The 55784-nt window shown below is 60.3% G+C and carries 54 protein-coding genes (2 of these 54 cut by a window edge); 29 read left to right on the top strand and 25 right to left on the bottom strand.

What is annotated here, in order from left to right:
• From F7P80_RS10810 to F7P80_RS10790, 5 genes are all read left to right on the top strand, one after another.
• Positions 1-135, top strand: partial view of a c-type cytochrome gene (locus tag F7P80_RS10810; RefSeq protein WP_054065154.1) — the final stretch only. 336 nt of this gene lie to the left of the window's left edge; 135 of the gene's 471 nt are visible here — the last part of the coding sequence; the start codon falls outside the window, past its left edge; the stop codon is at positions 133-135.
• Between the two features lie 69 nt (positions 136-204).
• The gene (locus tag F7P80_RS10805) at positions 205-741 is read left to right on the top strand and encodes a RidA family protein (protein WP_211372014.1); all 537 of its coding nucleotides are present in this window, start codon (positions 205-207) and stop codon (positions 739-741) included.
• Positions 742-810: 69 nt separating this feature from the next.
• Positions 811-1269, top strand: a complete 459-nt coding sequence (azu, locus tag F7P80_RS10800; RefSeq protein ID WP_151044710.1) for an azurin — start codon at positions 811-813, stop codon at positions 1267-1269.
• A gap of 363 nt (positions 1270-1632) precedes the next feature.
• On the top strand, positions 1633-3075 hold the full coding sequence (locus F7P80_RS10795; protein ID WP_151044679.1) for an NAD-dependent succinate-semialdehyde dehydrogenase: 1443 nt from the start codon (positions 1633-1635) through the stop codon (positions 3073-3075).
• 71 nt (positions 3076-3146) lie between these two features.
• Positions 3147-3413, top strand: coding sequence for a DUF2789 family protein (locus tag F7P80_RS10790; RefSeq protein ID WP_054065157.1), 267 nt, complete (start codon positions 3147-3149; stop codon positions 3411-3413).
• Positions 3414-3427: 14 nt separating this feature from the next.
• Here the strand turns inward: F7P80_RS10790 and pgi are convergent, their stop codons facing one another.
• From pgi to tal, 3 genes are all read right to left on the bottom strand, one after another.
• A complete protein-coding gene (gene pgi, locus F7P80_RS10785) occupies positions 3428-5038 on the bottom strand; it encodes a glucose-6-phosphate isomerase (protein ID WP_058879537.1) in 1611 nt (536 codons plus the stop codon).
• A 14-nt stretch (positions 5039-5052) separates the two neighbouring features.
• Positions 5053-6171, bottom strand: coding sequence for a beta-ketoacyl-ACP synthase III (locus tag F7P80_RS10780; RefSeq protein WP_151044708.1), 1119 nt, complete (start codon positions 6169-6171; stop codon positions 5053-5055).
• Positions 6172-6244: 73 nt separating this feature from the next.
• On the bottom strand, positions 6245-7192 hold the full coding sequence (tal, locus tag F7P80_RS10775) for a transaldolase (protein WP_058879536.1): 948 nt from the start codon (positions 7190-7192) through the stop codon (positions 6245-6247).
• Between the two features lie 148 nt (positions 7193-7340).
• On the opposite strand from tal, the gene F7P80_RS10770 reads away from it, so the two are divergent.
• Positions 7341-8189 (top strand): MurR/RpiR family transcriptional regulator, encoded by an 849-nt coding sequence (locus tag F7P80_RS10770; protein ID WP_058879535.1) that lies wholly within the window; start codon positions 7341-7343, stop codon positions 8187-8189.
• Positions 8190-8236: 47 nt separating this feature from the next.
• Here F7P80_RS10770 and F7P80_RS10765 read toward each other — a convergent pair whose 3' ends face one another.
• The 3 genes from F7P80_RS10765 to F7P80_RS10755 all read right to left on the bottom strand — a co-directional run bounded on the left by F7P80_RS10765 (position 8237) and on the right by F7P80_RS10755 (position 11691).
• On the bottom strand, positions 8237-9640 hold the full coding sequence (locus tag F7P80_RS10765; protein WP_170265362.1) for a porin: 1404 nt from the start codon (positions 9638-9640) through the stop codon (positions 8237-8239).
• A 201-nt stretch (positions 9641-9841) separates the two neighbouring features.
• A complete protein-coding gene (locus F7P80_RS10760) occupies positions 9842-10867 on the bottom strand; it encodes a porin (protein WP_151044675.1) in 1026 nt (341 codons plus the stop codon).
• A 374-nt stretch (positions 10868-11241) separates the two neighbouring features.
• Positions 11242-11691 (bottom strand): OsmC family protein, encoded by a 450-nt coding sequence (locus F7P80_RS10755; RefSeq protein WP_054065163.1) that lies wholly within the window; start codon positions 11689-11691, stop codon positions 11242-11244.
• A gap of 377 nt (positions 11692-12068) precedes the next feature.
• Between F7P80_RS10755 and ilvA the strand changes: the two genes are divergently transcribed.
• The 6 genes from ilvA (at position 12069) to F7P80_RS10725 (ending at position 17551) form a co-directional block, all read left to right on the top strand.
• On the top strand, positions 12069-13628 hold the full coding sequence (gene ilvA, locus F7P80_RS10750; protein ID WP_054065164.1) for a threonine ammonia-lyase, biosynthetic: 1560 nt from the start codon (positions 12069-12071) through the stop codon (positions 13626-13628).
• Positions 13629-13741: 113 nt separating this feature from the next.
• Positions 13742-14557 (top strand): adenosylcobinamide-GDP ribazoletransferase, encoded by an 816-nt coding sequence (locus F7P80_RS10745; protein WP_151044673.1) that lies wholly within the window; start codon positions 13742-13744, stop codon positions 14555-14557.
• On the top strand, positions 14554-15153 hold the full coding sequence (locus F7P80_RS10740) for a histidine phosphatase family protein (RefSeq protein ID WP_151044671.1): 600 nt from the start codon (positions 14554-14556) through the stop codon (positions 15151-15153). The genes F7P80_RS10745 and F7P80_RS10740 overlap by 4 nt, the downstream gene beginning before the upstream one ends.
• A 63-nt stretch (positions 15154-15216) precedes the next feature.
• Entirely contained in the window at positions 15217-15513 is a 297-nt protein-coding gene (locus F7P80_RS10735) for a hypothetical protein (protein WP_151044669.1), read from the top strand.
• Positions 15514-15611: 98 nt separating this feature from the next.
• A complete protein-coding gene (locus tag F7P80_RS10730) occupies positions 15612-16613 on the top strand; it encodes an LLM class flavin-dependent oxidoreductase (RefSeq protein WP_151044667.1) in 1002 nt (333 codons plus the stop codon).
• A 29-nt stretch (positions 16614-16642) separates the two neighbouring features.
• Positions 16643-17551, top strand: a complete 909-nt coding sequence (locus tag F7P80_RS10725) for a 5'-nucleotidase (RefSeq protein WP_151044665.1) — start codon at positions 16643-16645, stop codon at positions 17549-17551.
• 68 nt (positions 17552-17619) lie between these two features.
• On the opposite strand, the gene F7P80_RS10720 is transcribed toward F7P80_RS10725, so the two are convergent.
• The 3 genes from F7P80_RS10720 to F7P80_RS10710 all read right to left on the bottom strand — a co-directional run bounded on the left by F7P80_RS10720 (position 17620) and on the right by F7P80_RS10710 (position 20968).
• Positions 17620-18063 (bottom strand): hypothetical protein, encoded by a 444-nt coding sequence (locus F7P80_RS10720; protein WP_077344493.1) that lies wholly within the window; start codon positions 18061-18063, stop codon positions 17620-17622.
• A gap of 146 nt (positions 18064-18209) precedes the next feature.
• A complete protein-coding gene (locus F7P80_RS10715) occupies positions 18210-18683 on the bottom strand; it encodes a cyanophycin metabolism-associated DUF1854 family protein (protein WP_151044663.1) in 474 nt (157 codons plus the stop codon).
• On the bottom strand, positions 18680-20968 hold the full coding sequence (locus F7P80_RS10710; RefSeq protein ID WP_054065172.1) for a cyanophycin metabolism-associated ABC transporter: 2289 nt from the start codon (positions 20966-20968) through the stop codon (positions 18680-18682). The genes F7P80_RS10715 and F7P80_RS10710 overlap by 4 nt, the downstream gene beginning before the upstream one ends.
• Positions 20969-21190: 222 nt before the next feature.
• Between F7P80_RS10710 and F7P80_RS10705 the strand changes: the two genes are divergently transcribed.
• The 3 genes from F7P80_RS10705 to F7P80_RS10695 all read left to right on the top strand — a co-directional run bounded on the left by F7P80_RS10705 (position 21191) and on the right by F7P80_RS10695 (position 26283).
• Positions 21191-23191, top strand: coding sequence for a cyanophycin synthetase family protein (locus F7P80_RS10705; RefSeq protein WP_151044661.1), 2001 nt, complete (start codon positions 21191-21193; stop codon positions 23189-23191).
• A gap of 83 nt (positions 23192-23274) precedes the next feature.
• A complete protein-coding gene (cphA, locus tag F7P80_RS10700) occupies positions 23275-25854 on the top strand; it encodes a cyanophycin synthetase (RefSeq protein ID WP_151044659.1) in 2580 nt (859 codons plus the stop codon).
• 93 nt (positions 25855-25947) lie between these two features.
• A complete protein-coding gene (locus F7P80_RS10695; RefSeq protein ID WP_151044657.1) occupies positions 25948-26283 on the top strand; it encodes a YnfA family protein in 336 nt (111 codons plus the stop codon).
• A 10-nt stretch (positions 26284-26293) separates the two neighbouring features.
• On the opposite strand, the gene F7P80_RS10690 is transcribed toward F7P80_RS10695, so the two are convergent.
• Positions 26294-27514: an MFS transporter gene (locus F7P80_RS10690; RefSeq protein WP_054065176.1), complete on the bottom strand. Its 1221-nt coding sequence runs from the start codon at positions 27512-27514 to the stop codon at positions 26294-26296.
• 215 nt (positions 27515-27729) lie between these two features.
• Between F7P80_RS10690 and F7P80_RS10685 the strand changes: the two genes are divergently transcribed.
• The gene (locus F7P80_RS10685) at positions 27730-28212 is read left to right on the top strand and encodes a CreA family protein (RefSeq protein ID WP_054065177.1); all 483 of its coding nucleotides are present in this window, start codon (positions 27730-27732) and stop codon (positions 28210-28212) included.
• 90 nt (positions 28213-28302) lie between these two features.
• Here the strand turns inward: F7P80_RS10685 and groL are convergent, their stop codons facing one another.
• From groL to metK, 8 genes are all read right to left on the bottom strand, one after another.
• Complete coding sequence (groL, locus tag F7P80_RS10680; protein WP_058879530.1) at positions 28303-29952, bottom strand: chaperonin GroEL; 1650 nt, start codon at positions 29950-29952, stop codon at positions 28303-28305.
• Positions 29953-30003: 51 nt separating this feature from the next.
• Positions 30004-30294 (bottom strand): co-chaperone GroES, encoded by a 291-nt coding sequence (groES, locus tag F7P80_RS10675; RefSeq protein ID WP_054065179.1) that lies wholly within the window; start codon positions 30292-30294, stop codon positions 30004-30006.
• Positions 30295-30569: 275 nt separating this feature from the next.
• Positions 30570-31064, bottom strand: a complete 495-nt coding sequence (locus F7P80_RS10670) for a GNAT family N-acetyltransferase (protein ID WP_151044655.1) — start codon at positions 31062-31064, stop codon at positions 30570-30572.
• A 23-nt stretch (positions 31065-31087) separates the two neighbouring features.
• Complete coding sequence (locus F7P80_RS10665) at positions 31088-32158, bottom strand: bifunctional nicotinamide-nucleotide adenylyltransferase/Nudix hydroxylase (RefSeq protein WP_151044653.1); 1071 nt, start codon at positions 32156-32158, stop codon at positions 31088-31090.
• A gap of 96 nt (positions 32159-32254) precedes the next feature.
• On the bottom strand, positions 32255-33457 hold the full coding sequence (gene pncB, locus F7P80_RS10660; RefSeq protein WP_058879560.1) for a nicotinate phosphoribosyltransferase: 1203 nt from the start codon (positions 33455-33457) through the stop codon (positions 32255-32257).
• 22 nt (positions 33458-33479) lie between these two features.
• Entirely contained in the window at positions 33480-34307 is an 828-nt protein-coding gene (locus F7P80_RS10655) for a cysteine hydrolase family protein (protein WP_151044651.1), read from the bottom strand.
• 120 nt (positions 34308-34427) lie between these two features.
• The gene (locus tag F7P80_RS10650) at positions 34428-34613 is read right to left on the bottom strand and encodes a DUF1328 domain-containing protein (RefSeq protein WP_054065213.1); all 186 of its coding nucleotides are present in this window, start codon (positions 34611-34613) and stop codon (positions 34428-34430) included.
• Between the two features lie 296 nt (positions 34614-34909).
• Positions 34910-36094, bottom strand: coding sequence for a methionine adenosyltransferase (gene metK / locus F7P80_RS10645; RefSeq protein WP_054065182.1), 1185 nt, complete (start codon positions 36092-36094; stop codon positions 34910-34912).
• Between the two features lie 127 nt (positions 36095-36221).
• Between metK and F7P80_RS10640 the strand changes: the two genes are divergently transcribed.
• Positions 36222-37085: a lysophospholipid acyltransferase family protein gene (locus tag F7P80_RS10640; protein ID WP_058879528.1), complete on the top strand. Its 864-nt coding sequence runs from the start codon at positions 36222-36224 to the stop codon at positions 37083-37085.
• A complete protein-coding gene (locus tag F7P80_RS10635; protein WP_151044649.1) occupies positions 37082-37960 on the top strand; it encodes a lysophospholipid acyltransferase family protein in 879 nt (292 codons plus the stop codon). Before F7P80_RS10640 ends, F7P80_RS10635 begins: the two co-directional genes overlap by 4 nt.
• Before the next feature lie 83 nt (positions 37961-38043).
• On the opposite strand, the gene yihA is transcribed toward F7P80_RS10635, so the two are convergent.
• Positions 38044-38760 carry a ribosome biogenesis GTP-binding protein YihA/YsxC gene (gene yihA / locus F7P80_RS10630; protein ID WP_054065185.1) on the bottom strand — a complete coding sequence of 239 codons (717 nt, stop codon included), beginning with the start codon at positions 38758-38760 and terminating at the stop codon, positions 38044-38046.
• Between the two features lie 70 nt (positions 38761-38830).
• On the opposite strand from yihA, the gene F7P80_RS10625 reads away from it, so the two are divergent.
• The 3 genes from F7P80_RS10625 to ccsB all read left to right on the top strand — a co-directional run bounded on the left by F7P80_RS10625 (position 38831) and on the right by ccsB (position 43080).
• Entirely contained in the window at positions 38831-39454 is a 624-nt protein-coding gene (locus F7P80_RS10625) for a c-type cytochrome (RefSeq protein ID WP_054065186.1), read from the top strand.
• A 117-nt stretch (positions 39455-39571) separates the two neighbouring features.
• Positions 39572-41746 carry a cytochrome c biogenesis protein ResB gene (locus F7P80_RS10620; protein ID WP_151044647.1) on the top strand — a complete coding sequence of 725 codons (2175 nt, stop codon included), beginning with the start codon at positions 39572-39574 and terminating at the stop codon, positions 41744-41746.
• Positions 41743-43080, top strand: a complete 1338-nt coding sequence (gene ccsB, locus F7P80_RS10615; protein WP_151044645.1) for a c-type cytochrome biogenesis protein CcsB — start codon at positions 41743-41745, stop codon at positions 43078-43080. Before F7P80_RS10620 ends, ccsB begins: the two co-directional genes overlap by 4 nt.
• A gap of 66 nt (positions 43081-43146) precedes the next feature.
• On the opposite strand, the gene F7P80_RS10610 is transcribed toward ccsB, so the two are convergent.
• Complete coding sequence (locus F7P80_RS10610; RefSeq protein WP_054065189.1) at positions 43147-43341, bottom strand: YqaE/Pmp3 family membrane protein; 195 nt, start codon at positions 43339-43341, stop codon at positions 43147-43149.
• Between the two features lie 164 nt (positions 43342-43505).
• On the opposite strand from F7P80_RS10610, the gene F7P80_RS10605 reads away from it, so the two are divergent.
• Positions 43506-44006, top strand: a complete 501-nt coding sequence (locus F7P80_RS10605; protein WP_054065190.1) for a YbhB/YbcL family Raf kinase inhibitor-like protein — start codon at positions 43506-43508, stop codon at positions 44004-44006.
• A 132-nt stretch (positions 44007-44138) separates the two neighbouring features.
• Here F7P80_RS10605 and F7P80_RS10600 read toward each other — a convergent pair whose 3' ends face one another.
• The 4 genes from F7P80_RS10600 to F7P80_RS10585 all read right to left on the bottom strand — a co-directional run bounded on the left by F7P80_RS10600 (position 44139) and on the right by F7P80_RS10585 (position 47196).
• Positions 44139-44903: an amino acid ABC transporter ATP-binding protein gene (locus tag F7P80_RS10600; RefSeq protein WP_077344488.1), complete on the bottom strand. Its 765-nt coding sequence runs from the start codon at positions 44901-44903 to the stop codon at positions 44139-44141.
• 11 nt (positions 44904-44914) lie between these two features.
• Complete coding sequence (locus F7P80_RS10595) at positions 44915-45568, bottom strand: amino acid ABC transporter permease (RefSeq protein WP_151044643.1); 654 nt, start codon at positions 45566-45568, stop codon at positions 44915-44917.
• A 14-nt stretch (positions 45569-45582) separates the two neighbouring features.
• Complete coding sequence (locus tag F7P80_RS10590; RefSeq protein WP_054065193.1) at positions 45583-46248, bottom strand: amino acid ABC transporter permease; 666 nt, start codon at positions 46246-46248, stop codon at positions 45583-45585.
• A gap of 147 nt (positions 46249-46395) precedes the next feature.
• On the bottom strand, positions 46396-47196 hold the full coding sequence (locus F7P80_RS10585; RefSeq protein WP_054065194.1) for a transporter substrate-binding domain-containing protein: 801 nt from the start codon (positions 47194-47196) through the stop codon (positions 46396-46398).
• A gap of 330 nt (positions 47197-47526) precedes the next feature.
• On the opposite strand from F7P80_RS10585, the gene F7P80_RS10580 reads away from it, so the two are divergent.
• From F7P80_RS10580 to F7P80_RS10555, 6 genes are all read left to right on the top strand, one after another.
• On the top strand, positions 47527-48399 hold the full coding sequence (locus F7P80_RS10580) for a MurR/RpiR family transcriptional regulator (protein ID WP_054065195.1): 873 nt from the start codon (positions 47527-47529) through the stop codon (positions 48397-48399).
• Positions 48400-48446: 47 nt separating this feature from the next.
• Positions 48447-49685, top strand: coding sequence for a diaminopropionate ammonia-lyase (locus F7P80_RS10575; protein ID WP_151044641.1), 1239 nt, complete (start codon positions 48447-48449; stop codon positions 49683-49685).
• A complete protein-coding gene (locus F7P80_RS10570) occupies positions 49682-50926 on the top strand; it encodes a Zn-dependent hydrolase (protein ID WP_151044639.1) in 1245 nt (414 codons plus the stop codon). The genes F7P80_RS10575 and F7P80_RS10570 overlap by 4 nt, the downstream gene beginning before the upstream one ends.
• A gap of 72 nt (positions 50927-50998) precedes the next feature.
• Entirely contained in the window at positions 50999-51952 is a 954-nt protein-coding gene (locus F7P80_RS10565; protein ID WP_151044637.1) for an N-carbamoyl-D-amino-acid hydrolase, read from the top strand.
• Between the two features lie 96 nt (positions 51953-52048).
• Positions 52049-52711 carry an aspartate/glutamate racemase family protein gene (locus F7P80_RS10560; protein WP_151044635.1) on the top strand — a complete coding sequence of 221 codons (663 nt, stop codon included), beginning with the start codon at positions 52049-52051 and terminating at the stop codon, positions 52709-52711.
• A gap of 16 nt (positions 52712-52727) precedes the next feature.
• Positions 52728-53519, top strand: coding sequence for a transporter substrate-binding domain-containing protein (locus F7P80_RS10555; RefSeq protein WP_151044633.1), 792 nt, complete (start codon positions 52728-52730; stop codon positions 53517-53519).
• An 18-nt stretch (positions 53520-53537) separates the two neighbouring features.
• Here the strand turns inward: F7P80_RS10555 and F7P80_RS10550 are convergent, their stop codons facing one another.
• Positions 53538-54182, bottom strand: a complete 645-nt coding sequence (locus F7P80_RS10550; protein ID WP_151044631.1) for a histidine phosphatase family protein — start codon at positions 54180-54182, stop codon at positions 53538-53540.
• 334 nt (positions 54183-54516) lie between these two features.
• On the opposite strand from F7P80_RS10550, the gene F7P80_RS10545 reads away from it, so the two are divergent.
• Positions 54517-55784, top strand: partial view of an ABC transporter substrate-binding protein gene (locus F7P80_RS10545; RefSeq protein WP_151044629.1) — the 5' portion only. Its footprint extends 331 nt past the window's final position; 1268 of the gene's 1599 nt are visible here — the first part of the coding sequence; the start codon lies at positions 54517-54519; its stop codon lies off the right edge, out of view.

Below are 55784 nucleotides of genomic sequence, written 5' to 3'. Positions count from 1 at the left end.
CATGGCATGCCTGGCTTTGCCCATCGACTGGACGATGCACAGGTAGCAGAAGTGGTGAACTATGTGCGCAGCAATTTTGGCAATCAGTTCACTGACACCGTGACGGCAGAAGACGTCAAGCTCTTCCGCAAGTAATCCCCCGGCCCCGTGTTCCAGCTGGGCTGCGGGGCGATGAGCAATGTTTTGAGAGAAAGAGGTAATTCCATGTCTTTGCGCACTCCTGTGATGGTTGCGGGTCTTCTGGCTGCTGCGGTGCTGAGCGGCTGCGCCACCAACGGCGTACCAACGGGTGAAGTCACGCGTTACAAGATCCCCGGCTCGAGCTTTCCCATCTCCAATGCCGTGGAGGTTTCGCCCGGCGTCAGTACGGTCTATCTGTCGGGCAAGGTGCCAGCCATGCTGGATAAGAGCAAGCCAGCCACAGACCCAGCTGCCTATGGCGGTGATACCGAAGGCCAGACAGTCAATGTGCTCAAGAGCATTGAGGCCCAGCTCAAGAGCATGGGTCTGAGCATGTCGGACGTGATCAAGATGCAGGTCTTCCTGGTCAAGGATCCAGCTAAGGGCAACAAGATGGACTTTGCGGGTTTCATGAAGGGCTACACCCAGTTCTTTGGCACGGCCGAGCAGCCCAACCTGCCCGCACGCTCTGCATTTGAAATCGCCGCACTGGCCAACCCCGCATGGCTGGTGGAAATTGAAGTGGTGGCTGCGCGTGGCGGCAAGAACGTCGTGAAGTAAGGTTGTATTGCTGCGGGCAGCATGTACTGCTGTGCCACTGCCTGCAGCCAAGGAATGTGTATGAAGACAATGAAGCGCGTAATGTGCGCATCGGCCATCGCTGTGGCGGGCCTGCTGGTGACACCGGTTGTCATGGCCTCAGACTGCGCCGTGACCGTGGAAAGCAATGACGCCATGCAGTTCAATGTGAAGAGCCTGCAAGTGCCCAGCTCCTGCAAAAGCTTTGACATCACGCTCAAGCATGTGGGCAAGCTGCCCAAGGCAGCCATGGGGCATAACGTGGTGATCACCAAGACAGCAGACATGGCCGCAGTGGCGAAAGACGGTATCAGTGCAGGAGTCTCCAACGACTACCTCAAGCCTGGCGATGGCCGTGTGCTGGCGAACTCCAAGCTCATCGGCGGTGGAGAAAGCGACACACTGACACTTGATGTGGGAAAGCTTGCCGCAGGCGAGAGCTACAGCTTTTTCTGCTCTTTCCCCGGTCATGCATCGATGATGAAAGGCTCGCTCAAGCTCAGTCAGTAAGGCGCAGCTTGGCTTTTGTACAGCGTTCTTCCGTGTGCCATGGCAGTTGGTACATGGTCCTTTGCCCACTTCGGTGGGCTTCTTTTTGGGTGAACCGTATCCGCACATGGATGACAGCCTTTACAAGGCAGGTACGTTAAGGTGTCAGGCATGTGTACCGTACATCCCACTATGGCGCTGCGAGCAGCGCCTTCTACAATGGGTGGTCACCTGGATTTTTAAAAGTGAAGCAGCTAGCGCTGATAAATACAGGATTTGCAAATGTTTTTGCATTGAAATGCTTGTAGTTCAAGCGCAAGCAGCTATCTATTTTGAAATTCTGCCAACCAGTTTTCACCTTTCTCTTCAGCGAGTGCAAGCACCATGAGCCAGACCTACCCCGACACCCAATTGCTCATCGACGGCCAATGGCAGAACGCAGCCAGCGGCAAGACCATTGCCGTGCGCAACCCCGCCACGGGTGAAGTGATTGGCCAGCTGGCCCATGCAGGGAAGGAAGACCTGGACCGCGCCCTGGCCGCCGCTGAAAAAGGCTTTGCCATCTGGCGCAACACCAGCGCCCATGAGCGCCAGGCCACCATGCGCAAGGCGGCAGCTCTGCTCAAGGAGCGTGCCGACCAGATTGCTGCGCTGCTCACGCAGGAGCAAGGCAAGCCACTGGCCGAAGCCCGTGCCGAAGTGCTGGCTGGCGTGGGCATCATTGAATGGTTTGCGGATGAGGCACTGCGTCTGTACGGCCGCATCGTGCCCGCACGCCGCAGTGATGTGCAGCAGCTGGTGATCAAGGAGCCTGTGGGCCCTGTGGCCGCCTTTACGCCCTGGAACTTTCCGGTCAACCAGATCGTGCGCAAGATCAGCGCAGCGCTGGCAACGGGCTGCTCCTTTCTGTGCAAGGCACCGGAAGAAACGCCGGCATCGCCTGCTGCGCTGTTCCAGTGCTTTGTGGATGCAGGCGTGCCTGCGGGTGTGATCGGACTGGTCTATGGCGACCCAGCTGAGATTTCCAGCTACCTGATCCCCCACCCCACCATCCGCAAGGTGACGTTTACGGGTTCCACGGCCGTGGGCAAGCAGCTGGCGGCCATGGCAGGTGCGCACATGAAGCGCTGCACCATGGAGCTGGGCGGTCACGCGCCGGTCATCATTGCCGAAGATGCAGACGTGGATCTGGCCGTCAAAGCCGTGGGTGCCTCCAAGCTGCGCAATGCCGGGCAGGTCTGTATTTCTCCGACCCGCTTTCTGGTGCACCGCAGCCTGGAAAAAGCGTTTACAGAAAAAATGGTGGACTACTTCGCAGCCATCAAGGTGGGCAATGGCCTGGACCCAGACACCAAGATGGGGCCGCTGGCCAACCCACGCCGCATCACCGCCATGCAGTCGCTGGTTGCCAATGCGCAGGCCAAAGGGGCCCAGCTGCTGCTAGGCGGCAAGACCTTGAGCGATGTGGGCAACTTCTATGCACCCACGGTGCTGGCCAATGTGCCGCTGGAGGCCGATGTGTTCAACAACGAGCCCTTTGGCCCCGTGGTGGCGCTGCGCACCTTTGACAAGCTGGAAGAAGCCATTGCCGAAGCCAATCGCCTGCCTTATGGGCTGGCGGCGTATGCCTTTACCTCCTCGCTCAAGCATGCGCAGCTGCTGAGCCAGCAGGTGGAAACCGGCATGCTGTGGATCAACCAGCCTGCTGTGGCATCGGCCGAAATGCCATTTGGTGGAGTGAAGGATTCCGGCTATGGTTCAGAAGGTGGCACAGAAGCACTGGAGGCCTATCTGGTGGCCAAGGCAGTGTCTATCGCCATGGTCTGACGCGTACACGGATGCAGGGCGCTTTACCATGCACTTCCCACCCCACAACATGACTGCAAAGGAGTTGGCTTATGTCTTTGATCCCCGGTGAATCTCAGCCCGGATTTACGGAACTCTTTGCGCAGCTGGGCCTGCCCAATGACCCCGCCAGCATCCAGCAGTTCATTGCGCACCACAGCCCCCTGCCAGAAGGCATGTTGCTGCATGAGGCACCCTGCTGGACGCAGCAGCAGGCGCAGATGCTGCGCGAAAGGCTGTACTGCGATGATGACTGGGCCATCGTGATCGACCAGCTCAACGCTGCGCTGCACGAAAAGCCGGATCTAAACCAGCTGTAAGGCCCTTTGCAGGCTTAGTTGCCGTTGACGGGAGACTCCGCCAGCCGCTGCATCAGCGCCACGGTGGAGGGGTCAACCCCTGTCCAGTCCTGGCTCTGCTGGCGTGCACGCAGCTGCTGCGCCAGCTTTTTGCCCAGCTCTACACCCCATTGATCAAAGCTGTTGATGCCCCAGACTGCGCCAGAGACAAAAATGCGGTGCTCATACAGCGCGATCAAAGCGCCCAGCGAGGCTGGGTCCAGCGCCTGCAGCAGCAGGAAAGTGCTGGGGCGGTTGCCGGGGCAGTCACGCTCTGCGCCATCCCCGGAGCGGCCTTCCATCAGTGCCTGGGCCTGGGCAATGGCGTTGATGACCAGGCTTTGGTGGTGTGCCCCCAGGTATTTACCGCCATCACGCAGCGCAATGAATTCCACGGGAATGACATCTGGCCCCTGGTGCAGCATCTGAAAAAATGCGTGCTGGCCATTGGTGCCGGGCTCGCCCCAGACAATGGGTGCTGTAGCTACTGGCAGCTTGTGCCCATCGCGGGTGACGCCCTTGCCATTGCTTTCCATCTCCAGCTGCTGCAGATAAGCCGTGAGCCTGCGCAGCCCGTGGCTGTAGGGCGCAATGCAGCGGCTGCCAAAACCGCAGAAGTTGCGGTTCCACACATCCAGCAGCCCCAGCCGCATAGGCAGGTTCTGCGCATCGGGGGCTGAGAAAAAATGCGCATCCATTGCGTGTGCGCCCTGCAGCATCTGGCGAAACTGCTCGGCACCAATGGCAATCGCAATCGGCAGGCCAATGGCCGACCACAGTGAAAAACGCCCACCCACCCAGTCCCAGAAGCCAAGGGTGCGTGAAATGCCAAATTCCGCGGCCGCTTCGGTGTTGGTGGTGAGTGCGACAAAGTGCTGGTCGATGCTGCAGGCATCCTGCGGGTGCGGGCTGCCGCCGTGTGCCAGAAACCATTCCCGTGCAGAGCGCGCGTTGAGCATGGTCTCTGCCGTAGTGAAGGACTTGGAAGCAATCAGAAACAGCGTGTTTTCCGGCCGCACCTTGCGCAGCACATGCCCCAGTTCATGCCCGTCCACGTTGGAGACAAAGTGGAAATGCTTGTCGCCATCCACCCAGTCTTCCAGCGCCTGCACGACGACTTCCGGCCCCAGGTGTGAGCCGCCAATGCCAATATTGACCACATCGGTGATTTGTGGGTTGGCGCGCACCTGCTCCGCCAGGGTGAGCATGGCATCCAGTGTGTCGTGCACGGACTGCAGCGCCTGCTGCATTTGCGGCGTCCATTGCTGCACCACAGGGTGCGTTCGTAGCAAACCACCATCGCGTGGTGTGCGCAGCAGCCAGTGCATGACTGCGCGGGACTCGGTGTTGTTAATGGTCTGGCCTGCCAGCATGGCATCGCGCAGGGCATGCACCTCGCAGGCCTGTGCCAGCGCAGAAAGCAGCACTTCGGTCTGCGGCAGCATCCAGTTCTTGGACAGGTCAGCAAACACGTGCGGGGCCTGCTGGCTCAGATGTGCCAGGCGCTGCGGGTCCTGCCTGAATGCAGCCTGTAAATCCAGCCCCCCCTCCATGCTGTGAAAGTGGGCCTTGAGTTGCGCCCATTCAGGCTTTGTATGGCAAACCAAACCTTGTGCTCCGCTTACTGTTTGCGCACGACGACACTGCCCACCGAATACCCAGCACCAAAAGAGCAGATGACGCCGAGGTCCCCGGGGACCAGATCGTTACGGTGCTTGTGGAAGGCGATGATAGAGCCTGCAGAGGCCGTGTTCGCAAACTCATCCAGAATCAGTGGCGCGCGGTCTTCCGTGGCTTCGCCGACCAGTTTTTTCAGCACCAGCTGGTTCATGCTCAGATTGGCCTGGTGCAACCAGTAGCGGCGAATGTCTGCAGGGGCATGGGCCAACTGCTGCAGGTGGGTGGCAATGTGCTCGGCTGCAATCGGCACCACTTCCTTGAAGACCTTGCGGCCTTCCTGGCGGAAAGTCTTGTCGCGTGCTGCAGGGTCGCTGTCTTCGCTGCGGTTGAGGAAGCCGAAATTGTTGCGGATGTTGTTGGAAAACTGTGTGGCCAGCCGTGTGCCCAGCACCTCCCAGCGGTCGGCGCTGGTGGCTGTTTCTGCACGTTCCACGATGATGGCGGTGCACACATCGCCAAAAATAAAGTGGCAGTCGCGGTCGCGCCACTCCAGGTGGGCGGAGGTGATTTCAGGGTTCACGATCAGCACGCAGCGTGCCGAGCCGCAGCGCACGGCATTGACCGCCTGCTCCAGCGCAAAGGTGGCCGAAGAGCAGGCCACATTCATGTCAAAACCATAGCCACCAGCACCCAGCGCCTGCTGAATCTCTACGGCCATGGCGGGGTAGGCGCGCTGCATGTTCGATGCGGCGCACAGCACCATATCAATGTCCGCACCCGTCTTGCCCGCCTGCTGCATGGCCTGCTGGGCTGCAGACACGGCAATTTCTGCCATCAGCGACAGCTGCTCGTCACCTCGCTCCTCAAAGCGTGGATACATGCGCAGCGGGTCCAGCACCCCGGTTTTCTCCAGCACATAACGCTGGCGAATGCCCGAGGCTTTTTCAATGAACTCCACGCTGGAGTGCTGCATGGGCGTGTGTGTGCCTGCGGAAATTTCAGCTGCAAAACGCTGATTGTGCAGATCGGCATACTGGTTGAAGGCAGTAACCAGTTCCGCATTGGTAATGGTGTAGGGTGGCTGGTACAGGCCTGTACCGCTGATGACGGCAGAGTGCATGGGAGGTGTCTCCACGGGCAGGTCATGCTGCATGCCTGCCTCTGGCTTGGGAAAGTTGGTAGGGGTGATGGGATTAAACGGAGCGGATGAGCTGTTCCAGCTTCTGCGCATCCGCCACAAAGGCACGAATGCCCTCGGCCAGTTTTTCGGTCGCCATGGCGTCCTGATTCAGCGCCAGGCGGAAGCTGGCTTCGTCATAGTGTTCACGCTCTAGGTCTTGCTGCTTGGCTGCTTCATGGCTCAATGCCTGGATGACGGGCGCATCCTGCTGCTGTAGCTGAGCCAGCAGGTCGGGGGAGATGGTCAGCAAATCACAGCCCGCCAGCGCCAGAATCTGGCCCGTGTTGCGAAAGCTCGCCCCCATCACTTCGGTGGTGATGCCAAAGCGCTTGTAATAGTCGTAGATGGCCCGCACGGAGCGCACGCCGGGGTCGTTGGCACCTGCCATCGCTGCTTCGTCCCATTGCGCGCCAGCCTGCTTTTTGTACCAGTCGTAAATGCGGCCCACAAAGGGGGAAATCAGCTGCACCTTGGCATCCCCGCAGGCCACAGCCTGCACCTTGGAAAACAGCAGGGTCAGATTGGTGTGAATGCCGCGTTGCTCCAGCTGGCGTGCGGCGGCAATGCCTTCCCATGTAGCGGCAATCTTGATCAGCACGCGGTCAATATGCACACCAGCGGCTTCGTACAGGGCAATGAGGCGTTCCGCACGCGCCACGGTGGCTGCGGTGTCAAAAGACAGGCGCGCGTCGACTTCTGTCGAGACACGGCCTGGCACTACAGAGAGAATTTCGCAGCCAAACTTCACCAGCAGACGGTCCACCACTTCATCCAGCGGTGCATCACGCCATTGGCTGGCGGTGGCCTGCAGCAAGGGCTGGTACTGCGCCTGCTGCACAGCCTTCAAAATCAGGGAGGGGTTGGTCGTGGCATCCTGGGGCTGGTACTGGGCGATTTGCTGGAAATCGCCGGTGTCAGCCACCACCGTGGTGTATTGCTTGAGTTGTTCGAGCTGGTTCATGCGGTCTCGCTGGCGTTATGCGTTTTTATAGGTGTGGCAAGTGTAGTGTGCTTCAGGGATTACACGGTCTGCAACGCCTGAGAGCCTGTGTGTTTGTTGTTCGTGGCGCAAAATCTCGGCTTTACGTGTGTGACTGATTGGACCTTCCATGCTTGACCGAATTGCAGCATCTCTTCCTTCTCTGGCACCCGCTGAGCAAAGGGTGGGGCGCCTCGTGCTGGCAGATCCACACAGCTTTGCACGCCTGCCAGTGCGCGAGCTGGCAGAAAAAGCCAATGTCAGCAAGCCCACCGTGGTGCGTTTTTGCCGCAGCATGGGCTATGACGGCCTGGCAGACTTCAAGCTCAAGCTCGCAGGCAATGTGGCCGAAGGCGTACCCTATGTGCACCGCAGTGTGGATGCCGATGACAAGACGGCAGATGTGCTGGTCAAGGTAATCGATAACTCGGTGGCTGCCTTTTTGCAGTACCGCAACGCCGCCTCACCCCAGGCCGTGGAGCAGGCTGTGCAGGCCATTGTGGATACCTGGCGCAAGAAAAAACGCCTGGAAATCTATGGCGTAGGCAACTCCGGCGTGGTGGCGCAGGACGCGCAGCACAAGTTTTTGCGTCTGGGCATCAGCAGCCATGCCTCCAGCGACACCCACCTGCAGGTGATTGGTGCCACCATGCTGGCACAAGGTGACTGCGCCATCCTGATCTCTAACTCTGGCCGCACCAAAGATCTGCTGGAAGTGGCGCAGATTGCCAAAAACAACGGGGCCACCATTATTGCGATTACCTCCAGCCATACACCACTGTCACAGATCAGCCATATTCATCTGGCAGCTGATAATCTGGAAGGTTCAGACTTTTATACGCCCATGGCATCCCGTCTCTTGCACTTGCTGATTATTGATATTCTGGCAACAGCAGCCGCTTTGAATATGGGTGAATCCTTGTCAGAAAAGCTCAAACATTTGCAGAATAATATGCAAAACAAGCGCTCTGAGCTGTAAAACAAAAAACCGGCTTTTGCCGGCTTTTTGTTGGAGAGGCTCTTTTTTTAGAAGCGGTGGCGCAGGCCGGCGGTAATACCTGTGCGGCTGCGGGCTTTGCTGGTGCGGTCCAGGTACATATCCTCACCACCACGTACCTTGGTGTGGTCTACACCAAAGTAGGCATCGGTGCGCTTGCTGAAGGCGTAATTGGCCAGTGCCACTACAAAGTCAGCCTTGCCGTTGTAATTGCCAGAGGCTGAACCTTTTTGCTTGGCATGGTAGTAATGAATGCCAGCATTAATTTGTGGGGTAATCTGGTAGCCAAAGCCCAATTTATACATGGTGCGCTTATCGGAATCACCTGCTAAGAAGCCGCCATTGGTTTGACCTTGCCAAAAACCATTGATAATGGTTTGGTCAACAAGGCGGCGTGCTTCAAATTTTGCAATATCAGAGATGGTGGAGTTGGTTGTTTGGTTAAAGGTTTCTTGATTTTTGATTTTGTTGGAGCCATAACCCAAGTTCACATACAACTTATCTTTGCGATAAGAGCCACCTAAGGTCCAGGCATCCAGTTTGGTCCCTGCTGGCAGGTGCGTTCTTAAATAACCACCGCCAACAGAGATGCCATCTTGAGAATAGCGTAAAAAACCACCAAATGTTTTGAGTGAACCTGTAGCTATAGGGCTGAGGGAAGGTGCAACAGCTTGGCCCAAGGGGCTGTTAGGATCTGCATTATTGATGGTGGATTTCACTCCACTCATCAGAGCGGCAAGATTTTGGGGGCCGATAGCACTTGCTATTTGGCCTAATGTTGTTGCTCCAGTCACTGACGGAGCTCCTGGAGGTAGCTGGCTGTTAATCAGACCAGGGGCTGCAGCAGCTAGCGTATTTTCTACAGCGCTAGTGTTTTGATTGCCTTCATGAAAGGAGTACTGAAGTGCACCCACCCAGCGTCGATCAGGAGTAGCCAGCAAATATTTCAGGGAATTGCTGGTGCGCGCACCAGCTGCCATTCCCAGCTCTGGCTTATAGGCATCCATATAAGGCGAGTAGGGGAAGGATGCATAGGTGGAAGAAACTACATCAAACAGCACGTTCCACTGGCGGCCCATGGTCAGACGTCCATATGGACCTTGCAGACCAATATAGGAAAGTTGGAAAAAAGGTGCTGTTGCATCTTTTTCACCGGTATCCAGATTAAAACGGTGTTCCAGATGTACCAGCGCCTTGGTGCCACCGCCCAAGTCTTCCTCCACATTGATGCCCCAGCGGCTCTGGGACATGCCGCCGCCAATCATTTTGGTCAGGCTGCCTTTGTCTGCCCCTTCATTATTGGTGTGGCGGATTGCCGCATCAGCAATACCCCATAGCTCTACCTTGCTGGTAGAGGCTTGCTGTGCCATGGCGGCGGATGTGCCAAGGCCGCAGATGGCGGCAATGGCTGCTCCCAGAATTGTTTTTTGCATCTTTTGTCTCCTTGATTTGAAACCAATGAATAGGTATGGGTGCAAAAAACATTCTAGAAAAGCACATGCGTTCGAATAGATGCGCTGGCATGAAAACCACGCTGGTTTTCCCTTGGCTACAAAAGTGCCAGACGTAAAAAAGCCAGCCCGAAGGCTGGCTTTTGATTGCTTCATTAGCAGCAGGCCTGGGCCTGCAACCAATTAGAAAGCGTGGCGAACGCCAACTTGAACACCTTGCATCTTGCCGGAGTCGTTAGCGCCGTTCACGCCAGCGAATGCACCGTTCAGTTCAAAGTCGGCGCCATTCTTGTTCTTCAGGTAGGAGTATGTGCCGTACAGAGCAGTACGCTTGGACAGGCTGTGCACATAACCCAGAGAGAACTGCTGAGCCTTTTCGGAGCTATCAGACAACTTGTAGTTGTTGTAAGAAGCCTTTACAACACCAGCGGCGCCCACGGGGGCGGAAACACCCAGGTTCCAAGTCTTCAGCTTTTCGCTGCCGTTGGTAGAAATTTGGGTGTACTTTGTTTCCTTGTAGAAAGCTGCCAGCTTGACCACTGCGAAGTCATAAGAGCCACCCAGCTGCCAAGTCTTCAGGTCTTCGTTGGGCAGTTCGCCCAAGCCGTTGTTTTGCTTGTCGTAACCCAGACCCAAGCTCAGAGGGCCGTTGTCATAGGTGGCGCCAATGCCCATGTAGCGGTTGGTCTTGTTCTTTTTCTGTTCGCCAAAACCGTAGTCAATACCCACGCCAAAGCCAGCAAACTTGGGCGAGATGTAGCTGATCATGTTGTTGGAGCGGTTTTGGTAGCCAGTTTCAGCACCAGACCAAGCCAGCGTAGAGCCCAGACCCACGGTGCCGAACACGTCGTAACGGCTTACAGCGTTGTAGGAAGCGGTCAGAGCACGGCCCAGACGCACTTGGCCGAACTCACCAGCCAGACCCACGGTCGATTGACGCTTGAAGTTGAAGCCGCCAGCAGTGCCGTTGTCAGGATCCACTTGGCCTTCCAGAACGAACTCAGCCTTCAGGCCATTGCCCAGATCTTCCACGCCGCGGAAGCCCAGACGGCTGGTAGCAGCGCCGCTGTTCAGCAGGCCGGAAACGCTTTTGTCGCCCTTCACGTAAGCAACGGATGTGTCCACCACGCCGTACAGGGTGACGGAAGATTGAGCCATTGCGGCGCCGGAAGCAGCAACAGCTGCCAAAGCGATCAGAGATTTCTTCATTTGATACTCCAAGGTTTGTTGAAGGCGCATTGCAGTGTCTGGTGCATAAAGCGGTGCAGCTGCTGCAAGACGCGCCAACCTCCTGGTGGGGAAGTTGCTGGCTATTGCACCAGAGAGGGCCGTCTTGCGCAAAGAAAAACCATGTCGCGACGCAAAAAACGGCGGTTTTTGTTGTCTTGGTGCAACACCCGGGATGAGGTGTGCCCGGCCTCGATTGGCTGAGAGATTCGTGACATTTGCTTGCATTCTTTGTTGAGAAAAAAGTGTGCAAATACTTTCGTGTAATTCTTTGCCGTAGATAGACAAACAAAAAAAGCGCCATATAGGCGCTTGTGTGTGCAGATAGGCATTGAAAGCCAGCAGTTGCTACCTTGTTACACCTCAACCAGCTCAAAGCTGGTGGTGATCTCGGCCGTCTTGCCCAGCATGATGCTGGCCGAGCAGTACTTCTCGTGGCTCATGGCAATGGCGCGTTCGACGGCCGCAGCGGGTATGCCCTTGCCGGTCACGGTGAAGTGCATATTGATCTTGGTGAAAACCTTGGGTTCGACTTCTGCGCGTTCGGCCTGGAGCTTGACGCTGCAGCCGCGCACATCGTGGCGGCCGCGTTTGAGGATAAGCACCACGTCATACGCGGTGCAGCCGCCCGTGCCAGCCAGCAGGGCTTCCATGGGGCGGGGGGCCAGGTTCTGGCCGCCATTGGCGGGGTTGCGTTCGTCGGGCGCGCCATCCATGGCGAGGATGTGGCCACTGCCGGTTTCAGCAATAAAGCCCATGCCCGAACGGGTACCTGTTGCGCCGGTCCAGCTGACGGTGCATTCCATAGTGATTACTCCTGTGCAATTTCTGTGAGAGGGCCGATGGTTACGGAATTGATTGTCCCTACTTTGATGTCTGGCATTTCAGTAAACATTGAAACCTTATTGCGGCGCAGCATGAAACGCCGTACAATTTAGGCTTCGCGCTCATCGCTTGTCAGGCAAGCGACGCACCACAGTTCAGACTGTAGCGCACCAGTTGTCTCCTCCACCTCCTCTAACGGTGGATTCAGCCCCAAGCCCCAGCGGCTCGGGGCTTTTTTTTGCGCTGACGATGGGGGCGTTGCGACACGGTGATGGTTGGCGCGCCTGTGAGTGCCTATGATGGTTTCTTTTGCGTGTCGCCGGACGCGCTCACTGGATACCGCTTGCTTGGTCGCTGTATGACACAGAAAAAGACACTCACGCCCTTTGATTACCTGACAAAAATCCTGAATGCACGCGTGTACGACGTGGCGATTGAGTCAGATCTGGAACCCGCCAGGAATCTGAGCCGCCGCCTGCACAACAAGGTACTGCTCAAGCGTGAAGACCAGCAGCCGGTGTTCAGCTTCAAGCTGCGGGGTGCTTACAACAAGATGGCCAATCTCTCGCAGGAGCAGTTGGCCAAGGGCGTGATCTGTGCCTCTGCAGGCAACCATGCGCAAGGTGTGGCGCTGGGGGCGAAAAAGCTGGGCTGCCGTGCTGTGATCGTGATGCCTACGACCACGCCCCAGGTGAAGGTGGATGCCGTGGCTGCGCTGGGCGGTGAAGTGGTGCTGGCAGGTGACAGCTATTCGGACGCCTACAAGCACTCGGTCAAGCTGCAAAAAGAGCAGGGCATGACCTTTATCCACCCCTTTGACGACCCTGATGTGATTGCCGGCCAGGGCACGATTGCCATGGAAATGCTCAGCCAGCTGCAAAAGCTGGGCAGCCCACGGCTGGATGCGGTGTTTGTGGCCATTGGCGGTGGCGGCCTGATTTCTGGCGTGGCCAACTACATCAAGGCCGTGCGCCCAGAGATCAAGGTGATTGGCGTGCAGACCAGGGATTCCAACGCCATGCTGCAGTCTGTGCAGGCGGGTGAGCGGGTGGAGCTGCCCGATGTGGGGCTGTTCTCGGATGGCACGGCCGTCAAGCTGGTGGGTGAAGAAACCTTCCGCATTGCCAAGGGGCTGGTGGATGACTACATCGAGGTGGATACCGACCAGGTCTGCGCCGCCATCAAGGATATTTTTGTAGACACCCGCTCCATTGTGGAGCCTTCTGGCGCGCTGGCGGTGGCGGCGATCAAGCAGTATGTGGCCAAGCACAAGACCAAGGGTGAGACCTACGCAGCCATTCTGTGCGGCGCGAACATGAACTTTGACCGTCTGCGCTTTGTGGCTGAGCGTGCCGAGGTCGGTGAAGAGCGTGAGGCCTTGTTTGCCGTGACCATTCCCGAAGAGCGCGGCAGCTTCAAGCGCTTTTGTGAAGTGGTGGGCAAGCTGCCTGGCGGTGCACGCAATGTGACGGAGTTCAACTACCGCATCAGCCACGACAGCAAGGCCCATGTGTTTGTGGGCCTGACCACGAATGCCAAGGGTGAGAGCGAAAAAATCACCAAGAACTTTGAGAAAAACGGTTTTGCTGCGCTCGACCTGACTTTTGACGAAATGGCCAAGGAGCACCTGCGCCACATGGTGGGCGGCCATTCCCCGCTGGCGCAGGATGAGCGTCTGCTGCGCTTTGTCTTCCCCGAGCGGCCCGGAGCGCTGTTCAAGTTCCTGAGCCTGATGGCGCCGACCTGGAATATTTCGCTTTTCCACTATCGCAACCAGGGCGCGGACTATGGCCGTATTCTGGTGGGCATGCAGGTGCCCGCCAAGGACAGCAAGAAGTTTGAAAGCTTCCTCAAGCAGCTGGGCTACCCCTGGGTGGAAGAAACCCACAACCCGGCTTACCAGCTGTTCCTGAAGTAAGTCGACTACTAAAAACGGAGCTGCTGGCGCTTGTCTATCCATGGTTTGCAAATCAAAGTACTTGCAAAGCATGAATGGGTCAGCGAGAGCAGCTCCTTTTTTTTGAATGATTCATGCAGGCATTGCGTCACTTTCTTTTGGCTGTGCAGTTCTTCAGTCGCATCCCCGTGACGGGGCGGCTGGCCGCCTGGGTGGGCTGGAGCCCTGAGCTGCAGCGTGCCAGCGCGGCGCACTTGCCGGGCGTGGGCTGGCTGGTGGGCCTGCTGGCGCTGGCCGTGGTGCTGGGCTGTAACTACCTGCTCCCTGCACAGCCCCTGCTGCCCTGGGTGGCTGCCGTGTTGAGTACGGTGGCGACGTTGTGTGTCACGGGCGGCTTTCATGAAGACGGCATGGCCGATGTGGCGGACGGCCTGGGCGGTCACTTGCCTGCCGAGCGTGCGCTGGAGGTGATGAAGGATTCACGCCTGGGCGCTTACGGTGTGATGGCGCTGTGCATGGGCTTGCTGGTCAAGGTGGTGCTGGTAGCGTTGCTGCTGTCGATCGACATCGCCGCTGGCGCCTTGCTGCTGTGTTGCGTGCATGTGCTCTCCCGCGGTGCACCTTTGCTGCTGATGCGCGCGCTGCGTCATGTGAGTCTGCCTGCCACCTCGAAGACACTGCACATCGCCGGTCAGCCGTTGGGCTGGGCGGGGGTAATCACCGGCTGGCTCTGGTGCCTGCCTGCCGTGGTGGCGCTGTGGGTGTATCTGGGCTGGCCGCTGGTGGTGGCGCTGCTGCTGGTAGCGGTGCTGGTGACGGCCTATATGGGCTGGCGCTTTCAGCGCCGTCTGGGCGGCATGACGGGCGATTGCTTGGGCGCGACGCAGCAGGTCTGTGAGCTGGCCCTGTATCTGACCGCTGGCATGGTGCTGGCGCAGTGTGTGGCATGAAGCGGCCCGCCTGCCTGTGGCTGCTGCGCCATGCCCAGCCCCTGATTGCGCAGGGCGTGTGCTATGGGCGGCTGGATGTGCCCGCTGACCCCGGCCAGACCTTGCAGGCCGCCATGCGCTTTGCGGCGCAGATGCCGCAAGGGGCGCTGCTGCGCTATTCCCCATTGCAAAGATGTGAGCAGCTGGCGCTTGCATTGCAAGCCTCAGAAGCCGATTTGGTGTGTGATCCGCGGCTGCAGGAAATGGATTTTGGTCAGTGGGAAGGCATGGCCTGGCGCGATATTGGCAAGTCGCAGGTCGATGCCTGGGCGCAGGATTTGTATGGGGTAGCGCCCGGTGGCGGAGAAAGCCTGGGGGGCATGTTGCAGCGCGTAGCGGCGGCCCTGCGTGAGAGCTGGCTGCACGATAGCCAGCAGGGCCAGCGGGATGTGGTCTGGGTCACGCATGCTGGCGTGGCGCGCTGCGTGCAGTGGCTGCTGCACTATGGGCAGGCGCAACCCACATCGGCAGACTGGACGCTGCCAGCCCCCGCCTATGGCGGCTGGCAGCAGCTGCCGTGGCAGATGCACGCTGCGGCCCTGCAGGCACTGGGCTGATATTCCCGCAGCGCAAAGGCCTTGCAGGCAGGTGGCGCAAGTCTTCTGCCTCACAATGTCTGCATGATGGAATCTCTGCGTGCCTGGGCCACTCCTTACGGTGGCGATCCCTTTCTCTACATTAGCTTGTTGGCGATTGTGAGCCTGGTGGCCTTGCTGCTGCTCAAGGCCCGGCTGAGCGCCTTTGCCCTGAACCGTTTTATCCGCCTGGGCGCGTTGATTGCGCTGCCGCTGAGTTTTGTGTCCATGGAAATGGGCGACAACAACTGGGGCGTGGCTGTGGTGGCCATTGTCTGGGCGGTGCTGGTGGCCATCATCAGCAAGAACGAAGTCAATCAGCGTCAGATGGCAAAAAAGTGAGCTTGTAGCGCTTGATTATCAAAGGTTTCAAATAAAAAAGTATTTGAAACATAGAAATTGCAAGCGCTAGCAGCTCTTGAAATAGGAGTTAATGTGGTATGTGGGTGAAAAAACCACGTCTTTCCATGCTGGATCTGGTGCCCGTGCGCGAAGGCGGCACGGTGCGCGAGGCGCTGGACATTGCGGTGCAGACCGCTCAGAAGGCTGAGGAACTGGGCTTTGTGCGCTACTGGCTGGCAGAGCACCACAACATGCCCGGCATTGCCAGCTCGGCCACGGCGGTGCTGATTGGGCATATTGCGGGCAAGACCGAGCGCATCCGTGTGGGCTCGGGCGGCATTATGCTGCCCAACCATGCGCCGCTGGTGGTGGCCGAAGCCTTTGGCACACTGGCCGAGCTGTATCCGGGCCGTATTGATCTGGGGCTGGGCCGTGCACCAGGCACGGACGGTGCCACCATGCGTGCGCTGCGCCGCGACCGGCTGGAAACCGAAGAAGACTTTCCGCGCGATGTGGCTGAGCTGCAGCGCCTGCTGGGCCCTGCGGACCCGCAGGCACGCATCAGCGCCACGCCGGGCACGGACACGAATATTCCTATCTGGCTGCTGGGCTCCAGCCTGTATTCCGCCCAGCTGGCTGCCATGAAGGGCTTGCCCTACGCCTTTGCCTCCCACTTTGCGCCGCGCTTTTTGCATCAGGCGATTGCGATGTACCGCCAGCTTTTCCGCCCCTCGGCGGTGCTGGACAAGCCCTATGTCATGGTCGGCGTGCCCGTGGTGGCAGCGCCTACGGACGAAGAAGCGCAGTACCTGGCCACCAGCAGCCAGCAGCGCGTGCTCGGCATTCTGACCGGTCAGCGCGGCAAGATGCCGCCGCCGCTGGAAGGCTTCATGCAGATGATTGGCCCGCGCGAGCAGGCGGCCATCAACGACTTTCTGGCCATGTCGGTGGTCGGCAGCGAAGAGACCGTGCGCCAGGGCTTTGCACGCATCCAGCAGCAGTGCGAGGCCGATGAGTTGATTCTGGTCAGCGATGTGTACGATCCAGCACTGCGCCTGCGCAGTCTGGAGATTGCTGCCCAGGCGGTGGCCAAGCCCTGATCCTCTGAAAGCTCCGGAGCCTTCCCGCCATGGCTGTTTCGCTGCAAGACCAACTCGTTGTTGCCATTTCCTCGCGCGCGCTGTTCGACTTTGAAGCCGAAAACCGTGTGTTTGATGAAGATCCCGCGGCCTACGTGCGGCTACAGCGTGAGCGCCTGGATGTGCCTGCTGCGCCCGGTGTGGCGCTGCCCCTGGTGCGCAAGCTGCTGGCCTTTAACCAGGGCGGTCAGCGGCGGGTGGAGGTGGTGTTGCTCTCGCGCAATGACCCGGTCAGCGGCATGCGCGTGTTTCGCAGCGCCAAAGCCCATGGGCTGGACAGCATTCAGCGCGGCGTGTTTACCCAGGGGCGAAACCCATATGCCTATCTGCGGCCGCTGGGGGCGCACCTGTTCCTGTCTGCCAATGCGGCAGATGTGACCGAGGCGCTGAACCTGGGCTACCCCGCAGCGCGGGTGATTACGGAATCCGCCGGTGCCAGCAACGCCCACCCACAGGAAGTGTGTATTGCTTTTGACGGTGATGCCGTGCTCTTCAGCGACGAGGCCGAGCGCGTCTACCAGCGTGATGGGCTGGCAGCTTTCATGCAGCATGAGGTGGAGCATGTGACCCAGCCCTTGCCGGATGGCCCTTTCAAGCCGCTGCTGGTGGCGCTGCACCGCTTGCAGCAGGCGGCGCAGGACGGTGACACGGGCGGCATGCGCCTGCGCACCGCGCTGGTGACAGCCCGCAGCGCACCGGCGCATGAGCGGGCCATTCGCACGCTGATGGACTGGCAGATCGAGGTGGATGAAGCCATGTTCCTGGGCGGTCTGCCCAAGGGCGAGTTTCTGCGCGAGTTCGCGCCAGACTTTTTCTTTGACGACCAGACGGGCCATGTGCAGTCCGCCAGCGCCCATGTGCCTGCCGGGCATGTGCGCAGCGGGATTGCCAATATTTAGGCGGACGCTGCCCCCAGAGCACAAAAAAAGCCACTTTCAAGTGGCTTTTTTGTGGGTGGAAAGAAGGCTTACAGGCCGCCGGTGCGCTTGACGCGTGGCTCTTCGTAGGTCAGCGGTTCATTGCGCACCTGCTGCATGTTGCGCTCCTGCTGGTCGGTCTTCTGTGCCTGTTCAAACACTTCCACCGCCATGGCACTGGCGCGCCACATGGACTGGATGTGCTCAATCAGCTGCTTGTACAGCGGCTCCTTGGGCGGCTCCTGCTCTTCTTCCTTGACCTGCTTGGCCTGCACTTCGGTCCAGTCGCGGTCTTCGCGGCTGACGTCGGTGGGGCGCTCAGGGCTCTTGATGGTGACCGTGACACCCTCGCCGAGCTTGTCGGTGGACTCCACGGCATTCACGGGATGAACCGGGCGGATGGCGGCGGGACCAGACGCACCTGTGGAATACAAATTCGCACCTTGGGTGTTGGTCCACTGGATGGGATTGCGCTCTACAGGTGGTATGGACATGGTGAGGACCTCAGCTGGTGGTGATCGTCAAAAATTGGTTCCGTCACCTTTATCGGCAGCGTGAAGCGAAAATTTAGAAGATTTTTTGAAAAAAATCGACCGTTCGTCGGAATCGCTCCTGGCCCATTCGGCAGAGGGCCATTCTGTTACAGGAAACGCTCTAGGAATTTCTGCGATGCCTTGTCCAGCTGGCGTGCGTCGCGGATGCGGTATTGCACGCCGTCACGGCTGGTGATGAGTAGGTGGTGGCGGCCTTCGAGCTTGCGGATGTCTTCCTCGGCCTTGAGCGTGAGCTTGGCCACGCCTTTGTCGGTGCGCACCGTCCAGGTGCTGGGCACGGAAATCGCATCAATGGCTTCGATCTGCAGCACTTCGGGCACAAACTCGCGCACGGCAAAGTCTTCGGCCAGCAGCTGCTGCATAGGGGCTGGCAGTTCGGCCAGCTGGTCAATCCAGTAGACCTCCTTGCCGTTGCTGCCGACCAGAGCGATGGCTTCCTCAGGTGCAGCAATCGGAAAGGCACGCACGGGCGTGATGTCTTCGTGCAAAGTGCCGTCTGCCAGCGTCAGGCACAGGCGGCCATGGGTATTGCGGTGCAGGGTGATGGTGGCGGCACTCATGCTTTTTCTCCTTCACGGGCCACGGTCAGACCGGCCGCCTGTGCATCTTCTTCGGCGCGGCGGGCCTGGGCTTCATACAGGCGCCAGTAGGCGCCCTTGGCGGCCATGAGTTCATCATGGGGGCCGACTTCCACAATCTCGCCGCGGTCCATGACGACCAGACGGTCTGCCTTGCGCAGGGTGGACAGGCGGTGGGCAATGGCAATCGTGGTGCGGCCCTGTACCAGGTTGTCCAGGGCCTTCTGGATTTCCTTTTCGGTTTCCGTGTCTACGGCAGAGGTGGCTTCGTCCAGAATCAGCAGGCGTGGGTCAATCAGCAGGGCGCGCGCAATGCTGATGCGCTGGCGCTCACCGCCCGACAGGCCCTGGCCGCGCTCGCCGACCACGGAGTCATAGCCATGGGGCAGGCGCAAAATGAATTCATGTGCGTGGGCCGCACGGGCGGCCGCCACAATCTCTGCACGGGTGGCATTGGGCTTGCCGTAGGCAATGTTCTCTGCCACGGTGCCAAAGAACAGGAAGGGCTCCTGCAGCACCAGGCCGATGTTGCGGCGGTAGTCGGCCACGGCCATGCGGCGCACGTCGATGCCATCCAGCTGGATGCTGCCTTCGGTGACGTCGTAGAAGCGGTTGATCAGGTTGACCAGTGTGGACTTGCCGGAGCCGCTGTGGCCCACCAGACCAATCATCTCGCCGGGCTGGATGTCCAGATTCAGGTTGCGAATCACCTGGCGGCTGCCATAGCGAAAGCCTACGTCCTGCAGCGTGATGCGCCCCTGCACAGGCTTTTGCAGCTGCACGGGGTTGGTGGGCTCTGGCACGGTGCTGACCTGATCGAGCACATCAAAAATACGCTTGGCCCCAGCGGCTGCTTTCTGCGTGATGTTCACGATGCGGCTCATGGAGTCCAGCCGTGTGTAAAAGCGCCCGATGTAGGCAATGAATGCCGCCAGCACACCCACGGTGATCTGGTCATGTGCCACCAGCCAGATGCCAAAGCCCCAGACGATGAGGATACCGATTTCCGTCATCAGACCCACGGTGGGGGAGAACAGCGACCAGGTCTTGTTGACCTTGTCATTGGCTTCCAGATTGCGCTGGTTGGCCTGACGGAAGCGCTCGATTTCGTGCTCTTCCTGGGCAAAGGCCTTGACCACGCGCACGCCGGGGATGGTGTCGGACAGCACATTGGTCACTTCGGCCCAGACGCGGCTGGTGCGGTCAAAGCCCACGCTCAGGCGGCCGCGCACCTTCTGAATCAGCCAGACGATAAAGGGCAGAGGCACCAGCGTGACCAGTGCCAGCCAGGGGTTGATGGAGGCCAGAATCACCGCCGTCATCACAATCATGATCACGTCGGTCACAAAGTCCAGCGCATACAGCGACAGGAACATATTGATACGGTCGGTGTCTGCACTGATGCGGCTCATCAGGTCACCCGTGCGCTTGCCGCCAAAGTATTCCAGCGACTGCTTCATCATGTGTGCGTAGGTGGTGGTGCGCATGTCCGCGCCAATGCGCTCGGACACCTTGGCCATCACCCAGGTCCGGGCCCAGCCCAGGCCCCAGGCCAGCAGGGCGGACACCAGCAGGCCGCCCAGGTACAGCCCGGTGAGCCACATGTCCACAGGTTTGCCATCGCGCTGGAAGGGAACCAGGATGTCATCCATCAGCGGGATGGTCATATAGGGCGGCACCAAGGTCGCAGCGGTGGACAGCAGCGTCAGGATAAAACCCAGAATCAGCAGCTTGCGGTAGGGCTTGGCAAAGCGGCCAATGCGCAGCAGCACCCAGGTCGATGTCTTGGGAGCGGCCTGGCGGGCACAGGCGGGGCACTCATCGCTGTCTGGGGGCAGCACCTCGCTGCAGGTGGGGCAGCGGCTTTCCTCTGGAGCGACCAGTGCCTGCTGCAGCTTGCCAGCGGCTACGGCATCACGCAGGCGGTCAAAACGCTGCAGAAAATGCATCACCTGGGTCTGCTGGCCCAGCGTGAAGCGCCACAATGCCAGGCGTTCGGTCTGGTTGTGCAGTTCCAGCGTGCCCACTCCGGCATGGTCAATCAGGCGCAGCTGCAGCTCGGCTGTCAGGGGCCAGGCCTGCCATGCGCCATCGGCGTCTTTGCCAATGATGCGCTGGTCCGTCAGTGCCAGCAGCCCTGGAGCGAAGCGCAGCGAGACGCTCAAGTCAACCGCCAGGGCTGCTTGCACGTTTTCATGGGGTGCGAGTTGTTCGCGCAGTTCGGCCCCTAGAGGGGTGGAGGCATCGACGTGATGGAAATGTTGCATGTTGAATCGTTGGAACCCCGCGCTGGCTGTTCAGCCACGGAGGTGGGCAAGGCGTATTCTCTGCAAGAACGCATTGCCATCGAGTAGGAACTAAACCCTTGAACGTATCAGGGCAGAGTTTGGCTGACAAACAGCTTTGGCTTTACCTCCCGCACACAATAGGCCTTTCTTATTCAGACTGTGGTTTCTGACCCAGCCTTCTCAACACCACGCTGATTATTCATGGCGACATTCAAAGACATCCAACTGCTTCGTACCACTTACCTGCGTGGCCCCAGCGTATGGACTTACCGTCCAGTGCTTGAGGTGTGGTTGGACCTGGGCGAACTGGAGGACTACCCCTCCAACAAGATCGACGGCTTTACGGAGCGCCTGACAGCCTGGCTGCCTGGGCTGGTGGAGCATCACTGTGGCGTGGGCCACCGTGGCGGCTTTATTGAGCGCCTGCAGGAAGGCACGTGGTGCGGCCATGTGATGGAGCACACCATCATTGAGCTGCTGAACATGGCGGGCATGCCTGCTGAGTTTGGTCAGACCCGCAGTGTCTCGCAGCGTGGTGTGTACCGCATGGTCTTCCGCTGCCCTGAAGAGTCGGTAGCCCATGTGGCGCTGAATCAGGGCCATGCCCTGATCATGGCAGCCATCAACAACCAGCCCTTTGATGTGCAGGCGGCGGTCGAAGCCATCAAGGCAGAAATCGAAAACCGCTACCTGGGGCCCAGCACGGCCAGCATCGTCAATGCCGCCGCTGTGCGCCGCATTCCTTTTATTCGCCTGAATGATGGCAATCTGGTGCAGTTGGGCTATGGCGCAGCACAGCGCCGCGTCTGGAGTACAGAGACCGACAAGACCAGCGCCATCGGTTTTGGCATTGCCGAAGACAAGGACCTGAGCAAACAGCTGCTCAAGGCCTGTGGCGTGCCTGTGCCTGAGTGGGAGCTGGTCAAGTCTGCAGACGATGCCTGGGAAGAAGCCGACTACATGGGCCTGCCCGTGACTGTGAAGCCCTACAACTCCAACAAGGGTGAGGGCGTCAGCGTCAATCTGACCTCTGAGGCCGAAGTGCGCGCCGCCTATGACGAGGCGCGCAAGCTCACCCGCTATGTGATGGTGGAGCGCTTTGTGCCTGGCCATGTGCACCGCCTGCTGGTCGTGGGTGGCAAGGTGGTGGCGGCTTCGCGCGGTGAATACCCCAATGGTCAGCACGACCCGCGCGCCAAGGTGGTGACGGTGGACTGCACAGACGATGTCCACCCTGAGGTGGCTTATATGGCTGCCCTGTCTGCCAAGGTGGTGGGGCTGGATATTGCTGGTGTGGACCTGGTGTGCCAGGACATCTCCAAGCCGCTGGAAGCCCAGGGTGGCGCCATTCTGGAGGTCAATGGCGGCCCTGGTTTGCTGATGCACCTCAAGCCCAGCGTGGGCGTGGCGCGCCCTGTGGGGCAGGCCATTGTGGAGCACCTCTTCCCCGCTGAGGACGGCGACAGCGAAGGCCTGGCAGCCCGCATTCCTGTGGTGGGCATTGCTGGAACACGCCACAACGCCTTTATCGCACGCCTGGTGGGCTGGCTGCTGCAGCTGAGTGGCAAGCGCACGGGTGTCGCCAGCAGCGAAGGCACCTTCCTGGAAGGTCGCCTGACCCAGAAGGGTGACAACACCAACTGGCATGCAGCCCACCGCCTGCTGGTCAACCGCCTGGCGGAAGCTGCGGTGATCCAGACCTCGGCCCGCTCGATTCTGGAAGAAGGTCTGGCCTATGACCGCTGCCAGGTGGGCGTGGTGACCGATATGGATGGCTACGAAGCGCTGGCAAACCACGATATCCATGAAGCCGAACAAATGACCCGCGTGCTGCGCACCCAGATCGATGTGGTGCTGACGCGTGGCGCAGGTGTGCTCAATGCCGATGATGCACAGACCGCCGATCTGGCCCGCCTGTGTGATGGTCAGGTGCTGTTCTACAGCCTGGATGCCAGCAACGCCACCGTGGCCGCACACCGCGAAGCCGGTGGTCGTGCCGTGCTGCTCAAGGGCGAGGAGGTGGTGCTGGTACAGGACAGCACCGAGCGTGTGCTGGGCACACTGACTGCGCTGCGCCCCGTCAATGGCTTTGAGCCTGACCATGCCGCACTGCTGGCGGCTGTGGCTACCGCCTGGGCGCTGGACATTACGCCGGAGCTGATTGCTGCTGGCATCAAAACTTTTGACTATCAAGCGGCTTGATGCTTGTATAAACATAGCTGCTAGCGCTTGATACATCTACGTTAGAAGCCAATTTGACTCATAACTTGGCGGAAAGACAGACCATGGAAATTTCTCGCACCCGTGCCTTGCGTGGCCCCAACCTCTGGAGCCGCAACACTGCCATCGAATGCATCGTGCACTGCACGCCGCAAGAGCACGACTTCACGCAAATTGCCGGTTTTGAAGACAAGGTGCGTGCGCGTTTCCCCGCCATCGGCAGCCTGCAGGGGCAGGGTATGGACAACACCTTGTCCATGGCCCATGTACTGGAAGCTGCTGCACTGGCCATGCAGGCACAGGCTGGCTGCCCTGTCACCTTCAGCCGTACCCACGCAACCGTTGAGGCAGGCACTTTCCAGGTGGTGGTGGAGTATTCGGAAGAAGCCGTGGGCAAGCGTGCCATGGAGCTGTCTGAAGCGCTGATCAACGCGGCCCTGAACGACACCGAGTTTGATGTCAAGGCTGCCATTGCCGAGCTGCGCGAGCTGGATGAAGAAGAGCGCATGGGCCCATCGACGGCTTCGCTGGCCAATGCAGCCAAGGCGCGTGGTATTCCCTTCCGTCGATTGACGGCAGGCAGCCTGGTGCAACTGGGCTGGGGCTCCAAGGCCCGCAAATTCCAGGCCGCAGAGGTGGACCAGACCAGCTCCGTGGCGGAAACCATTGCCCAGGACAAGGACCTGACCAAGCGCCTGCTGCATGCAGCAGGCGTGCCTGTGCCCATGGGTCGCCCCGTCAAGGATGTGGAAGATGCCTGGAAAGTGGCGGAAGAAGTGGGCTTTCCGGTGGTGGTCAAGCCCCAGGACGGCAACCAGGGCAAGGGTGTGACGGTGAACATCACCACACGCGAGCAGCTGGAGCGTGCCTATGCCACTGCCATGGAGTTTGGAACGGTGGTCATGGTGGAGCGCTTTTTGCCCGGCCATGACTTCCGCCTGCTGGTGGTTGGCAACAAGCTGGTGGCTGCCGCCCGCCGCGATCCTCCCCAGGTGCTGGGCGATGGTGAGCACACCATCCGCGAGCTGGTGGACATCGTCAACCAGGACCCACGCCGCGGCTCTGGCCACGGTACGGCGCTGACCAAGATTCGTCTGGATGACATCGCCATTGCACGCATTGCCGGTGAAGGCCTGACGCCTGACTCCATTCCCGCACAGGGCCAGCGCGTGGTGCTGCGCAACAACGCCAATCTGTCTACCGGCGGCAGCGCCACCGATGTGACCGATGACGTGCACCCTGATATTGCCGCCCGCGCCGTGGAAGCAGCTGCCTGCGTGGGCCTGCACATCTGCGGCGTAGACGTGGTGTGCGAGACCATGCTCAAGCCGCTGGAAGAACAGAATGGCGGCATTGTGGAAGTGAATGCTGCCCCCGGTCTGCGCATGCACCTGGCACCCTCATTCGGCAAGCCCCGCAATGTGGGCACCCCCATGGTGGACCTGCTGTTTGGCCCCGGTGAAGATGGTCGCATTCCCGTAGTCGCCGTGACCGGCACCAACGGCAAGACCACCACCACACGCCTGATTGCGCACATCTTTGCCTCGCAAGGTCTGCGCGTGGGCATGACCAATACCGATGGCGTCTATGTGAATGGCCGTCAGATTGACAGCGGCGACTGCTCTGGTCCCAAGAGTGCACGCAATGTGCTGGCCCACCCCGAGGTGGATGCCGCCATTCTGGAGTGCGCGCGTGGCGGCATCTTGCGTGAAGGTCTGGGCTTTGACCGCTGCCAGGTGGCCGTGGTCACCAATGTGGGCGAAGGCGACCACCTGGGCCTGAACTACATCACCACCGTGGAAGACGTGATGGTCTTGAAGCGCGTCATCGTGCAGAACGTGGCCCCCAACGGCTATGCCGTGCTCAATGCCATGGACCCCTATGTGGCACCCATGGCCAATGTTTGTCAGGGCAAGGTGATCTACTTTGGCGCAGAGCGCTTCCACCCCGTCATGGCTACGCACCGTGCACAGGGCAACCGTGTGGTGTATGTCGATGATGGCCACATCGTCTGCGCGGAAGGTGCATTCAAGGAAAGCATTGCACTGGCAGACATTCCGCTGACCCGCAACGGCACGATTGGCTTCCAGGTCGATAACGCCATGGCATCGATTGGTGCTGCCTGGGCGGCCGATCTGCCCTGGGACACCATCCGTCGAGGCTTGGCGTCCTTCCACAACGACAGTGCCAACGCGCCCGGCCGCTTCAATGTGATGGACTACCGTGGTGCCACCATCGTGGCCGACTATGGCCACAACCCTGATGCCATCCGTGCTCTGACGCAGGCCGTCTCCACCATGCCTGCGAACCGCCGCAGCGTGGTGATCAGCGGTGCTGGTGACCGTCGTGACCAGGACATCATTGAGCAAACCCGCATTCTGGGCGCTGCGTTTGATGATGTGATCCTCTACCAGGATGCCTGCCAGCGTGGCCGTGAAGATGGCGAAGTACTGGCCCTGCTGCGCAAGGGACTGGAGGGTGCAACGCGCACCAGCTACACCACGGAAATCCACGGCGAATTTATCGCCATTGACCATGCATTGAGCCGCCTGCAACCTGGTGATCTGTGCCTGGTACTGGTGGACCAGGTGGAGGAATCGCTGGAGCACCTGCGCAAGCATGTGCAAGCGGCCTCCAAGGCTTAAGTCCAGACCTTGCGGTCATGCTAGCGAGGGCTCCGGTGACGTAGCCCTTTTTTGTCTCTCTACGCCAAACTCGCTTGCCGCGAAAATCGCTGCATGGAAATTTTCAAAACCATCGCCCTGTTTGTTGCCACCGCACTGGCTGAAATCGTGGGCTGTTATCTGCCCTACCTGTGGCTCAAGCAAGACAAATCGGCCTGGCTGCTGCTGCCAGCCGCTGCCAGTCTGGCGCTGTTTGCGTGGTTGCTCACCCTGCACCCCACAGCCTCCGGCCGGGTGTATGCCGCCTATGGCGGGGTGTACATCAGCGTGGCCATGGTGTGGCTGCTGGTGGTGGACAAGGTGCGCCCTTCCATGACCGACTGGATTGGCGTAGCAGTGAGTTTGCTGGGCATGGCCATCATCATCTTGGGTACGCGCAGCAACCCCTGAAAAACGCTTTTCAAGCTGTCTGAACGGCAGCGCTTTGCTGCTTTTTGTTCCAGCGCACGCCGCACCACACGCTGATGGCAGCCAACAAGGCCAGACCCGCACCTACGCTGCAGGCGCCTTGCCAGCCTGCCAGATTCCATGCCCAGACACCCAGCGCAGAACCTGCGGATGCACCTGCAAAGTAGCCCGTCATATAGACGGCATTCATGCGGCTGCGGGCCTCTGGCAGCAGGCTGGCCACACTGGACTGGTTGGTCACATTGATGGCCTGCAGGCCCAGGTCCATCACCAATACCCCGGCCACAAACCACCACACGCTGCTCTGCCCCTGCCACAGCAGCCACCACGACAGCAGCAAAGTCACAGCCCCCAGGCGCAGCAAGGCATTGCCTTTGCCCTTGTCAGCCCAACTGCCTGCCATATTGGCAATCAAGGCGCCGGTCACTCCTGCCAGCCCCACCAGACCAATCTGTGCATCGCTCAAATGCAAGGGGGCGCTGGAGAGCACCAGTGCCATGGTGGCAAACATCACGCTCACAGAGGCGAACGCCAGTGCGCTGGCGGTCGTGCGCAGGCGCAGCGCAGGCTGGGTACGTAGCAGCTGCCCCATGGATCTGAGCACCTGCGTGTACGGCATGGGCTGTGGATGGCGTGAGGTGGGCAGGGCGCGGCGCAGCCACAGCGCCATCAGCACCATGGCCACGGCAGTGACCTGGTAGACCAGACTCCAGCCGCCAATGGCAGACAGACCTCCTGCCACGCTGCGCGAAAGCAAAATGCCCACCAGCAAGCCGCTGAGCACCAGCCCCACATTGCGCCCGGCATGCCCCGGCGCTGCCAGCGCAGCTGCCATGGGCACCAGCACCTGAGCAGCCACAGAGAACAGGCCTGCTATGAGTGTGCCCGCCATGAACATGGCAAAGCTCTGGCTCCATCCCACCAGTGCGTGTCCAGCTGCAGCCAGCAGCATCAGCACCACAGCCATGCGGCGGCGCTCGAACTTGTCGCCCAGCGGGGTGATGAACAGCAGGCCCACGGCATAGGCCACCTGGGCCACGGTGACAGACAGGCCTGCTGCGGCATCGTCCACATCAAAGTGCAGGGCAATGGAGTGCAGCAGGGCCTGGTTGAAATAATTGCCGCCAGCGCACAGACCACAGGCCAGCGCCATCAATAGCAGAGCAGGCGCAGCCAGTACGGTGGGCTGTGCCTTGGGAGTAGGTGAGGGCATGAGAATGGAAACCACCGTCAAAGTGGCGCAAGCGGCAGGAGCCACTGGGCATGCGGGCTGGGTGGTGCAGCATCAGGGCATGCAGCCATGAAAAAAGCATGGGAGTGATTGTCAGTCTGTCGCCCGGAGCCTGCAGCAGTTGTTTACAAAGCAGGCAGGCTTGGTGGCACATCTGCCTGCAGCCATGCACGCCAGATACACGTATGCTTGTGCGCATGAAAGTACGCACACTCTGGCTGACCAGCGCCGCTTTGCTGCTGGGCTGCGGCTATGCCACCGCAGGATCTGAAACCATTGGCTCGGTCGATACCGTGTTCAAGTGGATTGGCCCGGACCACAAGATCGTGGTCGATGCCTATGACGACCCCAAGGTTGCAGGCGTGACCTGCTATGTCTCGCGTGCCAAGACGGGAGGCGTCAAGGGAGCGCTGGGACTGGCCGAGGACAAGTCGGAAGCTTCCATCAGCTGCCAGGCCACGGGCGCCATCAGCTTTGCGGGGCCTATCAAGCAGCAGGAAGAAGTGTTTACCGAGCGTACCTCACTGCTTTTCAAGCGACTGCGCGTGGTGCGCATGGTGGACAGCAGCCGCAATACGCTGGTGTATCTGACGTATTCAGACCGCGTGATTGAAGGTTCACCCCAGAACAGTGTGGCGGCGGTTCCCGTGCCGCGCAGCACGCCGATTCCTCTGAAGTAAACGCAGAAAAAACAAAAGGCCGCTTGCGCGACCTTTTGTTGTGTAGTGCAGCCACCGAAGCCTTGCAGGCTTCGGTCAGCAGCCAGGCGATTACATGCCCATGCCGCCCATGCCACCCATACCGCCCATGCCACCCATGTCAGGTGCAGCAGCTTCAGCCTTAGGAGCTTCAGCAATCATGCACTCGGTGGTCAGCAGCAGGGAAGCTACGGAAGCAGCGTTCTGCAGGGCTGTACGAGTCACCTTGGTGGGGTCCAGGATACCCATTTCCAGCATGTCGCCGTAGGTGTCGTTGGAAGCGTTGAAACCGTAGTTGCCAGAGCCGTTCAGCACAGCGTTCACCACCACGGATGGCTCGCCACCAGCGTTGGCTACGATTTCGCGCAGAGGTGCTTCGATGGCCTTCAGCACCAGCTTGATACCGGCGTCCTGGTCAACGTTGTCACCCTTGAGCTTATCGCCCACAGCTTGCTTGGCGCGCAGCAGAGCCACACCGCCACCAGCCACGATACCTTCTTCCACGGCAGCGCGGGTAGCATGCAGCGCGTCTTCCACGCGTGCCTTCTTTTCCTTCATTTCGACTTCGGTAGCAGCACCCACCTTGATCACGGCAACACCGCCGGCCAGCTTGGCCACGCGCTCTTGCAGCTTTTCGCGGTCGTAGTCGGAAGTGGCTTCTTCGATCTGGATGCGGATTTGCTTGACGCGGGCTTCGATTTCTTCAGCCTTGCCAGCACCGTCGATGATGGTGGTGTTTTCCTTGCCGATTTCCACGCGAGCAGCCTGGCCCAGGTCTTCCAGCGTTACCTTGTCCAGTGTCAGGCCCACTTCTTCAGCGATGACCTTACCGCCAGTCAGGATAGCGATGTCTTCCAGCATGGCCTTGCGACGATCGCCAAAGCCAGGTGCCTTCACAGCCACAACCTTCAGCACGCCACGGATGGTGTTCACCACCAGGGTAGCCAGTGCTTCGCCTTCCACGTCTTCTGCAATGATCAGCAGAGGACGGCCAGCCTTGGCCACTTGCTCCAGGGTAGGCAGCAGGTCACGGATGTTGCTGATCTTCTTGTCGAACAGCAGCACGAAGGGGTTGTCCAGAATTGCAGCTTGCTTTTCAGGGTTGTTGATGAAGTAGGGCGACAGGTAGCCGCGGTCAAACTGCATGCCTTCCACGACATCCAGTTCGTTGGCCAGGCTCTTGCCTTCTTCCACGGTGATCACGCCTTCCTTGCCGACTTTGTCCATGGCCTGGGCGATGATTTCACCCACGTCGGAGTCGGAGTTGGCGGAGATCGTACCCACCTGGGCGATTTCCTTGGAAGTGGTTGTAGCCTTGGACTGGGCCTTCAGTTGCTCCACCAGGGCAGCCACAGCCTTGTCGATACCACGCTTCAGGTCCATGGGGTTCAGACCAGCGGCCACGTACTTGGAGCCTTCGCGCACGATGGCCTGGGCCAGCACGGTAGCGGTGGTGGTACCGTCACCAGCGATGTCGTTGGTCTTGGAAGCCACTTCCTTGACCAGCTGAGCACCCATGTTCTGCAGCTTGTCCTTCAGTTCCACTTCCTTGGCCACGGATACACCGTCCTTGGTCACGGTGGGGGCGCCGAAGGAGCGCTCCAGCACCACGTTACGGCCCTTGGGACCCAGAGTTACCTTCACGGCGTTGGCCAGAATGTTCACGCCTTCAACCATGCGGGCGCGTGCTTCGCCGCCGAATACTACGTCTTTAGCTGCCATTTCAAATCTCCGAATTCAGTTCAAAAAGTGGGATGGGTGAAAAGTCTTGATTTACTTTTCGACGACGGCAAACAGGTCGTCTTCCTTCATCACCAGCAGTTCTTCGCCATCGACCTTCACGGTCTGGCCAGAGTACTTGCCGAACAGCACGCGGTCGCCAACCTTCACGTTCAGAGCAATGTGCTCGCCCTTGTCGTTGCGCTTGCCGGGGCCAACAGCCAACACTTCGCCCTGGTCAGGCTTTTCAGCAGCGTTGTCAGGGATATAGATGCCCGAAGCTGTCTTTGTTTCGTTCTCAAGGCGCTTGACGATCACGCGGTCGTGCAAAGGACGCAGATTCATAACATCTCCTAGATATCAATCAACAAGGTGAAACCAAGGCCACCCTGCATGTGCAGAATGGCTGTAAATGCTGCGAGCTCAGGTGCTGTTAGCACTCAAGCCCGTCGAGTGCTAATAATAAGGTAAAAATTTTTGCTTTCAAGAGGTGGGTGCTCTCGGAATTTTGTAAACCGGGGGTGAACCTGTGAAAAAGGCTCCCGAAGGAGCCCTGTGCCAAGCCGTCTTGCAGGATCAGCATCCAGCGGTGTGGACTTGGTTTTTGAATATGTGAGTGGTTACTTTGTTGTGCACTGCGCCGACAGGTTCTGCAGGGCGTCGCCGGTCATGCGGTAGCGAATCCACTCGGACTGGGGCTTGGCGCCCAGGCTGTCATAGAACTCGATGGACGGGGTGTTCCAGTCCAGCACGCTCCACTCAAAGCGGCCGCAGTCATTGTCTACCGCGATTTTGGCCAGGTGGCTCAGCAGCGCCTTGCCTGCGCCCTTGCCGCGGTGCTCGGGCGAGACGTACAGATCTTCCAGATACAGGCCCAGGCGGCCCTGCCAGGTGGAGTAGTTGAAGAAGTACACGGCAAAGCCCACGGGCGTGTCGCCATCCAGGCAGATCAGGCCAAAGACCTTGGGGTTGTCGCAAAACAGCGTGCGGTGCACATGGGCGGGTGTGGCCAGCACTTCGTGCTCGGCTTTTTCGTAGATGGCCAGCTCGCGCACAAAGTGCAGGATCAGGTCGGTATCTTCAATCGTGGCGGGGCGGATGGTCAGGGCAGACATGGCAATCTCAGGCAAGGGGTGGATCAGGGCAACGCAGGCTCAGGGCCTGCGCCAAAACGTGCAAAGCAGCGGCGCAGCACGTGGAAATGGTCTTCAAACATCTGGCTTTCCATGGCAGCCAGTTCGCTCACCGGTACCCAGCGGGCCGCAGCCGCATCGTCACCGCCTTGCACGGCGGGCAGGGCATACCCGGGCAGGTGAAAGACAAACACATGGGTGATGGTGCGCCCGCGCAGGCTGCGGTCCGGGTGGTCAAACACTTCGCAGCCCTGCAAGGCGGCCTGCATGTCAGCGGCAGCCAGTGGCAGGCCGGTTTCTTCGTCAAGCTCGCGCAGGCAGGACTGCCACAGCGTATCGCGGGGCTCCACAAAGCCGCCGGGCAGCGCCCACAGGCCTTTGCCGGGTGCATGGCCGCGCTGGATCAGCAGCACATGGCCGTGGCAGACCAGCAGGCCATCGACGGTGACAAACACCGGCGGGTAGGGCGCACTGGCCCAGGCAGACTTGTAACCAGCAATCATGCGCCATTCGGCGCGCATGGCAGCGTAGTCGGGCGTGGTTTGCCACTGGCGCAGCCACTGTGCCGTGGAAGCGGGTAGCAGCGGGGCGAGTTGTTCCCACATCTGGTCGTGCGGCAGGTCCTGCAGGTTCCAGTAGATCTCTCGCGTGGGTGTGCCGTCAAACGCGCCCTGGCGGGGCAGGCTCAGCAGCTCCCAGTCCGGAAAGCGTGCCAGATAGCTGCTGGTGGCGTCCTTGAAGTGGCCCACAAGCGCAATGCGTGCTCCGGCGGGGACTTCTGTGTGCACGGCTGCAATCACGGCCTGCACCCAGTGCGGCTCGTCGTAGTAGTCACGCACGGGCACGCAGCGCACGCGGGCAGCATCCGCAGCGGGCAGGCTGCCAAGGATCAGGGTCTTGCGCTCCGGCCAGGTGAAGGGGTTCTTGGGGCTGCGCGCCTGGTAGGCGCTGCCCAGCACGACGACCACTTGCGCTGCGGCCTGCAGAGCCTGCTGCAGCAGCGCCAGATGGCCCAGGTGGAAGGGCTGAAAGCGCCCGATCAGCACTGCAGTGTGAGGAACAGAAGAACTATGCATCTTTTAAAAAGAATAGCTGCTAGCGCTTGTAAATAAAGGTTTTCAAATAGTTTTGTATTTGAAATTCAGGTAAATCAAGCGCTGGCAGCTATGGTTTTATTGGTCTTGGTCCGGCTCGGCAATCTGAAACACCTGGCGCAGATAGGCCAGATAGGTTTCATCTTCGCACATGGTTTTGCCGGGTGTGTCCGAGATCTTGGCCACGGGCTGGCCGTTGGCGCGCACCAGTTTCATGACGATGTTCAGCGGCGTCAGCCCCACATCGTTGGTCAGATTGGTGCCAATGCCAAAGCCCAGCTGGATATGGGGCGCAAAGTGGCGCCACAGTGCCAGGGCACGCTCCAGATTCAGGCCGTCTGAGAACACCAGCCGTTTGGTGTGCGGGTTGATGCGCAGCTTGCGGTAGTGGGCAATGGCCTGCTCGCCCCAGGCAAAAGGGTCGCCCGAGTCGTGGCGCAGGCCGTCGAACAGTTTCGCAAAGTACAGGTCAAAGTCTTCGAGGAAGGCGCGCATGCCGACGGTGTCGGTGAGTGCAATACCTAGGTCGCCCCGGTATTCCTGCACCCAGTCTTCGAGCGCGGCTTTCTGAAAGTCGCGCAGGCGCACGCCCTGAGACTGAAAGCTTTGCATGTACTCATGGGCCATGGTGCCAATGGGCACGATGTCCAGCTCCTTGGCCAGCAGCACGCTGGACGTTCCCTTGAACCACTGTGGCACTTCGCACGTCATGGTGGCGACGACTTCGCGGTGCCAGGCTTCAGAAAAGCGGCGGCGCAGGCCAAAGTCGGACAGCTCAAACGGGTGGGCCAGTACGGGCTCGTCCTTGACGGCACGCAGGCGCTCCATCTTGGCCTGCAGGCGTCGGCGGCCTTCAGGGAGGGTGTCCGCGGTCTGCAGGCGGCGGAAGTACAGCTCGTTGACGATGGCCAGCACATGGATTTCAAAGCCCATGACATGCACCTGGGGGCCGTGGGCTTCAATGCTCAGGCCGCCTTCGGGCGTGGCTGCAACCCGAACAAAGTCGCGCTGGAACTGGAACAGGCGCAGAAAGTCAACGAAATCGCTCTTGATGTAGCGCAGGCTGCTGAGGTAGTCGAGCTCGTCCTTGCTAAAGCGCAGGCTGCACAGGTGGTCCAGCTCGGCATTGACTTCGGCCTCCAGCTCCGCCAGCGGGTAGGCCGTGGCATTGCGGCAGGCAAAGCGGTACTCCGCCAGCGTGGTGGGGTGGCGGTGCAGCATGGCCTGCCACATGGTGAATTTGTAGAGATCGGTATCGAGCAGGCTGCGAATGATGGGCATGGGGCAGTCGTCCAGCAAAGGTTTACAGGCGCAGGTCTGCGGTGGTGGACAGCTGCACGCCAGCGGCCTGCATGCGCTGCAGGAAGGCAGCATGCTCAGCCGCAAAGCCGTGGACGGGGCTCATGGCATCGGTCAGCAGCACCACGCGCTGGGCAAACCCGGCGGGCGCGTGCTCCAGCAGGTGCTCGACGGTGGAGCGCACGCAGTGGCTGCTGGCTTCGCCCCCCACGATCAGCTGCTCGGCCTGCAGCAAGCTGTGCAGCAGGGCCTGGTTCAGACAGGTCTCGGGGGCAGCGGGGTCGGGCACTTCGGCTTCGAGGGCGCTGTAGTGCTCCGTCCAGGGATTCATGCCTTTGAAGGCATTGCAGACGGCACGTTGCCGGGCGGTTTGCCAGTCCGCGCAGGCAGCCAGCACATCGGCATGCACACCATGGCCCCAGCTGCCAATTTCGCAGTGCACGGGCCAGACCATCAGTGTGTAGCGGCCACGGGCTTCCAGTGCATCCAGGTAGGCGAGCGTTCGTTCCAGATGCGCAGGCTGGCGTGGCTGGAACTGACCAGCACGCACCTGGGCGGCGGTGATGGCGGTAAAAGGGGAGACATCGCTGCCATCGGCCTGCTGCCAGAACGCGGGGTGGGCAATGTCAAACACCTGGTGCGAGTCCAGCGTGACGGTGATGTGGTCAATCTGGCTGCCCTGCGCGCGCAGCCATGCGGACAGACGCTGCATGTCGGCATGTGCTCCGGGCACGGGCAGGCTGGGGCACAGCTGGGCGGGGCAGGCACTGGCAGGCAGATCGCAGAAATCGTTTTGCGGGTCGATCAGCAGCAGTTGGCGAAGAAGGCTCATGGCGCGTCAAACGGTACAAAGCAATAGCAAGCAGTTTAGGCGCTTGCAGACGCGGTACGGCCTAAAAGTACAAAAGGGCTGCAAGCGCAGCCCTGTCATGCACTCCGGTGTGCATGTGTCCTATTTCATCATCTTGCGTGCAGCACCCACACCCAGTGCTGCCAGCACGATAAAGATGACGGCGATGACCAGGAAGATGAAGAACAGAATCTTGGCAATGCCTGCAGCGCCTGCTGCAATTCCGGTGAAACCGAACAGACCCGCCACCAGAGAAATGATGGCAAAAATGATGGCGTACTTCAGCATGTGATGCGCTCCTGTCTGGTAGAGCCCTAAGGCCAGTAGCTTCACGATAAAAGCAATGCATCAAGCCGTTCGTCGGCTGCTGTGTGCCGAACATGTAGGAGTGCCACCTGCGCTGCAGACGTAAAAAAGCCCACGCGAAGTGGGCTAGGGCAGATGGGTGGAGCCTTGAATTACTTCAAGCCTGCAGCTGTGCGCAGCACAGCGGCCTTGTCCGTCTTTTGGTCTGCGCTCACATGGCTAAGCCATATGAGCTTCGCCCACGAACAGATACCGCGCTGATTGCGCGGTGGTTTGAATTACTTCAAACCCGCTGCGGCACGCAATGCCGCAGCCTTATCTGTTCGTTCCCAAGTGAACTCGGGCTCTTCGCGGCCGAAGTGGCCGTAGGCAGCGGTCTTGCTGTAGATGGGGCGGCGCAGGTCCAGCATCTCGATGATGCCGCGTGGACGCAGGTCAAAGTGCTCTGCCACCAGCTTGGCGATCTGCTCATCCGGAATCACGCCCGTACCTTCGGTGTAGACGGTGATGTTCATGGGGCGTGCCACGCCAATTGCGTAGGCCACCTGCACCTGGCACTGGCGTGCCAAACCGGCTGCCACTACGTTCTTGGCCACATAGCGTGCAGCGTAGGCCGCGGAGCGGTCCACCTTGGTTGGATCTTTACCCGAGAACGCGCCGCCGCCGTGGGGGCAGGCACCGCCGTAGGTGTCCACAATGATCTTGCGGCCGGTCAGACCGCAGTCGCCCTGGGGGCCACCCACCACGAAACGGCCTGTGGGGTTGATCAGATACTTGGTGTCCTGCAGCCACTCTTTGGGCAGCACGGGCTTGATGATTTCCTCAATGATGGCTTCGGTGAACGATGCCTTCATCTTGGTGGCCGACTCGGACTGGTCGGGGCTGTGCTGGGTAGACAGCACCACGGTGTCGATGCTGTGGGGCTTGCCATTCACATAGCGCATGGTCACTTGCGACTTGGCATCAGGGCGCAGGAAAGGCAGGCGGCCATCCTTGCGCAGCTGGGCCTGACGCTCCACCAGGCGGTGTGCGTAGTAGATAGGCGCAGGCATCAGCTCGGGGGTTTCGTCGCAGGCATAGCCAAACATCAGACCCTGGTCTCCAGCGCCGATGTTCAGTTCGTCGTCGCTGGCGCGATCCACGCCCTGGGCAATGTCCTGGCTTTGCTTGTCATAGGCCACGAGCACGGCGCAGCCCTTGTAGTCGATGCCGTATTCGGTGTTGTCGTAGCCAATGCGCTTGATGGTGTCGCGTGCGACCTGGATGTAGTCGACGTTGGCACCGGTGGTGATTTCACCCGCCAATACCACCAGACCGGTATTGGTCAGTGTTTCGGCTGCCACGCGGCTGTGTGGGTCTTGGGCGAAAATAGCGTCCAGAATTGCATCGGAAATCTGGTCCGCTACCTTGTCGGGGTGGCCTTCAGAGACCGACTCTGAGGTGAAGAGAAAGTCGTTCGCCATTGAATAAACTCCTGTGATCAGCAAACGCGTTGCCGCGGCTGGATGAGTCGGGGCGAACGCTTTAGCAGTCTTGTTTTATGTCGCCCTGCAAGTTGCTCTGTTAACTCGGCGACAGTCCTCTATTGTAATGCCAAGCCTTTTTCGATTTCTTTCAGTAGTGCCTTTACCCCTGGCGCACTTGTTGGGTGCTGCCATGGGCTGGATTGCGTGGCTGTGCTCGCCCACCTACAGGAAACGCTTTGCAGCCAACAGCACGCAGGCGGGCTACCGCTTTGCACAGGTGCGCCCCGCGATTGCGCATGCCGGTCGCATGGTGGCAGAGCTGCCACGCCTGTGGCTCAAGGACACAGCCGTCAATGCCGTGCATGGCACGGAGTGTGTGGAGCAGGGCTGGGCCAAAGGCAAGGGCATTCTGTTTCTGACGCCGCATCTGGGCTGTTTTGAGCTGTCGGTGCAGGGTGCGGCCAATCTGTGGTCGGCCGAGCATGGCCCTATCACCATCTTGTACCGCCCGGCCAAGCAGGCTTGGCTGGCTGAGATGATGCTCACCGCGCGCAACCGCAGCGGCATTCAGGCCGTACCCACCACGCTGGCTGGTGTGCGACAGATGATCAAGGCCTTGCGCAAGGGGCAGGCTGTGGGCCTGCTGCCTGACCAGGTGCCGCCCCACGGGCAGGGCCAGTGGGCGCCATTTTTTGGCAAAGACGCCTACTCCATGACCCTGGCGGCGCGGCTGGCGCTGCAGACCGGGGCTACGGTTATTCTGGTGCGCTGTGTGCGCCTGCCTGCAGGTCGTGGCTATGAACTCTTTTTTGAAGCTTTGCCTGCACAGTTGTCCAGTGATCTGGATACGGCCGTGGTGCAGATCAACCAGGCTATGGAACATACGATTCGTCAATGCCCCGAGCAATACCTCTGGGGCTATGGCCGCTACAAGCAGCCCCGCCGTGAAGCCGCAGTGAGCGCCGATGCAGAAGGCGGTGCGCAATGAGCTGGAGCAAACTGGGCGTGGGCCTGATGCATGTGCTGGCCAAGCTGCCGCTGCCTGTGCTGCGCGGGCTGGGGCGCGTCGTGGGCAATGTGCTGTATGTGGTGGCAGCGCCGCGCCGCAAGGTAGCGCTGCGCAATCTGGAACTGTGCTTCCCTGAAAAGACCGATGCCGAGCGCAAGGCGCTCGCCAAGGAAAGCATTGTCGTGTTCTGCCAGACCTTTCTGGACCGCAGCTGGCTGTGGTTTGGCTCGGAGGCGCTGGTGCGCAGCCGCGTCAAGCTCACGGGAGCCGTGCATGAGCTGGATGGCGACACACCCACGATTGTGTTTGCGCCACACTTCTACAGCATGGATGCTGGAGGTCTGGCCCTGCCCCTGCACACCGAGCGCGAGTTCACCTCCATCTTTGCGACCAATCCTGATCCGGTGCTGGATGCCTGGTTCATGGCTGGCCGCCAGCGCTTTGGCAAGGTGCGCATGCTCAACCGTGCCGATGGGGTCAAGCCCATCATCTCCACGCTGCGCAAAGGCGGTCTGCTGTATCTGCTGCCGGACATGGACTATGGCAAGAACGACTCCGTCTTCGTGCCGTTCTTTGCCGTGCCGGAGACGGCCACCATTCCTTCACTGTCGCGCTTTGCGCGCCTGGGCAAGGCCAAGGTGGTCGGGCTGTACAACCGCATGACGCCTGATGGCTATGTGGCGGAGATGACGCCTGCCTGGGACAACTTCCCTACCGAAGACCATGTGGCCGACACAGCGCGCATGAACCGTGAACTGGAAGCTGCGATTCGCACCATGATTCCGCAGTACTACTGGGTGCACCGGCGTTTCAAGACACGGCCTGATGGGCAGGAGTCTTTGTATAAAAAATGACCGCTAGCGCTGATGTAGCAAGCGCTGGCAGCTATTAAAAATAAAGCCAGTCAATGACTGGCTTTATTGGTTGGGAGTTGCGGTCAGCCTTGGGTGCGGGGTGTGGGGACTGCTTCCAACACAGGAGGCAGACCTTCAGGATGGCTCCAGTGCCACAGCAGCTGCGCCACTTCGTTGACGCCCTGCTTCTTCAGAGCAGAGAACATGCGCACTTCACCACCTGCTGCATTGAGCTTGGTGATGGACAGAATCTTGGCCTGCTCGGAGCGCGTGAGCTTGTCCGCCTTGGTCAGCAGCACGAGGAACTTCAGTCCCTTTTCTACGCGGGGGCGCAGGGCGTGCAGCAGGGCTTCGTCCAGTTCAGTCAGGCCCAGGCGTGGGTCGCACAGCAGCACCACAGCGGTGAGGCTTTCGCGCTGCAGCAGGTAGTTGAGCATCACGCGCTGCCAGCGCTCCTTGTCCGAGTGTGAAACTGCGGCATAGCCGTAGCCTGGCAGGTCTGCCAGCACGGCATCCGTCACGCCCTGCTTGCCCAGCGCAAACAGGTTGATGTGCTGGGTGCGGCCGGGTTTCTTGGAGGCAAAGGCCAACTGCTTTTGCTGCGTCAAGGTGTTGATGGAGGTGGACTTGCCAGCGTTGGAGCGGCCCACGAAAGCGATTTCGGGCACGTCCACCTTGGGCAGTTGGTCCAGCTGGGCAGCTGTGGTGAGGAACCGCGCAGTATGCATCCAGCCCATTGCGATTTTGGGATCAATGAGGGAAGTTTGACCCGCAGCAAATGTAGAAGAGTTGGTCGTCATGGGGGAGTATTAAGCGTGAAGGCCTCATTGTAGAATCTGGCGGTTTTGCGGACATAACCAGACCCACAATATGAAGTTGCTCGCCTCTTTGATGACGGCTGCCGCGCTGGCAGCACCCGTTTTCCCGGCAATTGCTGCGGGTGAAACCCCTGCTAAGGCTGACCTCGTTCAGGGCCAGGCCAGCTATGAGGCTGTCTGCGCAGCATGTCATGGAGTGGATGGCAATTCACAGATTGTCATCAATCCCAAATTGGCACAACAACATCCTGAGTATTTGATCAAGCAATTGCACGATTTCAAGGACGACAAGCGTGCAGATCCTGTGATGAAGGGCTTTGCCATGATGCTGTCCGACGAAGAGATGAACAACATCTCTGCGTGGCTGGCACAGCAGAAGGCGCAGCCTGGTTATGCCACCGACAAGGAACTGGTGCAGCTGGGTGAGCGCATCTACCGTGGTGGCATTGCAGACCGCAATATTGCTGCCTGCGCCAGCTGCCACAGCCCCAATGGTGCCGGTATTCCCTCGCAGTACCCACGTCTGGCGGGTCAGCATGCGGACTACACCATCAAGCAGCTCAACACTTTCCGCGATGGCAGCCGTAACAACAGCGTGCAGATGCGTGATGTCGCCGCCAAGATGACGGATCGCGAGATCAAGGCGGTGGCTGACTATATTGCCGGCTTGCGCTAAATCAAACAGATGACGGTTTGAGCGGGAACTTGCCGCGCACAACGACTCTCATTCAGGGCGGGGCCATCGTGTACGATGGCCCCGCCTTTTGCTATCCGGGTTCCGGTGTTTTCTTCCATGTCTGATTCATCTTCTGACCAGCCTGCCCCGCACGACCGCCCACAGCATGTACGTGCAGTCATGGAACTGCTGGCATCCATGCGTTTTGCAATTGCCTTGCTCACCGTGATCTGTATTGCTTCGGTGGTCGGCACGGTCCTCAAGCAGCACGAACCTGCGGTCAATTACGTTAACCAGTTCGGACCTTTCTGGGCGGAGCTGTTTCTGGCGCTCAAGCTCAATGCGGTCTACAGCGCCTGGTGGTTCCTGCTGATCCTGGCATTTCTGGTGCTCAGCACCAGTCTGTGTCTGCTGCGCCATACACCCAAGTACCTGGCAGACCTGCGCAATTACAAGGAAAACATCCGCGTCCAGAGCCTGCAGGCCTTTCACCACAAGGCGCAGGCTGAACTGAATGAGGCGCCAGAGGCGGCAGCGCAGCGCATCGGCGGCGTGCTGGCGCGCAGTGGCTGGAAGGTCAAGCTGCAGGAGCGTGCCTTGCCTCAGGGCAAGGGCTATATGCTCGCGGCCAAGGCGGGTGCAGCCAACAAGCTGGGTTACATCGCTGCCCACACGGCGATTGTGCTGATCTGTATTGGTGGCCTGCTCGATGGTGACATGGTGGTGCGTGCGCAGATGTGGTTTGGTGACAAGACGCCATACACCGGCGTAGGCCGCATCTCGGACGTGCCTGAGCAGCACCGCCTGTCCATGCGCAACCCCACCTTCCGAGGCAATCTGATGGTGGCTGAGGGCACGCAGGCTGACACGGCCATTCTGAACCAGTCGGATGGCGTGCTGCTGCAGCCGCTGCCTTTCTCGGTAGAGCTGAAGAAGTTCATTGTCGAGTACTACGACACGGGTATGCCCAAGCTGTTTGCCAGCGACATCATCATCCACGACAAGGAAACTGGCGAGCAGATCGAAAAGCGTATTGAGGTCAACCATCCCGCCAGCTACCGCGGCATGGAGATCTACCAGTCCAGCTTTGACGATGGTGGCTCACGCGTGAAGCTGCAGGCCGTGCCGTTCACGCTGGGCGGAGAGGGGTTTGAGGTGGATGGTCATATTGGCACCAGCACCCAGCTGCTGCGTGCAGGCTCCAGCAAGCCCGAAGATGCGCTGACGCTGGAATTTACCGAACTGCGCACCATCAACGTCGAAAACTTCGGTTCGCAGAAAACACCGGGTGATACCGCCGTGGATGTGCGCAAGGTAGATCTGCGCAGTTCCATTGAGTCGCGCCTGGGTGCTGGTCACAAGACTACAGGTGGCAAGGACTTGCGCAATATCGGCCCCAGCATTGGCTACAAGCTGCGTGATGCTTCGGGCCAGGCGCGTGAATACCAGAACTACATGAGCCCTGTGGACCTGGGCGACGGTGGCGCTGTCTTCCTGCTGGGCGTGCGTGAGACACAGGCCGAGCCTTTCCGCTACCTGCGTCTGCCAGCCGATGAGCAGGGCAGCATGCAAGGCTTTATGCGTCTGCGCGCTGCGCTGATGGACCCCGCCATGCGTGAAGAAGCCGTGCGTCGCTATGCCAAGCAGGCGGTGCAGGAAGACCGCGCAGACCTGCGCGAAGCACTGGCGCAGTCTGCACTGCGCGTAGTGAACCTGTTTGCAGGGACTACGTTGGCCATCGACGGTGGCAAGCCTGATGGTGGCCTGCAGGCCGTGGCGCAGTTTATTGAGTCCAGTGTGCCGGAGGCCGAGCGTGAACGCGCCAGCGAAGTGCTGCTACGCATTCTGAATGGCGTGCTGTATGACCTGGCACAGCTCAGCCGTGAAAAAGCCGGACTGCCCGCTATGGAAGCTGGCCCGCAGACCCTGGCTTTCATGACGCAGTCCGTCTTTGCGCTCAGCGATGCGCAGTTCTACCCAGCGCCCATGGCTTTCATGCTGCAAGACTTTACCCAGGTGCAGGCCAGCGTGTTCCAGGTAGCGCGTGCTCCGGGGAAATACATTGTGTATCTGGGCTGTCTGTTCCTGATCATTGGCGTGTTTGCCATGCTGTATGTGCGTGACCGCCGTCTGTGGGTCTGGGTGGCAGCGCAAGATGGCAAGGCACAGGCCACGATGGCGCTGTCTTCCAACCGCAAGATCATGGACACTGACCGAGAATTTGAGCAATTGCAAGAAAAGCTGCTCCGCGCCCCCGGCAACGAGCATCCCCCCACGGAGCGTTCTGTATGAGTAGTACGACTACTTCCACCATCACCTTGAATGAGGGCTTTTTTGCACGCCGCAACTGGCTGGACTGGCTGTTTGCCGTGCTGGTGATTGCGGGCGGGGGCTTTGCCTTCCAGCGCTACAGCTATGCCATGGATGGCTACGAACAGGCCATTCTGGTGGGCACGGTGCCCTGCATGATCTGGCTGGGCTGGTTCTGGCGGCCGCTGCAAAAGCTGATGCTGGCCGTGGCAGCGCTGTCGCTGCTGGCGATCTGGCTGTATCAGGGGCCAGATGGTGTGGCGCAGATTGACCGTTCAGACACGGTCTTTGGCCTCAAATATTTTCTGTCCAGCCAGTCAGCCATCCTGTGGATGAGCATGCTGTGCTTCATGGCTACGGTGTTTTACTGGATTGGCCTGTTTGCCAAGGGCGAGCGTGACAGCTTCAGCAAGATCGGTTCGCGCATGGTCTGGATGGCAGTGACGCTGGCCCTGGTGGGCACCATGGTGCGCTGGTATGAGAGCTATCTGCTGGGGCCAGACATTGGCCACATTCCAGTGAGCAATCTGTACGAGGTGTTTGTGATGTTCATCTGGATGACATCGCTGTTCTACCTCTACTACGAAGCGCAGTACAAGACCCGCGCGCTGGGTGGTTTTGTGATGCTGGTGGTCAGCGCTGCCGTGGGCTTTCTGCTCTGGTACACCGTGGTGCGTGAGGCGCATGAAATCCAGCCCCTGGTGCCTGCACTGCAAAGCTGGTGGATGAAGCTGCACGTGCCGGCCAACTTTATTGGCTATGGCACTTTTGCGCTGGCGGCCATGGTGGCCTTTGCCTATCTGATCAAGCAACAGGCGCAGGAGACGCGGTGGTACAAGCTGGCACCGCTGTGGCTGCTGGGCGTGGCCCTGTGCTTTGAGCCGCTGGCTTTCCGCCAGAGCCAGGAAACGGGTGGCAGCTACTGGATTGTGTACTTTGGCATTTCTGCCCTGATCGTGGCAGCCATTCTGGCAGCACGCAAACAGATTGCATCACGTCTGCCCAGCTATGAAATTCTGGACGATGTGATGTACAAGTCCATCGCCGTGGGCTTTGCCTTCTTCACCATTGCCACCGTGCTGGGGGCGCTGTGGGCCGCAGAAGCCTGGGGCGGCTACTGGAGCTGGGACCCCAAGGAAACCTGGGCACTCATCGTCTGGCTGAACTACGCTGCCTGGCTGCACATGCGCCTGATGAAGGGCCTGCGCGGCACGGTATCGGCATGGTGGGCGCTGGTGGGTCTGGCCATCACCACCTTTGCCTTCCTGGGCGTGAATATGTTCCTGTCTGGCCTGCACAGCTATGGTGAGCTGTAAGCGCTGCGCAGCAGTCGGAGCAACAAAAAGGAGCGCCTTGGCGCTCCTTTTTTTCATGGGCTGTGCTTACTGGCGATCGCCCAGTGCACGCTGGATCTTCTGGTCGGTCTTGTACTGGCTCAACGCATAGACGGCCCAGATGGCAGCAGGCACCCAGCCAATCAGGGTGATCTGCAAAATCAGGCACAGCAGCCCGGCAAAGGGGCGGCCAATGGTGAAGAACACGGAAAACGGCAGAAGCAGGGCAAGCAGCAGGCGCATGGCAGTACAGAAAAGCGTTGTCAAAATGGGCCGGGAGCAGTGCCCGGGCATGGGGGCAAGTATCGCCGCAGTAGCTGCTTTGTGCATGCCATGGCTTGCAGGGGCCGAGCGGCAGGGCATACTTTGCGGGTCTGATGACTGATGTGATAAGGAGCCACAGAGACATGAGCAGCTTTCAACTGACCAGCCCCGACATTCCCGCAGACGGCAGCATCGCCCCCGTGTTTGAGTCCGACATGTTCGGCTGCGGCGGTGCCAACCAGTCGCCCGTGCTGCAGTGGAGCGGCGCACCCGAAGGCACCAAGAGCTTTGCCGTGACCGTGTATGACCCCGATGCACCGACGGGCTCGGGCTGGTGGCACTGGATGGTGATCAATATTCCCGCCAGTGTCACAGAACTTAAGGCCAACGCCGGAGACAAGAGCGGCGCCAACCTGCCCGACGGCGCACGCCAGATGCGCAATGACTATGGCATCTACGCCTGGGGTGGCATGTGCCCGCCACCGGGTGACAAACCCCACCGCTACATCTTCACGGTGCATGCGCTGTCGGTGGACAGGCTCGATATTCCCGAAGACGCGACCACGGCAGTGGGCGGCTTCATGATCAACGCCAACACCATTGCCAAGGCATCGTTTACCTCGACCTACGCACGCGCGGCGTAAAGAACTTTTCAAAAACTGAAGCGGCTAGCGCTGAATATTTGCGGGTTTCAGATGGTTTTGTATCTGAAATCAAGCAAACACAAGCGCTAGCCGCTTTGTTTTTAGGAGTTTTAAGCGTTTGTTGACACGCTTTTAATGCGTGTTCATGCCCAGAAACTGCCGCAGCTCCGGTGTCCTGGGGTTGCCAAACAGTTCCTCGGGAGGGCCCATTTCATGCACCTTGCCCTGGTGCATAAAGACGACCTGGTCGCTCACCTTGCGTGCAAAGTTCATTTCATGCGTGACCATGACCAGGGTCATGCCCTGCTCGGCCAGGCTTTCCACCACGCTGAGCACTTCGCCGACCAGCTCGGGGTCGAGTGCCGAGGTCACTTCGTCACACAGCAGAATTTCCGGGTCCATGGCCAGTGCACGGGCAATGGCCACGCGCTGCTGCTGCCCGCCCGAGAGCTGGTCGGGCATGGCATCAAACTTTTCTGCCAGACCCACACGCGCCAGCAGGCGCTCGGCATTGCTGCGTGCCACGTCCTTGGGCTGGTCCATGACCAGCGTGGGGGCCAGCATCACATTGCGGCCGACCGACAGGTGCGGAAACAGGTTGAAACTCTGGAAGATCATGCCCACGTTCTTGCGCAGCTCGCGCATGGCCTGCGGGTTGTCGGCCTGCAGGGGCTGGCCGTGCACCGTCAGCTGGCCTTCCTGAAAGACTTCCAGGCCGTTGATGCAGCGCAGCAGCGTGCTCTTGCCGGAGCCGCTCTTGCCGATGATGGAGACCACTTCGCCGCGCTGGATCTGCAGGTCTACGCCCTTGAGCACTTCATTGCTGCCGTAGCGTTTGCGCAGACCACGGATATCGACCAGTGGCAGGATGGGAGGGGAGGAAACAGGTGCAGTCATAGGTCTCAGATTCAGGAACGTTGGGGGGGCAGGCGGCGCTCCAGGCGCTGGCTCCACAGCGACAGCGGAAAGCACAGGGCAAAGTACAGGGCGGCTACGCAGCCGTAGACCAGGAAGGGCTCAAACGTGGCGTTGGCAATCAGCTGGCCAGCCTTGGTGATTTCGATAAAACCAATCACGCTGGTCAGTGCTGTGCCCTTGATGATCTGCACCACAAAACCGGCGGTGGGCGCAATGCTCAGACGCATGGCCTGCGGCAGGATGACGTGGCGCAGCTGCTCGGTAAAGCTCATGGCCAGGCTGGCCGAGGCTTCCCACTGGCCACGGGGCACGGATTCCACGCAGCCGCGCCAGATGTCACTCAGATAGGCGGCGGAGTACAGCGTCAGGCAGACGCTGGCAGCCAGCAGGGGCGAGGTGTCGATACCGATCAGCGCCAGACCAAAGTAGGTCAGAAAGATCTGCATCAGCAGCGGCGTGCCCTGAAAGATCTGCACATACAGGCTCACACAGCGGGTGGCGCCGGGCAGCTTGGACAGGCGCAGCACCAGCAGACCCAGACCCAGCAGTGCGCCGCAGACAAAGGCGATGACGGACAGCGCTACCGTCCAGCGCAGGGCCAGCAGCAGTTGGTAGGCAATGTCCCAGAAGGTGAATTCAACCATGGTGTCTCTCCGGGTCAGGCGCGGCGGCGGCCAAAGATAAAGCGGGGGCCGATCCACACCAGGAACTGGCGCAGCAGCACGGCCAGCATCAGGTACACCAGCGTGACGACGATGTAGCTTTCAAAGCTGCGGAAGGTGCGGCTGGAGATCAGATTGGCGGCGTAGGACAGCTCTTCGGTCGAGATCTGGCTGCACACGGCAGAGCCCAGCATCACGATGATCATCTGGCCGGTCAGCGCGGGCCACACGCGGCCCAGCGAAGGGGGGAGCACCACACGGGTAAAGGTCTGCCAGCGGTTCAGGGCCAGGCTCATGGCCGCTTCCAGCTGGCCGCGCGGCGTGGCTTCAATGCCAGCGCGGATCTGCTCGCAGGCATAGGCGCCCAGGTTCAGCGTCATGGCCAGAATGCTGGCGGTCTCTGGCGACAGGCGCACGCCCATGGAGGGCAGGCCGAAGAACAGAAAAAACAGCTGGATGATGAACGGGGTGTTGCGAAACACCTCCACATAGGTGGCGACCAGCGTGCGCACCGCCAGCCCGGCATGCAGGCGGGCCCAGGCGCAGGCAATGCCAAGCATCACGCCCATGGGCAGTGCAAAGGCGGTGAGCACAAGGGTGAGCAGCAGCCCTTTGAGCAGCATTGGCCAATTGGCCAGCACTGGTAAGAAATCCATGGTCATGGGCAACTCTTGTGAAAACGGAATCCGGAAAACGGTGTGGGCCTTGCACCCACTGGGGCGCAGGCAGTCCGTGCCTGCGCGTTCAGGTTCGCAGCTGTGTCATCCCCGGTGCGGCAGCGTAGTCAGGGGTGACGGCGCAGCGATGGATCAGTCAGGCAGGTTGCCCGCACCGCGACCCAGCCACTTCTGCGAATAGGCTTCAATGGTCCCGTCGGTCTTGGCGGTGCGCAGGATGTCGTTGACCTTGTTCAGCAGCTCGGTTTCACCCTTGCGCACACCGATGTAGTTGGGCGAATCCTTGATCAGCAGCTTGTACTCCGCCTGCACCTTGGGGTTCTTCTGGAGCGCAGCAGCGGCTACGGCAGCACCCACGGCCACAAACTGGGTCTGCTGGCTCATGAAGGCCGCCATGGTGGAGTTGTCGTCTTCAAAGCGCTGAATCTTCAGTGTCTTGGGGGCCAGCTCCTGCAGGGCATCGTCCTGGATGGTGCCGCGTGTCACGGACAGGGTCTTGCCGCCCAGATCCTCAAAGCTCTTGATCTCCACGTCCTTGGGGCCGAACACGGCCTGGAAGAAGGGGGCATAGGCCACGGTGAAGTCGATCACCTTGGCGCGCTCTTCGTTCTTGCCCAGGGAGGAGACGATCAGATCAATCTTCTTGGACTGCAGGTAGGGAATGCGGTTGGGGGTACTCACGGGCACCAGCTCGGCCTTCACGCCCAGCTTGTCGGCAATCAGCTGCGCCACGGCCACGTCCATGCCGGTGGGCTTGAAGTCAGGGCCCATGTAGCCATACGGTGGGTAGTCGGTAGGAATGCCCAGTGCGATGGACTTCTTGTCCAGAATGTTTTGCAGGGACTTGTCTTCCTGGGCGTAGGCACCGGAAGCAACGGTCAGGGCAGTCACAGCAACGGCGCTGACGGCAAAAAGGCGGCGGGTCAGGGACATGTTGAACACTCCGTGGAACAAAAAATTTCAGATGGAGTGCTCTGAGCACAGACCGTGCCAGCTTTTTGAAATCTGAGTTTCAGCGGTGGTGCTGGGCTGTTTCAGCGCGTGGGTGCTGGCTGCACAGCTGTATACAAAAACGGTGACAAAGCCTTGATTCACAAGGAAGGGGGCAATGCGTGCAAACAGGCATTGCTTTTGCATTCCAGGTGCTGAACATGAAACCAAAGTGCCAGCATTTCAAGAAACTGGCACAAAAGTTTCATAAGTTGGTGCAGACCGTCTCCATGTTGGTGCGGCGCACCACGTTGGAGACACAAGGCCTTTTGTATGACGCACACCGCCACTGCCACCACGCTGGAATCACGCATCCGCCATGTCTATGGCGCGCTGTCTGATGCAGAGCGAAAGATTGCCGACGTCGTGCTGGCACGCCAGCGCGAGCTGCTGGGCTACTCGGCCACGGAGCTGGCCCATCTGGCTGGCACATCCAAGTCCAGCGCAGCCCGTTTTTTCCGCAGTCTGGGTTACGCCGGGTATGACGAGTTTCGCCATGCGCTGCGCCAGGCACAGGAGCAGCAGTCACCGCTAGCCCGCATGCAGGGCAAGCGCAGCAGCGACAGCGTGGGTCAGCAGTTTCAGGCGCATCTGCAGCTGGATGCCGCACGCCTGCAGGAATGGTCAGAAGCCGTGCCCCAGGCACAGCTGGAAGCCGCACTGGCCCTGCTGCGCAAGGCACGCAAGGTCTGGGTGGTGGGCTATCGCCACAGCCACCTGACGGCGTTCTATGCGCAGTCGCTGCTGGCCCAGGTGCGGCCTGAGGTGCTCACGCTCAACGACGCGGCCGGGCGCGAGGCGGATCTGCTGGCCTGCGCCAGCGACAAGGATGTGGTGCTGGCCGTGGACTTTCGCCGCCGCAGCACACGCCTGCCGCAGGTGCTGGCAGCAGCACGCACCGTGGGTGCCCAGACCGTGGTGCTGACCGATGCGCCCGTATCTGCACTGGCCATGCAGGCGCAGGTGGTGCTGCGCTGCGGTGCCAGCAGCCAGCAGGGCCTGTTTGATTCCTATGTCTGTGGCGTCAGCCTGGTGAACTTTCTGGCCGCCACGCTGGCGCAGCAGCTGCGCAACGCCACGCAGGAGCGGCTGGCGCGCATTGAACGCCTGCATGTGGCCTTGAACGATCTGGAGCCGCAGCTGTGAAGGCTGCGGCCTGTATGCAACCTCTTTTTTCCTGACCGAAAGCCTGTATGACTGCTTCCGTACTCCCCTCCCTGACCGTTGAATGCCTGGCCAATCCGGCAGCCAACCGCATGACCCCCTATGGCGCGCGCCGCAGTGAAATTCTGGGCGCCGATGCGCTGGCGCTGGCGCAGCGCGAACTCACGCAATGGCAGGGCTATGCCGTCACGCCACTGCACAGCCTGCCCGCACTGGCACAGGCCATGGGCGTAGCCAGCGTGCACTACAAGGATGAAGGCAGCCGCTTTGGCCTGGGCAGCTTCAAGGCGCTGGGTGGAGCCTATGCGGTGGCTCGTCTGCTGTGCCGTGAGCTGGGTGCCCAGCTGGGCCGCACGCTCACCACGCAAGACCTGCTCACGCCCGAGCTGCGTGCCCTGTGCGGTGGCATCACCGTCACCTGCGCTACCGATGGCAACCACGGCCGCTCCGTCGCCTGGGGCGCGCAGCTGTTTGGCTGCCAGTGCGTGATCTACATCCACGCCACCGTCAGCGAAGGTCGCAAGGAGGCCATTGCGCAATACGGTGCACAGGTGGTGCGCACGGCAGGCAACTATGACGATGCCGTGCGCCAGGCCGATCTGGATGCCAAGCAGTACGGCCGTTTTGTGATTTCTGACACCTCCTACCCCGGCTACATGGATGTGCCGCGCGATGTGATGCAGGGCTACCAGCTCATGGTGGAAGAAGCCGCGCAGCAGCTGCCTGAGCGCCCCACGCACATCTTTGTGCAGGCTGGGGTGGGTGGACTGGCCGCCGCCGTCTGCGGCTACTTCTGGGAGCGTGATGCGGGTGACCGCCCCATCTATGTGGTGGTGGAGCCAGACAAGGCCGACTGCCTGACGCAAAGCGCCAAGGCCGGGCAGCTGACGGCGGTGACGGGTGATATCGACACGCTGATGGCAGGTCTGGCCTGTGGTGAGGTCTCGCACCTGGCCTGGGAGATTCTGGAAAAAGGCACAGATGCCTTCTGCGTGATTCCTGACGATGCCGCCGTGGCGGCCATGCGCCTGCTGGCCCACCCGCTGGGCAATGACCCAGTGATCGTCGCCGGTGAATCTGCCGTAGCCGGAGTGGCGGCCGCCATTGCCGCCAGCCAGAGCGATGCTGCCAGGCAGATGCTGGGCCTGAATGCCGACAGCCGCATTCTGTTCTTTGGCTCTGAAGCTGCGACCGACCCTGCGCTGTACGAACAGCTGGTGGGTGAAAGCGCCGAAGCCGTGGCCGCCCGTGCCAAGGAGCGTGCATGAGCGATCTGAACACTTTGCGCATTGACGGTGCGCGCCTGTTGCAGCGCCTGCGTGATCTGTGCCAGTTTGGTGCGCTCGAAGGGGGCGGCACCAACCGCCTGGCGCTCAGCGATGCCGACCAAGCAGCCCGCGACTGGACCGTGCAGCAGATGCGTGATCTGGGCATGGAGGTGCAGATTGACGCGATTGGCAACGTGGTCGCCACCTATGCGGGCACGGAGGCCGACGCTCTGCCCGTGATGACGGGCAGCCATATCGACACCGTGCGCACCGGCGGCCTGTATGACGGCAACTATGGCGTGATGGCTGGGCTGGAAGTGGTGGCCACGCTGCGCGATGCGGGGCTGCGCACGCGCCGTCCCTTGCAGGTGGCGTTTTTCACCAACGAGGAGGGTGCACGCTTTCAGCCGGACATGCTGGGCAGCCTGGTCATGGTGGGTGGCATGCCGCTCGAAGCAGCGCTGGCCACCCAAGCCGTGGACAACGGCGCACGCCTGGGTGATGAACTGCAGCGCATTGGCTACGCAGGCTCAGCCCCCGTGGGCGCACCCAAGGTGCACCGCTTTGTGGAACTGCACATTGAACAAGGCCCGGTGCTGGAGCAGCAGGGCGTAGACATTGGTGTGGTCGAGGGTGTGCAGGGTATCTGCTGGATGGAGCTGCACTTTCAGGGCACCAGCAACCACGCAGGCACCACGCCCATGGCACTGCGCCATGACGCAGGCATGTGCGCCATGCGCGTGGCGGCCTTTGTGGCCGATCTGGTGCAGCGCTACGGAGGCCGCCAGCTGGGCACCGTGGGGGCCGTACAGCTCAAGCCCAATCTGATCAATGTGATTGCCAGCGAAGCGCTGATGACCGTGGACATGCGCAATACCGACGGCCAGCGTCTGCGCGATGCACAGGCTGAGGTGCTGGCTTTTGCACGGGGGCTGGCTGCCCAGCAAGGTGTGCAGTTCAGCCACCGCCAGCTGGCGGACTTTGAACCGGTGGCCTTTGATGCACAGCTGGTGCACCGCGTGGAGCAGCACGCGCAGGCGCTGGGCCTGTCCACGCTGCGTATGCCCAGTGGCGCAGGTCATGACGCGCAGATGCTGGCCCGCATCTGCCCCACTGCCATGGTGTTTGTGCCCAGTGCGCAAGGCCTGTCGCACAACGTGCGCGAGCACACCGATGCCCACCAGCTGGAGCAGGGTGCGAATGTGCTGCTGCAGGTGTTGCTGGAAGCTGCGAATAGCTAAGAAGTTTTGAAAGAAATTGGCTGCTATCGCAGATGTAGCAAGCGCTGGCAGCTATCAAAGGAAGAGTTAAAAATGAGCCGTATTGTCAATGTTGCCCTGGGCCAGCTGGGGCCCGTGCAGAAAGCGGATTCGCGTGCCAGCGTGGTCAAGCGCCTGTGTGAAATGATGCGCGAGGCCAAGAGCCTGGGCGCGGATGTTATTGTCTATCCCGAGCTGGCGCTGACCACCTTTTTCCCGCGCTGGTACATCGAAGATCAGGCCGAGCTGCACAGCTACTACGAGCGTGAAATGCCCAGCCGCGACACCATGCCGCTGTTCGAGCTGGCACGCGATCTGGGCATTGGCTTTTCCCTGGGCTATGCCGAGCTGGCGGAGGAAGAGGGCCAGCTCATGCAGTACAACACCGCCATCCTCGTGGACAAGCGCGGCCAGATTGTGGGCAAGTACCGCAAGATCCACGTGCCCGGTCACTTCGAGCACGAGCCCTGGCGCAAATTCCAGCATCTGGAAAAACGTTACTTCACACCCGGCAAACACTTTGGTGTGTACCAGGCCTTTGGCGGCACCATGGGCATGGCGCTGTGCAACGACCGCCGCTGGGCCGAGAGTTACCGCGTCATGGCGCTGCAGGGCGCGGAGATGATCTTTATTGGCTACAACACGCCCGTACACAACGCACCCGCGCCGCAGCACGATGATCTGTCGCTGTTCCACAACCAGCTCTCTGTGCAGGCCGGGGCCTACCAGAACGGCTGCTGGGTGGCCAGCGTGGCCAAGGGCGGGGTGGAAGAGGGCGTGGACAGCATTGCAGGCAGCCTGATGGTGGCCCCCAGCGGCGAAGTCGTGGCGCGCTGCATCACCAAGGATGACGAAGTGGTGCTGGGCCGTGCAGATCTGGACTTCTGCGCCGTCTACAAGCGCACCACGTTCAACTTTGACCTGCACCGTCACCCCGAGTGCTATGGCCTGATCGTGCAGAAAAAGGGCGAAACCCTGGCGGCTGACGGCACGCCGTGGAAGGGGTGAGCATCCTGTGAGTCACGCCGCTCGGGTGAAACACTGTTCATCCCGAGCGCGGCGAAGTTGTATACAGAATTGGCACACATCCTGCTTGATGTGTGCATGCACATTCTGCTGCTCAACCCCAACACCCATGCACAGACCACCACCATGATGGTGCGGCTGGTGCAGCAGCAGTTGCCTGCTGGCTGGCAGGTATGCGGTGTCACCGCCAGCGATGGGGTGCCCCTGATCACGAATGAGGCAGAGCTGGAAGCAGCAGCTGCCCCGGTACAAAGCTGCTGGGCGCAGGCTCTGCAGAGCCCCGGTGTGCGCTGGGATGGCGTCATCCTGGCGTGCTTTGCCGACCCGGCGATCGCCTGGCTGCGCAAGGCCACAGGCATTCCCTGCGTGGGCATTGGTGAGGCCGCGCTGCGCGCTGCCAGTGCAGGCCAGCGCCGCTTCGGCATTGCAACGACCACCCCGCAGCTGGATGCGCCCATGCGCGCCATGGTGCAGCGCCTGGGGCTGGAAGACCTCTATACCGGGGCCCGCTATACAGCAGGCAGCCCCTTGCACCTGGTGGCACAGGCCGATGCATTGAACCAGCAGCTGTACCAGGCGGTACAGCACTGCGTGGCAGATGATGGTGCACAGGCTGTGGTGATCGGCGGAGGCCCGCTGGGCCAGGCTGCACAGACACTGGCTGCACACACCAGCACTCCCTTGATTGCTCCGCTGACTGCTGCTGCGCAGTGGATGCAGCACACCTTGACCTCCTCTTGAAAAGCGAGCTGACACCATGAAGCAAAAACTCTGTACCTTCGCCCTGAATGTGGTGGCTCTGGCCACTTTGTGCACGGGGGCTGTCCATGCCAGCAGTGTGCTGGAGCAGATCGAAAGCACGAAAAAAGTGCGCATTGCGATTCCTACCGACTACCCGCCTTACGGCATGGTGGGCATTGACATGAAGCCCCAGGGCCTGGACATCGACATGGCGCGCTATGTGGCAGACAAGCTGGGCGCCAAAGTCGAGCTGGTGCCTGTGGTCAGCGCCAACCGTGTGCCTTATCTGCAGACGGGCAAGGTGGATCTGGTGATCTCCACACTGGGCAAGACCGAAGAACGCGCCAAGGTGGTGGACTTTTCTCACAGCTACTCCCCGTTCTTTCAGGCGCTGTTTGCACCCAAGGGGCTGGAGATCAAGGACTGGAGTGATTTAAGCGGCAAGACGGTTTCTGTCACGCGCGGAGCCATGGCTGACAGCGAACTGAGCAAAGTTGCACCCGCGGGCACGCAGATACGCCGCTTTGAAGACCATATCGGCACCGTTGCTGCCTATACCTCCGGGCAGGTACAGGCGATTGCTACCAGTGCCGGTGAAGGTGATGCCATCAACCGACAGGCCCCCAAGCTGGGCAATGAGCTCAAGCTCATCCTCAAGGTCAGCCCGAACTATATCGGGGTGAAAAAAGGGGAGTCCGCACTGCTGGAGCGCATCAACGCCATCGTGCTGGAAGCCAAAAACAGCGGAGAGCTGGATCGCCTGTCACAGAAGTGGCTGAAGCAGCCAGCAGGCGATCTGCCGCTGTAAACAGGCGTCTACACGGGGCTAGCTCAGCAGCTCATCACGGGCGCTCTGGCCCTGCAGATGGGCCACATCCCCCCAGCCCACCAGCGTCAGCCCTTCGGGTGTCCACAGCAGGCGGTTGATGGCTGCGTTGTGCAGCTCCCAGGTGCGGGGGGCCTGCAAGTCCTGGTGGGTGGCCAGGCGGTAGAGCATGTCCATGACGCCGCCGTGTGCCACCAGTGCAATCTGGCCGCCCATGTGCTGCGAGGCCAGACGGTCTACCGTGTGCTGAATGCGGCTGCGCAGCATGGCCAGCGATTCGCCGCCGCCATCGGGCACAAAGTCCGGGTCGCGCTTGCGCCAGCGCAGGGCCTGCTCGGGCTGCTCGGCCTCGGCTTCCTTGAAGGTGCGCCCCTCAAAGCTGCCAAAGCAGCGCTCGCGCAGGCCTGCATCGGGCTGTACGGGGCAGCCCGTGGTCTGGCCTACAGCCTGCGCCGTACTCAGTGCGCGCTGCAGGTCGCTGCTGTAGATGGCATCCAGGCGCTCATCCGCCAGCGCAGCACCTGCGCGCTCGGCCTGCCACAGGCCGATGTCGTTGAGAGGAATGTCCAGATGCCCCTGGATGCGGGCGTCCACGTTCCAGGCGGTTTCGCCGTGGCGTATGGCAATGATGCGGGTAGCTTGCATGCAGCAAAGTGGGCCAGCAGGCCCTCGGAAGAAAAGGCAAAGCCAACATGCTTGCCCGGCACTGTGCAGCAGCGCTGTCATCGGCAAGCAGCGAATCCGCCATTGTCTCGCATGCGCGCATACAACGCCTGTGCAGGCGAAACAAGATTTTTTGCGTGAAGGCAAGCAAGTTGTGCGCTTTTTGCGTGAATTCAGGTGCTTCTCGCTATAAACATGAGCAGAAAAAGCAAGAAGCGACAAGCGGCGCAGTTTTTGCATCGCTAGGCAAAGCCCTAGGGCTATGTACGCACCGTCCGTGGCATACCGACACTTTCACCTGACTGAGGAGATACACATGATTCTGAAGACTCTGGGTACCGCATTGCTGGCCGCAGGCCTGCTCACTTCTGCAGCACTGGTACAGGCTGAAACGGTGCGCTGGTCGCGCTCGGCCGATGTGACCACGCTGGACCCCCATGTGTTCAATACCGGCACCAACTTTGTGCTCATGCACCAGATGTATGAGACGCTGGTCAACCGCACGGCCGATGGCAAGCTCAAGCCCCTGCTGGCGACCGAGTGGAAGATGCTGGAGAGTGACCCCACGGTCTGGGAGTTCAAGCTGCGCCCTAACGTCAAGTTCCATGACGGCACGCCGCTGACGGCCAAGGATGTGGTCTTCTCGCTCAACCGCGCACGTGGCCCCAATGCACAGGTCAAGTCGCTGCTGGCTTCGGTGGACAGCATCAAGGCCGTGGATGACCTGACCGTGCACGTCAAGACCAAGGGCCCGAACCTGATCTTCCCGAACAACCTGACCAACCTCTTCATCATGAGCGAGGACTGGGCCAAGAAGAACAACGCCACGGAAACCCAGGACCCCAACAGCAAGCAGGAAAACGGTGCGACCCGCGCGGTCAACGGCACAGGCGCTTTCATGCTGGCTTCGCGTGAAATCGACAGCAAGACGGTGATGAAGCAAAACCCCAACTACTGGGGCAAGGACCAGGTGGGTGATGTGACCGAGCTGGTCTATCTGCCCATCAAGTCACCCGCCACACGCGTGGCTGCACTGCTGTCGGGTGAAGTGGACTTTGCCCAGGACATTCCCGCGCAGGACGTGGCGCGCCTGAAGCAGGACAGCAAGCTGCGCATCAACGAAGGGCCTGAGAACCGCTCCATCTTCCTGGGCCTGAACGTGGGCGCGGCAGAGCTCAAGTCCAGCAACGTCAAGGGCAAGAACCCGCTGGCCGACCCCAAGGTGCGCGAAGCCATTGAACTGGCGATTGACCGCGATGCCATCAAGCGTTCGGTGATGCGAGGCCTGTCCAACCCCTCGGGCGTGATGGCGCCTCCCTTTGTCAACGGCTATGACAAGAGCATGGCAGCCTACAACAAGGCTGACATCAACAAGGCCAAGCAGCTGCTCAAGGAGGCTGGCTATCCCGATGGCTTCACCATCACACTGCACTCGCCCAATGACCGCTATGTGAATGACGAGGCCATCAGCACTGCCATTGCGGGCTTTCTGGGGCGCATTGGTATCAAGACGGAAGTGTCCTCGCGCCCCATTGCGCAGCACAGCGTCTCCATCGTGAATGCCGACAGCGACTTCTACCTCTA

The organism is Comamonas kerstersii (genome assembly GCF_008801935.1).
GTDB classification, from domain to species: domain Bacteria; phylum Pseudomonadota; class Gammaproteobacteria; order Burkholderiales; family Burkholderiaceae_C; genus Comamonas; species Comamonas kerstersii.
The sequence above is the reverse complement of the archived record's forward strand: the minus strand, read 5'-3'. Positions and strand labels throughout refer to the sequence as shown.

Coding starts and splice junctions, on each gene's coding strand:
- tal (WP_058879536.1), bottom strand. CDS start 7,192: ATGAACCAGCTCGAACAACTCAAGCAATACACCACGGTGGTGGCTGAC.
- F7P80_RS10595 (WP_151044643.1), bottom strand. CDS start 45,568: ATGGTTGAATTCACCTTCTGGGACATTGCCTACCAACTGCTGCTGGCC.
- cphA (WP_151044659.1), top strand. CDS start 23,275: ATGGAAATTTCTCGCACCCGTGCCTTGCGTGGCCCCAACCTCTGGAGC.
- F7P80_RS10605 (WP_054065190.1), top strand. CDS start 43,506: ATGAGCAGCTTTCAACTGACCAGCCCCGACATTCCCGCAGACGGCAGC.
- F7P80_RS10690 (WP_054065176.1), bottom strand. CDS start 27,514: ATGCCCTCACCTACTCCCAAGGCACAGCCCACCGTACTGGCTGCGCCT.
- F7P80_RS10720 (WP_077344493.1), bottom strand. CDS start 18,063: ATGTCCATACCACCTGTAGAGCGCAATCCCATCCAGTGGACCAACACC.
- F7P80_RS10765 (WP_170265362.1), bottom strand. CDS start 9,640: ATGCAAAAAACAATTCTGGGAGCAGCCATTGCCGCCATCTGCGGCCTT.
- F7P80_RS10760 (WP_151044675.1), bottom strand. CDS start 10,867: ATGAAGAAATCTCTGATCGCTTTGGCAGCTGTTGCTGCTTCCGGCGCC.
- metK (WP_054065182.1), bottom strand. CDS start 36,094: ATGGCGAACGACTTTCTCTTCACCTCAGAGTCGGTCTCTGAAGGCCAC.
- F7P80_RS10790 (WP_054065157.1), top strand. CDS start 3,147: ATGTCTTTGATCCCCGGTGAATCTCAGCCCGGATTTACGGAACTCTTT.
- F7P80_RS10635 (WP_151044649.1), top strand. CDS start 37,082: ATGAGCTGGAGCAAACTGGGCGTGGGCCTGATGCATGTGCTGGCCAAG.
- F7P80_RS10755 (WP_054065163.1), bottom strand. CDS start 11,691: ATGGAATGCACCGTCAGCTGGACCGGCGCAACAGGTACCCGTTCGGGC.
- F7P80_RS10625 (WP_054065186.1), top strand. CDS start 38,831: ATGAAGTTGCTCGCCTCTTTGATGACGGCTGCCGCGCTGGCAGCACCC.
- ilvA (WP_054065164.1), top strand. CDS start 12,069: ATGACACAGAAAAAGACACTCACGCCCTTTGATTACCTGACAAAAATC.
- F7P80_RS10710 (WP_054065172.1), bottom strand. CDS start 20,968: ATGCAACATTTCCATCACGTCGATGCCTCCACCCCTCTAGGGGCCGAA.
- F7P80_RS10590 (WP_054065193.1), bottom strand. CDS start 46,248: ATGACCATGGATTTCTTACCAGTGCTGGCCAATTGGCCAATGCTGCTC.
- groL (WP_058879530.1), bottom strand. CDS start 29,952: ATGGCAGCTAAAGACGTAGTATTCGGCGGCGAAGCACGCGCCCGCATG.
- F7P80_RS10665 (WP_151044653.1), bottom strand. CDS start 32,158: ATGCATAGTTCTTCTGTTCCTCACACTGCAGTGCTGATCGGGCGCTTT.
- F7P80_RS10650 (WP_054065213.1), bottom strand. CDS start 34,613: ATGCTGAAGTACGCCATCATTTTTGCCATCATTTCTCTGGTGGCGGGT.
- F7P80_RS10575 (WP_151044641.1), top strand. CDS start 48,447: ATGACTGCTTCCGTACTCCCCTCCCTGACCGTTGAATGCCTGGCCAAT.
- F7P80_RS10585 (WP_054065194.1), bottom strand. CDS start 47,196: ATGTCCCTGACCCGCCGCCTTTTTGCCGTCAGCGCCGTTGCTGTGACT.
- pncB (WP_058879560.1), bottom strand. CDS start 33,457: ATGCCCATCATTCGCAGCCTGCTCGATACCGATCTCTACAAATTCACC.
- F7P80_RS10670 (WP_151044655.1), bottom strand. CDS start 31,064: ATGTCTGCCCTGACCATCCGCCCCGCCACGATTGAAGATACCGACCTG.
- F7P80_RS10610 (WP_054065189.1), bottom strand. CDS start 43,341: ATGCGCCTGCTGCTTGCCCTGCTTCTGCCGTTTTCCGTGTTCTTCACC.
- F7P80_RS10685 (WP_054065177.1), top strand. CDS start 27,730: ATGAAAGTACGCACACTCTGGCTGACCAGCGCCGCTTTGCTGCTGGGC.
- groES (WP_054065179.1), bottom strand. CDS start 30,294: ATGAATCTGCGTCCTTTGCACGACCGCGTGATCGTCAAGCGCCTTGAG.
- azu (WP_151044710.1), top strand. CDS start 811: ATGAAGCGCGTAATGTGCGCATCGGCCATCGCTGTGGCGGGCCTGCTG.
- F7P80_RS10550 (WP_151044631.1), bottom strand. CDS start 54,182: ATGCAAGCTACCCGCATCATTGCCATACGCCACGGCGAAACCGCCTGG.
- F7P80_RS10695 (WP_151044657.1), top strand. CDS start 25,948: ATGGAAATTTTCAAAACCATCGCCCTGTTTGTTGCCACCGCACTGGCT.
- F7P80_RS10560 (WP_151044635.1), top strand. CDS start 52,049: ATGCACATTCTGCTGCTCAACCCCAACACCCATGCACAGACCACCACC.
- yihA (WP_054065185.1), bottom strand. CDS start 38,760: ATGACGACCAACTCTTCTACATTTGCTGCGGGTCAAACTTCCCTCATT.
- F7P80_RS10770 (WP_058879535.1), top strand. CDS start 7,341: ATGCTTGACCGAATTGCAGCATCTCTTCCTTCTCTGGCACCCGCTGAG.
- F7P80_RS10780 (WP_151044708.1), bottom strand. CDS start 6,171: ATGCACTCTGCCGTCATCAGCGGTACAGGCCTGTACCAGCCACCCTAC.
- F7P80_RS10795 (WP_151044679.1), top strand. CDS start 1,633: ATGAGCCAGACCTACCCCGACACCCAATTGCTCATCGACGGCCAATGG.
- F7P80_RS10745 (WP_151044673.1), top strand. CDS start 13,742: ATGCAGGCATTGCGTCACTTTCTTTTGGCTGTGCAGTTCTTCAGTCGC.
- F7P80_RS10655 (WP_151044651.1), bottom strand. CDS start 34,307: ATGAGCCTTCTTCGCCAACTGCTGCTGATCGACCCGCAAAACGATTTC.
- F7P80_RS10725 (WP_151044665.1), top strand. CDS start 16,643: ATGGCTGTTTCGCTGCAAGACCAACTCGTTGTTGCCATTTCCTCGCGC.
- F7P80_RS10600 (WP_077344488.1), bottom strand. CDS start 44,903: ATGACTGCACCTGTTTCCTCCCCTCCCATCCTGCCACTGGTCGATATC.
- ccsB (WP_151044645.1), top strand. CDS start 41,743: ATGAGTAGTACGACTACTTCCACCATCACCTTGAATGAGGGCTTTTTT.
- F7P80_RS10620 (WP_151044647.1), top strand. CDS start 39,572: ATGTCTGATTCATCTTCTGACCAGCCTGCCCCGCACGACCGCCCACAG.
- F7P80_RS10730 (WP_151044667.1), top strand. CDS start 15,612: ATGTGGGTGAAAAAACCACGTCTTTCCATGCTGGATCTGGTGCCCGTG.
- F7P80_RS10705 (WP_151044661.1), top strand. CDS start 21,191: ATGGCGACATTCAAAGACATCCAACTGCTTCGTACCACTTACCTGCGT.
- F7P80_RS10740 (WP_151044671.1), top strand. CDS start 14,554: ATGAAGCGGCCCGCCTGCCTGTGGCTGCTGCGCCATGCCCAGCCCCTG.
- F7P80_RS10570 (WP_151044639.1), top strand. CDS start 49,682: ATGAGCGATCTGAACACTTTGCGCATTGACGGTGCGCGCCTGTTGCAG.
- F7P80_RS10555 (WP_151044633.1), top strand. CDS start 52,728: ATGAAGCAAAAACTCTGTACCTTCGCCCTGAATGTGGTGGCTCTGGCC.
- F7P80_RS10805 (WP_211372014.1), top strand. CDS start 205: ATGTCTTTGCGCACTCCTGTGATGGTTGCGGGTCTTCTGGCTGCTGCG.
- F7P80_RS10735 (WP_151044669.1), top strand. CDS start 15,217: ATGATGGAATCTCTGCGTGCCTGGGCCACTCCTTACGGTGGCGATCCC.
- F7P80_RS10715 (WP_151044663.1), bottom strand. CDS start 18,683: ATGAGTGCCGCCACCATCACCCTGCACCGCAATACCCATGGCCGCCTG.
- F7P80_RS10580 (WP_054065195.1), top strand. CDS start 47,527: ATGACGCACACCGCCACTGCCACCACGCTGGAATCACGCATCCGCCAT.
- F7P80_RS10640 (WP_058879528.1), top strand. CDS start 36,222: ATGCCAAGCCTTTTTCGATTTCTTTCAGTAGTGCCTTTACCCCTGGCG.
- F7P80_RS10565 (WP_151044637.1), top strand. CDS start 50,999: ATGAGCCGTATTGTCAATGTTGCCCTGGGCCAGCTGGGGCCCGTGCAG.